This window comes from Streptomyces sp. NPDC058653 (assembly GCF_042716895.1).
In the GTDB taxonomy this organism is placed as follows: domain Bacteria; phylum Actinomycetota; class Actinomycetes; order Streptomycetales; family Streptomycetaceae; genus Streptomyces.
In genome coordinates, this window is record NZ_JBHXRM010000015.1 from 57672 (window position 1) to 113736 (window position 56065).

Annotated in this window: 51 protein-coding genes, 1 pseudogene and 1 riboswitch (2 of these 53 only partly in view); of the genes and pseudogenes, 31 read left to right on the forward strand and 21 right to left on the reverse strand. The window is 71.0% G+C overall.

The features are described 5' to 3' along the window. Positions 1–2218: the 5' portion of a 5-methyltetrahydropteroyltriglutamate--homocysteine S-methyltransferase gene (gene metE / locus ACFWU9_RS15410; RefSeq protein ID WP_384318393.1), read on the reverse strand. Its footprint begins 104 nt before the window's first position; 2218 of the gene's 2322 nt are visible here — the first part of the coding sequence; it begins with the start codon at positions 2216–2218; the stop codon falls past the left edge of the window. Positions 2219–2503: 285 nt separating this feature from the next. Next, a riboswitch (cobalamin riboswitch) is annotated at positions 2504–2735 on the reverse strand. Positions 2736–2938: 203 nt separating this feature from the next. Between metE and ACFWU9_RS15415 the strand changes: the two genes are divergently transcribed. Beyond that, on the forward strand, positions 2939–4501 hold the full coding sequence (locus ACFWU9_RS15415; protein WP_384318395.1) for a glycoside hydrolase family 3 protein: 1563 nt from the start codon (positions 2939–2941) through the stop codon (positions 4499–4501). Positions 4502–4680: 179 nt separating this feature from the next. On the opposite strand, the gene ACFWU9_RS15420 is transcribed toward ACFWU9_RS15415, so the two are convergent. Together ACFWU9_RS15420 and ACFWU9_RS15425 are read right to left on the reverse strand one after the other, a co-directional pair. After that, a complete protein-coding gene (locus ACFWU9_RS15420; RefSeq protein ID WP_384318397.1) occupies positions 4681–5082 on the reverse strand; it encodes a VOC family protein in 402 nt (133 codons plus the stop codon). Between the two features lie 169 nt (positions 5083–5251). After that, a complete protein-coding gene (locus ACFWU9_RS15425) occupies positions 5252–6943 on the reverse strand; it encodes a bifunctional 3'-5' exonuclease/DNA polymerase (RefSeq protein WP_384318399.1) in 1692 nt (563 codons plus the stop codon). 216 nt (positions 6944–7159) lie between these two features. On the opposite strand from ACFWU9_RS15425, the gene ACFWU9_RS15430 reads away from it, so the two are divergent. Both ACFWU9_RS15430 and ACFWU9_RS15435 read left to right on the forward strand, forming a co-directional pair. Next, positions 7160–8074, forward strand: coding sequence for an NADP-dependent oxidoreductase (locus ACFWU9_RS15430; RefSeq protein ID WP_384318401.1), 915 nt, complete (start codon positions 7160–7162; stop codon positions 8072–8074). Between the two features lie 154 nt (positions 8075–8228). Continuing rightward, positions 8229–8369, forward strand: a complete 141-nt coding sequence (locus ACFWU9_RS15435; RefSeq protein ID WP_384318403.1) for a hypothetical protein — start codon at positions 8229–8231, stop codon at positions 8367–8369. Between the two features lie 37 nt (positions 8370–8406). On the opposite strand, the gene ACFWU9_RS15440 is transcribed toward ACFWU9_RS15435, so the two are convergent. Then, positions 8407–8973: a sugar O-acetyltransferase gene (locus ACFWU9_RS15440; RefSeq protein ID WP_384318405.1), complete on the reverse strand. Its 567-nt coding sequence runs from the start codon at positions 8971–8973 to the stop codon at positions 8407–8409. A gap of 348 nt (positions 8974–9321) precedes the next feature. Between ACFWU9_RS15440 and ACFWU9_RS15445 the strand changes: the two genes are divergently transcribed. Next, a complete protein-coding gene (locus tag ACFWU9_RS15445; protein ID WP_384318407.1) occupies positions 9322–10527 on the forward strand; it encodes a DUF2786 domain-containing protein in 1206 nt (401 codons plus the stop codon). A gap of 114 nt (positions 10528–10641) precedes the next feature. Here the strand turns inward: ACFWU9_RS15445 and ACFWU9_RS15450 are convergent, their stop codons facing one another. Next, positions 10642–11133 (reverse strand): hypothetical protein, encoded by a 492-nt coding sequence (locus ACFWU9_RS15450; RefSeq protein ID WP_384318409.1) that lies wholly within the window; start codon positions 11131–11133, stop codon positions 10642–10644. A gap of 265 nt (positions 11134–11398) precedes the next feature. On the opposite strand from ACFWU9_RS15450, the gene ACFWU9_RS15455 reads away from it, so the two are divergent. Then, positions 11399–11635, forward strand: coding sequence for a DUF397 domain-containing protein (locus ACFWU9_RS15455; RefSeq protein ID WP_384318540.1), 237 nt, complete (start codon positions 11399–11401; stop codon positions 11633–11635). Between the two features lie 97 nt (positions 11636–11732). Here the strand turns inward: ACFWU9_RS15455 and ACFWU9_RS15460 are convergent, their stop codons facing one another. Next, positions 11733–12227: an ATP-binding protein gene (locus ACFWU9_RS15460; RefSeq protein WP_384318411.1), complete on the reverse strand. Its 495-nt coding sequence runs from the start codon at positions 12225–12227 to the stop codon at positions 11733–11735. Positions 12228–12563: 336 nt separating this feature from the next. On the opposite strand from ACFWU9_RS15460, the gene ACFWU9_RS15465 reads away from it, so the two are divergent. Together ACFWU9_RS15465 and ACFWU9_RS15470 are read left to right on the forward strand one after the other, a co-directional pair. After that, complete coding sequence (locus ACFWU9_RS15465; RefSeq protein WP_384318413.1) at positions 12564–13445, forward strand: helix-turn-helix domain-containing protein; 882 nt, start codon at positions 12564–12566, stop codon at positions 13443–13445. A gap of 183 nt (positions 13446–13628) precedes the next feature. Further along, complete coding sequence (locus ACFWU9_RS15470; RefSeq protein ID WP_384318415.1) at positions 13629–15086, forward strand: aldehyde dehydrogenase family protein; 1458 nt, start codon at positions 13629–13631, stop codon at positions 15084–15086. 37 nt (positions 15087–15123) lie between these two features. Here ACFWU9_RS15470 and ACFWU9_RS15475 read toward each other — a convergent pair whose 3' ends face one another. Further along, positions 15124–15864: a bleomycin resistance protein gene (locus tag ACFWU9_RS15475; RefSeq protein WP_384318417.1), complete on the reverse strand. Its 741-nt coding sequence runs from the start codon at positions 15862–15864 to the stop codon at positions 15124–15126. Between the two features lie 40 nt (positions 15865–15904). Between ACFWU9_RS15475 and ACFWU9_RS15480 the strand changes: the two genes are divergently transcribed. The 3 genes from ACFWU9_RS15480 to ACFWU9_RS15490 all read left to right on the forward strand — a co-directional run bounded on the left by ACFWU9_RS15480 (position 15905) and on the right by ACFWU9_RS15490 (position 18418). Continuing rightward, entirely contained in the window at positions 15905–16546 is a 642-nt protein-coding gene (locus ACFWU9_RS15480; RefSeq protein WP_384318419.1) for a PadR family transcriptional regulator, read from the forward strand. Between the two features lie 169 nt (positions 16547–16715). Next, entirely contained in the window at positions 16716–17633 is a 918-nt protein-coding gene (locus tag ACFWU9_RS15485; RefSeq protein ID WP_384318542.1) for an ATP-binding cassette domain-containing protein, read from the forward strand. Beyond that, positions 17630–18418: an ABC transporter permease gene (locus ACFWU9_RS15490; RefSeq protein WP_384318421.1), complete on the forward strand. Its 789-nt coding sequence runs from the start codon at positions 17630–17632 to the stop codon at positions 18416–18418. Before ACFWU9_RS15485 ends, ACFWU9_RS15490 begins: the two co-directional genes overlap by 4 nt. Before the next feature lie 182 nt (positions 18419–18600). On the opposite strand, the gene ACFWU9_RS15495 is transcribed toward ACFWU9_RS15490, so the two are convergent. Both ACFWU9_RS15495 and ACFWU9_RS15500 read right to left on the reverse strand, forming a co-directional pair. Next, positions 18601–20058 carry a glutamate decarboxylase gene (locus tag ACFWU9_RS15495; RefSeq protein WP_384318423.1) on the reverse strand — a complete coding sequence of 486 codons (1458 nt, stop codon included), beginning with the start codon at positions 20056–20058 and terminating at the stop codon, positions 18601–18603. 119 nt (positions 20059–20177) lie between these two features. Beyond that, complete coding sequence (locus ACFWU9_RS15500; RefSeq protein WP_384318425.1) at positions 20178–21452, reverse strand: ion channel protein; 1275 nt, start codon at positions 21450–21452, stop codon at positions 20178–20180. A gap of 144 nt (positions 21453–21596) precedes the next feature. Here ACFWU9_RS15500 and ACFWU9_RS15505 point away from each other — a divergent pair, with 144 nt between their 5' ends. Together ACFWU9_RS15505 and ACFWU9_RS15510 are read left to right on the forward strand one after the other, a co-directional pair. Continuing rightward, positions 21597–22355 carry a MerR family transcriptional regulator gene (locus ACFWU9_RS15505; RefSeq protein ID WP_384318427.1) on the forward strand — a complete coding sequence of 253 codons (759 nt, stop codon included), beginning with the start codon at positions 21597–21599 and terminating at the stop codon, positions 22353–22355. Between the two features lie 217 nt (positions 22356–22572). Continuing rightward, positions 22573–23265: pseudogene (locus tag ACFWU9_RS15510) on the forward strand (DedA family protein); the annotation flags it as partial. Positions 23266–23464: 199 nt separating this feature from the next. Here ACFWU9_RS15510 and ACFWU9_RS15515 read toward each other — a convergent pair. Together ACFWU9_RS15515 and ACFWU9_RS15520 are read right to left on the reverse strand one after the other, a co-directional pair. After that, on the reverse strand, positions 23465–25132 hold the full coding sequence (locus ACFWU9_RS15515) for a threonine/serine exporter ThrE family protein (RefSeq protein ID WP_384318544.1): 1668 nt from the start codon (positions 25130–25132) through the stop codon (positions 23465–23467). A 208-nt stretch (positions 25133–25340) separates the two neighbouring features. Further along, positions 25341–25835, reverse strand: coding sequence for an inorganic diphosphatase (locus ACFWU9_RS15520; protein ID WP_003968257.1), 495 nt, complete (start codon positions 25833–25835; stop codon positions 25341–25343). Between the two features lie 265 nt (positions 25836–26100). Between ACFWU9_RS15520 and dacB the strand changes: the two genes are divergently transcribed. The 6 genes from dacB (at position 26101) to folE (ending at position 33831) form a co-directional block, all read left to right on the forward strand. Beyond that, positions 26101–27585, forward strand: coding sequence for a D-alanyl-D-alanine carboxypeptidase/D-alanyl-D-alanine-endopeptidase (gene dacB / locus ACFWU9_RS15525; RefSeq protein ID WP_384318546.1), 1485 nt, complete (start codon positions 26101–26103; stop codon positions 27583–27585). A 145-nt stretch (positions 27586–27730) separates the two neighbouring features. Further along, complete coding sequence (locus ACFWU9_RS15530; protein WP_384318429.1) at positions 27731–28861, forward strand: zinc-dependent metalloprotease; 1131 nt, start codon at positions 27731–27733, stop codon at positions 28859–28861. A gap of 324 nt (positions 28862–29185) precedes the next feature. Beyond that, positions 29186–30262 carry a tRNA lysidine(34) synthetase TilS gene (gene tilS / locus ACFWU9_RS15535; protein WP_384318431.1) on the forward strand — a complete coding sequence of 359 codons (1077 nt, stop codon included), beginning with the start codon at positions 29186–29188 and terminating at the stop codon, positions 30260–30262. A 68-nt stretch (positions 30263–30330) separates the two neighbouring features. Next, the gene (gene hpt, locus ACFWU9_RS15540; RefSeq protein WP_384318433.1) at positions 30331–30891 is read left to right on the forward strand and encodes a hypoxanthine phosphoribosyltransferase; all 561 of its coding nucleotides are present in this window, start codon (positions 30331–30333) and stop codon (positions 30889–30891) included. A 195-nt stretch (positions 30892–31086) separates the two neighbouring features. Beyond that, the gene (gene ftsH / locus ACFWU9_RS15545; protein ID WP_384318435.1) at positions 31087–33114 is read left to right on the forward strand and encodes an ATP-dependent zinc metalloprotease FtsH; all 2028 of its coding nucleotides are present in this window, start codon (positions 31087–31089) and stop codon (positions 33112–33114) included. A gap of 111 nt (positions 33115–33225) precedes the next feature. Further along, complete coding sequence (folE, locus tag ACFWU9_RS15550; protein WP_384318437.1) at positions 33226–33831, forward strand: GTP cyclohydrolase I FolE; 606 nt, start codon at positions 33226–33228, stop codon at positions 33829–33831. 34 nt (positions 33832–33865) lie between these two features. Here the strand turns inward: folE and ACFWU9_RS15555 are convergent, their stop codons facing one another. The 6 genes from ACFWU9_RS15555 to ACFWU9_RS15580 all read right to left on the reverse strand — a co-directional run bounded on the left by ACFWU9_RS15555 (position 33866) and on the right by ACFWU9_RS15580 (position 38267). Then, positions 33866–34357: a DUF3180 domain-containing protein gene (locus ACFWU9_RS15555; RefSeq protein WP_384318548.1), complete on the reverse strand. Its 492-nt coding sequence runs from the start codon at positions 34355–34357 to the stop codon at positions 33866–33868. 114 nt (positions 34358–34471) lie between these two features. Continuing rightward, positions 34472–35068, reverse strand: coding sequence for a 2-amino-4-hydroxy-6-hydroxymethyldihydropteridine diphosphokinase (folK, locus tag ACFWU9_RS15560; protein ID WP_384318439.1), 597 nt, complete (start codon positions 35066–35068; stop codon positions 34472–34474). Beyond that, positions 35065–35424 (reverse strand): dihydroneopterin aldolase, encoded by a 360-nt coding sequence (gene folB / locus ACFWU9_RS15565; RefSeq protein WP_384318441.1) that lies wholly within the window; start codon positions 35422–35424, stop codon positions 35065–35067. The genes folK and folB overlap by 4 nt, the downstream gene beginning before the upstream one ends. A 211-nt stretch (positions 35425–35635) precedes the next feature. Further along, positions 35636–36103, reverse strand: a complete 468-nt coding sequence (locus ACFWU9_RS15570; RefSeq protein ID WP_384318443.1) for a nuclear transport factor 2 family protein — start codon at positions 36101–36103, stop codon at positions 35636–35638. After that, positions 36100–36966, reverse strand: a complete 867-nt coding sequence (gene folP, locus ACFWU9_RS15575) for a dihydropteroate synthase (RefSeq protein ID WP_384318444.1) — start codon at positions 36964–36966, stop codon at positions 36100–36102. Before folP ends, ACFWU9_RS15570 begins: the two co-directional genes overlap by 4 nt. 128 nt (positions 36967–37094) lie before the next feature. Beyond that, a complete protein-coding gene (locus ACFWU9_RS15580) occupies positions 37095–38267 on the reverse strand; it encodes an ABC transporter ATP-binding protein (RefSeq protein WP_384318446.1) in 1173 nt (390 codons plus the stop codon). 143 nt (positions 38268–38410) lie between these two features. Between ACFWU9_RS15580 and ACFWU9_RS15585 the strand changes: the two genes are divergently transcribed. The 4 genes from ACFWU9_RS15585 to ACFWU9_RS15600 all read left to right on the forward strand — a co-directional run bounded on the left by ACFWU9_RS15585 (position 38411) and on the right by ACFWU9_RS15600 (position 42329). Continuing rightward, positions 38411–39148 (forward strand): ABC transporter permease, encoded by a 738-nt coding sequence (locus ACFWU9_RS15585; RefSeq protein WP_384318448.1) that lies wholly within the window; start codon positions 38411–38413, stop codon positions 39146–39148. A gap of 3 nt (positions 39149–39151) precedes the next feature. Further along, positions 39152–39919 (forward strand): ABC transporter permease, encoded by a 768-nt coding sequence (locus ACFWU9_RS15590; RefSeq protein WP_384318450.1) that lies wholly within the window; start codon positions 39152–39154, stop codon positions 39917–39919. A gap of 147 nt (positions 39920–40066) precedes the next feature. After that, on the forward strand, positions 40067–41041 hold the full coding sequence (locus tag ACFWU9_RS15595; RefSeq protein ID WP_384318452.1) for a glycine betaine ABC transporter substrate-binding protein: 975 nt from the start codon (positions 40067–40069) through the stop codon (positions 41039–41041). A gap of 115 nt (positions 41042–41156) precedes the next feature. After that, complete coding sequence (locus ACFWU9_RS15600; RefSeq protein ID WP_384318454.1) at positions 41157–42329, forward strand: hypothetical protein; 1173 nt, start codon at positions 41157–41159, stop codon at positions 42327–42329. A 132-nt stretch (positions 42330–42461) separates the two neighbouring features. On the opposite strand, the gene ACFWU9_RS15605 is transcribed toward ACFWU9_RS15600, so the two are convergent. Together ACFWU9_RS15605 and ACFWU9_RS15610 are read right to left on the reverse strand one after the other, a co-directional pair. After that, positions 42462–43613 (reverse strand): NADH-quinone oxidoreductase subunit D, encoded by a 1152-nt coding sequence (locus tag ACFWU9_RS15605; protein ID WP_384318456.1) that lies wholly within the window; start codon positions 43611–43613, stop codon positions 42462–42464. Then, complete coding sequence (locus tag ACFWU9_RS15610) at positions 43610–44602, reverse strand: SAM-dependent methyltransferase (protein ID WP_384318550.1); 993 nt, start codon at positions 44600–44602, stop codon at positions 43610–43612. Before ACFWU9_RS15610 ends, ACFWU9_RS15605 begins: the two co-directional genes overlap by 4 nt. A gap of 177 nt (positions 44603–44779) precedes the next feature. Here ACFWU9_RS15610 and ACFWU9_RS15615 point away from each other — a divergent pair, with 177 nt between their 5' ends. The 3 genes from ACFWU9_RS15615 to ACFWU9_RS15625 all read left to right on the forward strand — a co-directional run bounded on the left by ACFWU9_RS15615 (position 44780) and on the right by ACFWU9_RS15625 (position 47415). Continuing rightward, positions 44780–45982 (forward strand): sensor histidine kinase, encoded by a 1203-nt coding sequence (locus ACFWU9_RS15615; RefSeq protein WP_384318458.1) that lies wholly within the window; start codon positions 44780–44782, stop codon positions 45980–45982. A 153-nt stretch (positions 45983–46135) separates the two neighbouring features. After that, a complete protein-coding gene (locus tag ACFWU9_RS15620; protein WP_384318460.1) occupies positions 46136–46813 on the forward strand; it encodes a response regulator in 678 nt (225 codons plus the stop codon). After that, on the forward strand, positions 46813–47415 hold the full coding sequence (locus ACFWU9_RS15625) for an AAA family ATPase (RefSeq protein ID WP_384318462.1): 603 nt from the start codon (positions 46813–46815) through the stop codon (positions 47413–47415). The genes ACFWU9_RS15620 and ACFWU9_RS15625 overlap by 1 nt, the downstream gene beginning before the upstream one ends. A gap of 55 nt (positions 47416–47470) precedes the next feature. Here the strand turns inward: ACFWU9_RS15625 and ACFWU9_RS15630 are convergent, their stop codons facing one another. Both ACFWU9_RS15630 and ACFWU9_RS15635 read right to left on the reverse strand, forming a co-directional pair. Next, positions 47471–48562, reverse strand: a complete 1092-nt coding sequence (locus ACFWU9_RS15630) for a DUF5937 family protein (protein WP_384318464.1) — start codon at positions 48560–48562, stop codon at positions 47471–47473. 102 nt (positions 48563–48664) lie between these two features. After that, positions 48665–49852, reverse strand: a complete 1188-nt coding sequence (locus ACFWU9_RS15635; protein WP_384318466.1) for a threonine aldolase family protein — start codon at positions 49850–49852, stop codon at positions 48665–48667. A gap of 155 nt (positions 49853–50007) precedes the next feature. Here ACFWU9_RS15635 and ACFWU9_RS15640 point away from each other — a divergent pair, with 155 nt between their 5' ends. From ACFWU9_RS15640 to ACFWU9_RS15665, 6 genes are all read left to right on the forward strand, one after another. Further along, positions 50008–50946 (forward strand): Rossmann-like and DUF2520 domain-containing protein, encoded by a 939-nt coding sequence (locus tag ACFWU9_RS15640; protein ID WP_384318468.1) that lies wholly within the window; start codon positions 50008–50010, stop codon positions 50944–50946. Further along, entirely contained in the window at positions 50943–51998 is a 1056-nt protein-coding gene (gene panC, locus ACFWU9_RS15645; protein WP_384318470.1) for a pantoate--beta-alanine ligase, read from the forward strand. Before ACFWU9_RS15640 ends, panC begins: the two co-directional genes overlap by 4 nt. Continuing rightward, positions 51995–53800, forward strand: coding sequence for an L-aspartate oxidase (locus ACFWU9_RS15650; protein WP_384318472.1), 1806 nt, complete (start codon positions 51995–51997; stop codon positions 53798–53800). Before panC ends, ACFWU9_RS15650 begins: the two co-directional genes overlap by 4 nt. 29 nt (positions 53801–53829) lie before the next feature. After that, positions 53830–54852 (forward strand): carboxylating nicotinate-nucleotide diphosphorylase, encoded by a 1023-nt coding sequence (gene nadC, locus ACFWU9_RS15655; protein ID WP_384318474.1) that lies wholly within the window; start codon positions 53830–53832, stop codon positions 54850–54852. Then, the gene (locus ACFWU9_RS15660; protein WP_384318476.1) at positions 54852–55649 is read left to right on the forward strand and encodes a type III pantothenate kinase; all 798 of its coding nucleotides are present in this window, start codon (positions 54852–54854) and stop codon (positions 55647–55649) included. The genes nadC and ACFWU9_RS15660 overlap by 1 nt, the downstream gene beginning before the upstream one ends. 173 nt (positions 55650–55822) lie before the next feature. Beyond that, positions 55823–56065 carry the 5' portion of a hypothetical protein gene (locus ACFWU9_RS15665; protein ID WP_384318552.1) on the forward strand. The gene runs 405 nt beyond the window's last position, so the window shows 243 of its 648 coding nt (coding positions 1–243); it begins with the start codon at positions 55823–55825; its stop codon lies off the right edge, out of view.

Genomic DNA, 56065 nt, shown 5'->3' on the forward strand with positions numbered 1-56065 from the left:
CCGGGTTCACCCAGAGCCGTTCGGCCGGGATCGCCTCAAGTCCCTTGCGCAGCAGGGCCGTTGCCTCGGCCGTGCTCGGGACGCGCGGCGAGTGGATGTCGTACACACCGGGCCCCGCCTCGCGCGGATAGCCGTGCGCGGCGAGTTCGCCGGCGACCTGCATGTGGGAGCGGGCCGCCTCCAGGCTGATGACGTCCGCGTCGAGGTCGTCGATGGCCTGGACGATGTCGCCGAACTCCGCGTAGCACATGTGCGTATGGATCTGGGTGTCCGGCCGCACCCCGCCGGTGGCGAGGCGGAACGACTCGGTCGCCCACGCCAGATACGCGGCCCGTCCCTCCGCACGCAGCGGAAGCATCTCGCGCAGCGCGGGCTCGTCGACCTGGATCACCGAAGTGCCCGCCGCCTCCAGGTCGTTCACCTCGTCGCGCAGCGCGAGCGCGACCTGCCGCGCGGTGTCGCCGAGCGGCTGGTCGTCCCGGACGAAGGACCAGGCGAGCATCGTGACGGGCCCGGTGAGCATCCCCTTGACCGGGTGGGCGGTGAGCGACTGCGCGTACGACGTCCAGCGCACCGTCATCGGCTCCGGCCGCGAGATGTCGCCCGCGAGAACCGGCGGGCGTACGTAACGGGTGCCGTACGACTGCACCCACCCCTGCCGCGTGGCGACGTAACCGGTCAGCTGCTCGGCGAAGTACTGCACCATGTCGTTGCGTTCGGGCTCGCCGTGCACCAGGACGTCGAGCCCCGCCTTCTCCTGGAAGGCGAGGACGTCGCGGATCTCCTCCCTGATCCGTTCCTCGTACGCGGCCGTGCCGATCCGCCCGGCGCGCAGATCGGCCCGTGCGGTGCGCAGCTCGCCGGTCTGCGGGAAGGAGCCGATGGTGGTCGTCGGCAGCGGCGGCAGACCCAGGTGCGCCCGCTGGGCGACGGTCCGCACCTCGTACGGCTGCGAACGGCGCGCGTCCGCGTCCGTGACGGCCGCCGCGCGGGCGCGCACGGCCGGGTCGCGGGTGAGCGCCGACTCCGCGCGGGAGGCGAGGGCGGCGCGGTTGGCGGCGAGTTCGGCCGCGATCGCGCCGGTGCCCTCGGTCAGGGCACGGGCCAGGGTCGCGACCTCGGTGCTCTTCTGGCGGGCGAACGCCAGCCAGCGGGCGATCTCCGGATCGATGTCCCGCTCGGCGGTCGCGTCGAGCGGGACGTGCAGCAGGGAGCAGGACGGCGCGACGTCGACGCGGTCGGCGAGCCCGAGGAGTGTGCCCAGTGTGCCGAGGGACTTCTCGAAGTCGTTGATCCAGACGTTGCGTCCGTCGACCACGCCCGCGACCAGCCGCTTGCCCGGCAGCCCGCCGACCGCCGCGAGACCCTCCAGGTTGGCGGCGGCCGGACCGGTGAAGTCCAGCGCGAGCCCTTCGACGGGTGACTTGGCGAGCACCGGCAGGGCGTCGCCGAGCCGGTCGAAGTAGGAGGCGACGAGCAGTCTGGGCCGGTCGGTCAGCGCGCCCAGGTCGTGGTGGGCGCGGGCGACCGCCGCCAGCTCGGCCGGGGTGCGGTCCCCCACGAGCGCGGGCTCGTCCAGCTGCACCCAGTCGGCGCCGGCCGCGCGCAGGTCGGCCAGGACCTCCGCGTACACGGGAAGGAGCCGGTCGAGCAGCGTCAGCGGCTCGAAGCCGTCGGCGACGCCGGGGGCGGGCTTGGCCAGCAGGAGGTAGGTGACGGGGCCGACGAGCACGGGCCGGGGGGTCAGTCCCAGCGCGAGGGCTTCGCCCAGCTCCGCGACCTGCTTGGTGGAGTCGGCGGAGAACACGGTGTCGGGGCCCAACTCGGGCACCAGATAGTGGTAGTTGGTGTCGAACCACTTGGTCATCTCCAGCGGCGCCACGTCCTGTGTGCCGCGCGCCATGGCGAAGTAGCCGTCCAGCGCGTCGGCCTCCACCGCGGCGCGGTGCCGCCCGGGGATCGCGCCGACCATCACGCTGGTGTCCAGGACATGGTCGTAGTACGAGAAGTCGCCGGTCGGGACCTCGTGGACACCGTCTGCCGTGAGCTGCTCCCAGTTGGCGCGGCGCAGCCCGGCGGCCGTCTCGCGCAGGGCGCGGGCGTCGACGGCGCCCTTCCAGTAGCCCTCGACGGCCTTCTTCAGTTCGCGGTGCGCGCCCTGGCGCGGGTAGCCGTACACGGTGGCGCGTGCTGCCGCGGCTGCGGACTTGTCTGTCACGGAACTCTCCTTCGCGAGTCGTCCTGCGATCCCGGGACGGATCGAGGACACGAAGGGGTACGGAATCGGACGGGCTCCTCCGCGCGCCTGTGCACGCGAGTCACGTTCTGCCTGTACGCGTTCACGCGCTCACGCCTTCACGTGTCCACGCACGTCCACGTGTGTACGTGTCCACGTGTATACGTGTGTCACGTCTGTGAACATGCGTGCAGGCTTCACCACGACTGCCCGACCGATATGTACGCCGACCCGCCCACGAGGTCACCGGGATGTCCGTACGCGATCGGTCGCGTACGGGCAGCGGGCAGGTCTTCGGACTCATGGGCACATCCGCCGGGCGCGGACACCCGGGTGGACACCTACTGACCGTCGCTTCCCAGGCCCGGCACGGGCCCAGTGCTGATGACGGCGGTCGTTCCCACTCACCGCTGCGGGGCAGTCCCGGATTCTCACCAGGTTCCCTCTTACGACGCTCCCGTCCTGGGGACGGAAGCGAACCAGCTGCACGGCCAAGCCTAACCGCTGTCATCCGCTCCCTCGAAGCCTCACCAAATATTCATGAACCGGCTAATCCGCCTGCTTCCGGGTCGAGTTCGTACAACGGGGCAGGCAGATACCTTCTTGACACGCTTATTGGTCTAAGCCAACATCCGATTGGCCTGTACCAAGTTCAAGGGCGGTTCGCTGAGCCGGCCGAGCGATGCGCCTTCGGAGGACCGCATGGAGTCGAGCAGCCGGCCCAGCAGCCGTCACCAGCAACTGACGCGGCTCGCGCAAACCGTGCTCCAGCCCGGATTCGTGGGCACGACCGTGCCCGACTGGGTCCGCCGCGGAATCGCGGGCGGACTCACCTCCGTGGTCCTGTTCGGCCGGAACATCGTCGACCCCGAGCAGGTCGCGCGCCTCACCGCCGAGCTACGCGCGGAGAACCGCGACCTGATCATCGCCATCGACGAGGAGGCCGGTGACGTCACCCGGCTCGAAGCCTGGACCGGCGCCTCCCGGCCGGGAAATCTCGCCCTCGGCGCCGTGGACGACGTGGATCTGACCGAGTCCGTCGCCCGCGACATCGGGCGCGAACTCCATGCCGCGGGCATCTCCCTCAACTACGCGCCCAGCGCCGACGTCAACTCCAACCCCCTCAACCCGGTCATCGGCGCCCGTTCCTTCGGCGCCCGTACGGATGTCGTCTCCCGGCACACCGCAGCCTGGGTCCGGGGACTCCAGTCGGCCGGCGTGGCCGCCTGCGCCAAGCACTTCCCCGGCCACGGCGACACCTCCGTCGACTCCCACCACGGGCTGCCGCGGGTCTCGGGGAGCGCCGAGGAGATCGCCGCCACCGCGCTGCCGCCGTTCGTCGCCGCGATGAAGGCGGGCGTACGGGTGGTGATGACCGCGCACCTTCTCGCGCCCGCGTACGACGCCGAGCTCCCGGCCACCCTCAGCCCCCGCATCCTGGTCGACCTGCTCAGGGGCGAGCTGGGATTCGACGGGCTGGTGGTGACGGACGGCATCGAGATGAGCGCGGTCACCGCCCGCTACGGCATCGACGGGGCCACCGTACGGGCGGTCACGGGCGGGGCGGACGCGATCTGTGTGGGCGGCGAGCACGCGGGTGAGTCCACCTTCGACGAGCTCACGGACGCCCTTGTCCAGGCCGTGCTCGACGGCACTCTGCCGGAGGCGCGGATCAACGAGGCGGCGGCGCGGGTCGCCGAGTTCGCCGCCTGGTCCGGCAGCCGGATGCGGGCCGTGGCCACCGACGACGCCGCGTCCGACATCGGCCTCGTCGCCGCCCGGCGCGCGCTGCGGGTCTCGACCGAGCGGGGCCGCGACTCGGTGCTGCCGCTCGTCGGGGCGCCGCACGTGGTGGAGCTGTCGCCGACGATGAACCTCGCCGTCGACGGGCAGACCCCCTGGGGCGTGGCGGCCCCGCTGAGCGAGCTGCTGCCCGGCACCACGTCCGTACGGCTCACGGAGGCCGACCTGACGGGCGGCGCCCTGGGGGAGCCGGGCGATCCGGCGGACGCCGGTGACCTGCTGGACCGCAAGGTGCTGGACCCGGCGGCCGAGCGTTCGCTGGTCGTCGTGGTGCGCGACGCGGCGCGGCACGGCTGGATGTCGGCGGCGATGGCGCGGCTCCTGGGGAGCCGGCCGGACGCGGTGGTCGTGGAGATGGGCGTACCGAACGGCGCGTCGCCCGGCGCCGTGCACCTGGTCACCCATGGCGCGACGCGGGTCTCGGGGCTGGCGGCGGCGGAGTACCTGGCGGGACGCCGCTGATACGGACGGAGTGGGGTGCCGGGGACGCGCGGTCCCCGACACCCTTGCTCAGGTCGCTACCTCACGCGGCTATGTGACGCCGAGCCGCTGACCGGACCGGTCGATCCGACCGGCTGACCGGACTGGTTGACCGGACTGTTTGACCTGACCGGCTGATTGGACCGGTGGTCGGCGCCGGATTACTCGTCCGGGTCCGCGACGACGTTGTCGTACGGCTGCGTGATCACTTCCAGGTAGTGACCCGACGGATCGAGGAAATACACTCCCCGCCCACCGTGGTAGTGGTTGATCTCGCCCGGGAGTCTGCCGTGCGGATCGCCGAAGAAGTCGATCCCGGCGTCCTTGATCCGCCCGAAGATTCCGTCGAAATCCTCTTCGGGCACCAGGAACGCGTAATGCTGCGGTGTGATCGACTCCTGACTCACCGTCGCGAAGTCGAGAGTGACCCCGTTACCGGTGGCGACCGGAACGAAGGGGCCCCATTCGGTGCCGATCTCCAGTCGCAGGATGTGCGCCAGAAACTCGGCGGAAGCCCGGTTGTCGCGGGCGTGAACAATCGTGTGATTCAGCTCTACTGACACTGTGGAATGCCTCCAGAGGCATCTCACGGGAACCTCCACGCCTCACCCGGCCGGTGACCGACGCGCGATGCCCACCGCCGACCCTAGATGGCGCGGGCGCCTCGCTCCAACCCTTGAGGTGTACGGGCTCCGCCCACGCGGCATCCCGGACGCGGTCGTTCGCGCCGTCTCACTTGGCGTCCGAATAACGCTCGACCGTCGCCGTCGTGAAGGGAAACCGCACCGGCGTCTCCCCGAAAGCGATACGGCCCGCGAGCTCGCCGGCCTCGCGGATCGCCACCGCCACCTCCGCCGCCTCCTCCCGCGGGCAGTGCACGATCACCTCGTCGTGCTGGAAGAAGACCAGCTCCGCCCGCATGCCGGCGGTCGCGCTCCGCAGCGCCGCCAGCATCAGCAGGGCCCAGTCGGCCGCGCTGCCCTGCACCACGAAGTTCCGGGTGAAGCGCCCCCGCGCACGGGCGTTCGTCGACGCGTACCCCGGTGTGAACTCCCCGTCCCCGGGCGCCACTTCGTCGGACTCCTGCGGAATCCCCGCCTCGCCGACGTCCTCCGACCCGGCCGCCGGCGGGCTCGTCCGGCCCAGCCACGTCCGTACGAGCCTGCCCTCCTCGCCCGCCCGCGCCGCCTCGTCGACATACTCCACGGCCCGGGGGAACCGTCTTCGCAGAGCGGCCAGATTCTTCAGCCCGTCACCCGACGTCTGCCCGTAGACCGCGCCCAGCAGCGCCAGCTTCGCCTGTCCGCGATCGCCGGAGAACGCCCTGTCCGACAGCACCTTGTACAGATCGTCGTCGTGTCCGGCGACCTCCATCAGCCCCCGGTCGCGCGAGATCGCCGCCAGCACCCGCGGCTCCATCTGGTCCGCGTCCGCCACCACCAGCCGCCAGCCCTCGTCGGCGACGACCGCGCCCCGTATCACCCGGGGGATCTGCAACGCGCCCCCTCCGTTGGTCGTCCAGCGGCCGGAGACCGTACCGCCCGGCAGATACTCCGGCCGGAAACGGCCGTCCCGCACCCAGTCCTGGAGCCAGCTCCAGCCGTGCGCGGTCCAGATGCGGTACAGCTTCTTGTACTCGATCAGCGGCGCCACCGCCGGATGGTCGATCCCCTCCAGCTCCCACCGCCGCGTCGACCGCACCTTGAACCCGGCCTTCGTGAACGCCTTCACCACATCCGCCGGCAGATCTGGCCGTACGCGCCGTCCGAACGCCTCCGAGACCCGCTCCGCCAGCTCGGCCAGGCGCCGGGGCTCGCCCCCGCCCGCGTACCGCTCACCCAGCAGCTCGTCCAGCAGCGCACGGTGCACATCCGCCCGCCACGGCAGCCCGGCCTCGTGCATCTCCCCGGCGACCAGCATCCCCGCCGACTCCGAGGCCGTCAGCAGCCGCATCCGGCCCGGGTGCTCCGCCGCCCCGTGCCGCCTCTGCTGCTCCGCGTAGACCTCAAGCAGCCCCTCGAACGGCACGTCCGCGCCCGCCTGCGGCTCGAAGAGCGACGACTGCGAGCCCGGCTCGGCGGCTCGCTGCGGCGGATCCGGCGGTACGGGGCCTTGCCGCAGCCGCGCCCAGGCCGCGGCCGCCGACCGGGGCTCCCCGAGCCGCCCCTCGTGGCCGAGCAGCAGCGACTCCGCCGCCTCGATGTCGTAACACCGCTCCACCCGGATCCCGGCCGCCAGCAGCCCGGGCAGCAGCTCCGCGCTGGACCGCCACACCCAGCGCGTCACCTCGGGCAGCCGGGCCCGCACCGCCTCGACGAGATCGGGCTCGCGCAGCACGGGACCGGCCGGGCGCGCGTCCGCGCCCAGCGGCGCGAGCCACGCGCCGCCGCCCTCCGCCGGGGCCAGGGCCCACCGTCCGGTCATGATTCCGAGTCTCCCAGCAGGGTCTGACAACGGGCCGGAGCGGAACCGACCCGGGCGGAACGTTTCGAGAGGCGGACCGGCCGGTACCCGGAGACCATTGAAATGACTCATACATGATGAAACTTGACGAATCACACCGGCTCTGCCCAGGAGGCAGCGAGGAGCGCCCCGCGACGCCGGTGGGTTCGTACTTGGTTCGTACTTACGGAGGCCGAGATGCAGGCGATCGTTTTCAACGAGTTCGGCGGTCCTGAGGTGCTTCAGCTCAAGGACATCGAGCAGCCGGAGCCGGGGCCCGGCCAGATCCGCGCGTCCGTACGGGCGGCGGCCGTCAACCCGGCCGATGTGAAGATCCGCAAGGGCTGGATGGCGGAGGTCATCCCGACGCGGTTCCCCGCCGTCCCTGGCACGGAGTTCTCGGGAGTCGTGCACGCCGTCGGCGACGGCGTCATCGGACTCTCCGTGGGAGACGAGATCCTTGGCTGGTCCGTGGGCGGCGCCTACGCCCAGTACACACTGGCCGGCACCGTCGTGCCGAAGCCGGCCGGGCTGAGCTGGGACGTGGCGGCGGCGCTGCCGGTCGCCGGCGAGACGGCCCGGCGGGTGCTGGACGACCTCGCCGTCAAGGAGGGCGAGACCCTCCTCGTCCACGGCGCGGCCGGATCGGTCGGATCCATGGCGGTCCAGCTCGCCGCGGCGCGCGGCGCGACGGTCATCGGCACCGCCTCACCCGCGAACCACGACTATCTGCGGCTGCTCGGCGCCACCCCGGTGACCTACGGCGAGGGCCTGGTCGAGCGTGTCCGCACCGCCGCGCCCCAGGGCGTCGACGCCGTCTTCGACACGGCGGGCAAGGGCGCGCTGCCCGACTCGATCACCCTGCGCGGCGGCACGACCGAGCGCATCATCACGATCGCCGACCCGACGGCGGCCGAGCACGGGGTGCCGTTCTCTGCGGGCGGTTCACCCGCGGAGGAGAGCCGCGCGGCCCTTGCCGAGCATGCCCGTCTGGCGACGGACGGCACGCTGCGGGTCCTCGTGGCGCAGACCTACCCCCTGGCCGAGGCGGCGCAGGCGCAGACGGCGAGCGACTCGGGCCACACGCGCGGCAAGCTGATCATCAAGCCGTGAGCCGAGACGTCCCCCGGGGGCGATGGCGGGGGCGGTCGCGGGCACGGTCGCAGGGAGCCGGCTCTCACTGTCGATGATCTGTCGGCCGCCCGTCGGTCGCCGCCGTGAGTCTTGGGGTGAGGGGACGACGAGGGGACGACGAGGGGCGACGAGGGTGCTCCGCGCGTGGGCGGCCGAGACCGCCGGTGGCCATCCGGCCGACACCGCTGTCGCCCCGCGTCTGTGGGACCTCGGCCGCGAGGCGACGGGCGTCGACCCGGGCCTCGGGTTCGGCCTCCGCGCGGGTCTCGCGTGAACGGTGCCCGCGCGAGGGCGTCCGGGCGATCCGGGCCCTACTCCAGCTCGCGTATCACCCGCGCAGGATTGCCGACCGCCAGAACCCCGGCCGGCAGATCCTTCGTGACCACCGACCCCGCGCCGACCACGGTGTTCTCGCCGATCGTCACTCCGGGGCAGACGATCACACCCCCGCCGAGCCAGACGTTGTCGCCGATGGTCACGGGCGACGCCCGCTCCCAGCCCGCCCGGCGACGCTCGGTGTCGAGTTCATGGGTCGGCGTCAGCAGCTGGACGTTGGGTCCGATCTGTACGTCGGAGCCGACCCTGATCGGCGCGGGGTCGAGGAAGACCGCGCCGAAGTTGATGAACGTACGGGCGCCGATGCTGATGTAGGTGCCGAAGTCGCAGTTGAACGGGGGCCGGATCCGTACGCCCTCACCCACCGACCCCAGCAGCTCGCCCAGGATCCGCTCACGCCCCTCCGCGTCGGGCAGCCCGCGCCCGCTCGTCCCGTTGTACGCGGAGCACAGGTCCGCCCGCCGCCTGGACTCCGCCTCCAGCTCCTCGTCGTCCGGCAGATACCAGTCGCCCGCCAGCATCAGTTTCTTGTTCACGCCCATGCGCGTCCCCGTCCTCTCGTCGCGAGTCCCACCACGGTAGGGCGGTGCGGCGGATCGTGTACCGGAACCCCTCCTACCTGTGGACAGACGAGCGACCGTGCAGGTAGTGCAGTAGTTCGATATGCACAGCCTGTGGATAAGTCGCCTTCTGGGACCATGGACGGCGGCCCGTCCCCACGACGGCGACGGCCGTTCGGTCGAAGCACGACGGCCGTTCGGTCGGTCGAAGCACGACGGCCGGTCGATCAAGGAACAAGGAGAGACGGCTCCATGCCAGGTCCAGGTCCACGTTCAGGTCCAGGTGCGGCAGGCGGGCCACACGCGGCCGGCGGCTCGGCCACCGGCTCGGTGGACCGCGCGTTCACCGCCGCGCTCTACGCCGACCCGGAGACGGACGGCGGCCGGGGCCTGGACACCGGCGCCTCGTTCCTCGCCGCCGACCCGGCGGCCGACGCCGAGCTGCGCCGCCGGGGCGAGCAGTTCCTGCGCCGGGCCTGGGAGCGCGGCTGGCAGCCCGCCGATGTCGTACGGCTCGTCCGCCGCGACCTCGGTGAGACGCACGTGCGTCTCACCGCCGAGCTGATCGCCACGGAGGCCCTCCGCTACGAACGGGTGGCCCCGCGCTGGCAGGCCCAGCTCACGGAGATCGCCGCGGACCTGGAAGCCGACCGCAGGGCCGGGACGGCGTCCCGGCCCGCCGACCGCTTCTCGTACGCGACCACCACGCTGGAGCTGTACCGGCTGCTCCTCGGGCTCCCGGCGATCGAGGCCGTGGGGCCGGTCCCGGGCACCCCCGTCCATCTCCCGGCGGCCGACGGCGAGCCGCGCATGCTCACCCGTATCCGGGCCCTGCTCGCCAAGGCGGAGGGAACCGACTTCCCCGAGGAGGCCGAGGCGCTGAGCGCCAAGGCACAGGAGCTGATGGCCCGGCACAGCATCGACGAGGCGCTGCTCGCCGACCGCGCGCACCGGGGCGACGTGCCGGCCGCCTGCCGGATCGGGGTGGACGCGCCGTACGAGACGGCGAAGGCGATCCTGCTCGACGCCGTGGCGTCCGCCAACCGCTGCCGTTCGGTGTGGAACAGCGCTTTCGGGTTCTCGACCGTAGTCGGTTTTGAGCCGGATTTGGAGGTGGTCGAGCTGCTGCACACCTCTCTGCTCGTGCAGGGGACGGCGGCGATGACCCGTGCGGAGGCCGGACAGCGGGCGTCGGGGCGCAGGCGGACGAAGACGTTCCGGCAGTCGTTCCTCATGGCGTACGCGCATCGGGTCGGCGAACGGCTCGCGGCCGCCGCCGAACAGGTCACCGCCGACGCCGCGGGCGCCGAAACCGCTGGTGAGGGGGGCGACGGGGGAGGGCGGTTGCTGCCTGTCCTGGCCGCACGGGAGGTGGCGGTCGCCGACCGCGCGGAGCGGATGTTCCCGGAAACGGTGCGGACGAGGGTGCGCGGCGTGACCGACGGCGAAGGGTGGGCGCACGGCACGGCGGCGGCGGACCGGGCCCGTGTGTCCGGCTCGGGCTCGGGCCGGGGCATCGGCTCGGGCTCCGGCTGAGACTCCGCCTTCGCTTCCGGTTCCACTTGGCCCTCCGGACGGGCGACACCTCCTCATAAAGAGGGCGCCGGGTTGAGGTAACCCGACGCCCTCAGGAAGAGAAAGCGGTATCCGTCACGGCACCTGAATATCGGTCGGCAGCCCCTCGGGCAGTTCGCCCGGTTCCGTCTTCGCGAGGCTGTCCTTCGTGCCGCCCTCCCAGGAAAGCACCAGTTTCTTCCCGTCGTTGGAGTCGATGGACCCCATCGTGCGGTCGGTGTTCCCGTCGGCGCACTTGAGCGAGAGCATCGGCTCTCCGCCCATGTCCTGGACGTCGCCCTGGCAGATGTGCTCCCCGGCGATGAGAGCGACCTGGCCCTCCTTGACGGACAGGGCGACAGCCTTTCCGTCCGTCATTCCGGCCCAGGTGCCTTCGAGACCTCCGGCGGTGTCGCTGGTGGCCGGGGTGGATTCGTCGGGAGTGGCGGCCGGTTCGCTCGTGGCCGGCGCGCTGGAGCCCTTGTCCTTGGCGGAGTCGTCACCGCTGTCACTGTCGCCACAGCCGGTGAGAGTGAGGGCGACGACGAGTCCCGCCGTCGCGACGCTGGATCGTACGATCTTGTGCATGTGCACGTCCCCCTTCGGTTCTCAAGACCGCGCCAAGCTACCAGGGCGGCCGTGACACATCTGGGTCGTCGAGTTCCGGACGAGTCCGGGAAACGGTGGCACCGAAAGGGCTTTCCGTTCGTCTCAATGAATGAGGCATACGTTCGTAAGCCTGTAGTCAAGGGAACACCCCGCGTGCACGTGCATCTGCTCATGCATTGGCATGTGAACACAGCTATGATCCGAGCTAGTTGACACCTGCACCATGCAACTCGGGGAGCGTCCTGTGCACCACGCGTACAACGGCATGGCGGCCACCGAGCTTCACGGAGTCGTCTGGCAGAAGAGCAGGCACAGCAATTCGCAGGGTTCCTGCGTCGAGTTCGCCAAACTGCCGGGCGGACATGTGGCGGTCCGGAATTCACGCCACCCCGAAGGACCCGCCCTCGTGTACACCCGGGCCGAGATCGTGGCCATGCTGGCGGGTGTGAAGGACGGGGAATTCGATCATCTGACGGCCTGAGAGCGAGCCCTCACGCCATTCGTCACCGGCCGCCCGTCCGTCGGCCGTCCCTCACCCAGCGGCTCGCCGTCAACCGTTCGTCCCCAGCCGCCCGCCGTCATTCGGCGGGCAGCCGGAACAGCGCCCAGACCACCTTGCCGTGCAGTGAGCCGGCGAGCGGATGCCAGCCCCACGTATCGCTGAACGACTCCACGAGGAACAGCCCTCTGCCGGACTCCGCGGAGAAGTCCTCGTCCGACTCGCGCGCGGTGGGACCCGCGTGGCTGGGGTCGCGCACCGCGCACACCAGCCGGGTCGTCCAGCGCATCAGATGCAGCCGTACGGGCGGTTCCTGGGCTTCTCGCGGCGTGTCCGAGGGGAGGGCGTGCCGCAGCGCGTTGGTGACGAGTTCGGATACGACCAGCGCGACGTCGTCGAACCGGTCGTCGAGTTCCCACTGGCAGAGTGTCGCCCGGGTGAACTGCCGGGCCCCGCGCACCGCCTCGTAGCGGGCCGGGAGCGCGCACGACGCCGAGCTGGAGACGGCCGCGGGATCGATCGGCGGAAGCCCCTGCCTTAACGGCTCGAGCACGGTCGATCCATTCGTCCCCATGCGAGGCACTCCCCGGGATTCGCGGCCGTAGCGATACTGCGGTGGTACAGCGTCACAACACGTCAAACACGAACGAGCACGCAGGTGCGGCGAGGACCATGGTTCCCAATGCGTAGAGCAGATGCAAGGGCAGATGCACGTGCACGTGCCCGACTTGGCCTGAGATGTTACCTTCCGGTTTATTTCTTCTGTCGACCACTTTCTCCCTCTTCCCAAAGGCTTCTCATTTCTGTAATCGAATGAGTACGGGGTGATGCGTTTGATGGCACAATCCGGCTCTCAGGGTTCGGGGGTGCTCCGGGGTTGTCGTAGGCGAAATAGTGGGAGATGGACCGTATGGGGAGGGTTGGAGACGTGACCGCAGTCGAACCGGGCGGATCCGTGGTGCGGCGCATACTGCTGGGCTCGCAGCTGAGGCGGCTGCGTGAGTCGCGCGGCATCACTCGCGAAGCGGCCGGTTACTCGATCCGCGCGTCGGAGTCCAAGATCAGCCGTATGGAGTTGGGGCGGGTGAGTTTCAAGTCCAGGGACATCGAGGACCTCTTGACGCTCTATGGAGTCGCCGACGAGATGGAGCGCGGGTCCCTGATCGGTCTCGCCCGTGAGGCCAACGTCGCGGGCTGGTGGCAGAGCTTCGGCGACGTGCTGCCTGGCTGGTTCCAGACGTACATCGGCCTCGAAGGCGCGGCCTCACTGATCCGGATCTACGAAGTCCAGTTCGTGCACGGCCTGCTGCAGACCGAGGCGTACGCGCACGCGGTCGTCAAGCGCGGCATGCCGAACGCACCCCAGGCGGAGATCGACCGCCGCGTCGCCCTGCGCCAGGAACGCCAGAAGGTGCTGGTCTCAGAGCGGGCGCCGCGCTTCCACGCGGTGCTGGACGAGGCGGCGCTGCGCCGCCCGTACGGCGAGCGTTCGGTGATGCGCGGTCAGCTGGCCCATCTCATCGAGGTCTCGGAGCATCCGACGGTCACGCTCCAGGTGATGCCCTTCAGCTTCGGTGGGCACGCGGGCGAGAGTGGCGCGTTCACGATGCTGCGCTTCCCCGAGTCGGACCTCTCCGATCTGGTCTATCTGGAGCAGCTCACCAGTGCGCTGTATCTGGACAAGCAGGAGGAAGTCACCCAGTACGAGCGGGTGATGACGCGGCTGCACGAGGACAGTCTCGGCCCGGCCGAGAGCCGTGACCTGCTGAGAGGTCTGCTGCAACTCTCCTGAACGATCTGTGATCGACCGAAGTCGACTGCGAATGACCGTGAATGACTGAGAACGGCCGCGATAGGCCGAAGGCGGGGAGTCGCACAGTTATCGACGCCGAGCGTCCTCGAAGGCCCTTCACTCTGATGCCACGTAAGTATGATGACGTGACATCAGTTTTCCGGTTCTGAGGTTAGGGATCATATGTCCTTCTTCGCCGAACTCGACCAGCAGTACATCGACGGCGAGTGGCGGCCCGGCAGTGGCTCGTGGGACATCATCGATTTCAACCCCTTCAACGGCGAGAAGCTGGCGTCCATCGCGGTGGCCACCGCCGACGAGGTGGACCAGGCGTACCGGGCCGCCGAGCGCGCCCAGGTCGGCTGGGCGGACACGAACCCGTACGCCAGGCGACGCGTCTTCGAGAGCGTGCTGCGCATCGTCGAGGACCGCGAGGAGGAGATCACCGAGGCGATCATCGCCGAGCTCGGTGGTACGCGCCTCAAGGCGGCGTTCGAGCTGCGTCTCGCCAAGGAACTCCTGCGCGAGGCCATCCAGCTCACGCTGCGCCCCGAAGGCCGGATACTGCCCTCGCCGGTGGACGGCACGGAGAACCGGGTCCACAGCGTCCCCGTCGGTGTGATCGGTGTCATCAGCCCCTTCAACTTCCCGTTCCTGCTGTCGCTCAAGTCCGTCGCGCCCGCGCTGGCGCTCGGCAACGCCGTCGTACTGAAGCCGCACCAGAACACGCCGATCTGCGGCGGGTCCCTGGTGGCCAAGGTCTTCGAGGACGCGGGCCTGCCCGCCGGACTGCTGAACGTCGTCATCACCGACATCGCCGAGATCGACGACGCGCTCATCGAGCACCCGATACCGAAGGTCATCTCCTTCACGGGCTCCGACCGGGTCGGCCGGCACGTCGCCGTCGTCTGCGCGAAGCACTTCAAGCGCTCGGTGCTCGATCTCGGCGGCAACAGCGCGCTGATCGTGCTCGCGGACGCGGATGTCGACTACGCGGTCCACGCCGCGGTCTTCAGCCGGTACGCGTACCAGGGCCCCGTCTGTATGGCGGCCAACCGCATCCTGCTCGACCGGACGGTCGAGCGGGAGTTCACCGAGAAGTTCGTCGAGAAGGTCAGGACGCTGACCGTCGGCGACCCGGCCGACCCGGCGACGGTCATCGGCCCGCTGATCAGCTCGCAGCAGGCCGATGTCGTCGAGGCGCAGGTCGTGGAGACCATCGAGGCGGGCGCGACCGCTCTGGTGCGGGGCAGGGTCGACGGCAATCTTGTCTCACCGACCGTACTGACCGGGATCGCCGCCGACTCCTCCGTACTGAGGCAGGAGATACTCGGCCCGGTCGCGATCCTGCTGCCCTTCGACAGCGTGGACGAGGCGGTCAGGATCGCCAACGACACGCGGTGCGGTCTGAGCGGCTCCATCCACACCGGCGATGTCGAGCGCGGCGTGCGCGTCGCGCGGCGGATCAACACCGGCATGATCCACATCAACGACGGCACGGGCCACGGCGAGCCGATCGTCCCCTTCGGCGGCGAGAAGCACTCCGGCGCGGAGTGGCTGAACGCCGAGTCGATGGTCGACGCCTTCACCACCCAGAAGTGGATCTCCGTCCAGTACGGCCGCTCCACCTTCCCGTTCTGAGAGACCGGGGCGCCGTGCGGGGACGCCCCGGGCCGCGCTAGGGCTCTTCGTGCTCCAGTGACTCCAGCAGCTCCCCGGCCCGTTTCCTGTCGTCGCTCAGCTCCTCCCGCTCGTCCTCCGTGAGCTCGACGGCGGCGGCCCGGCCGAGGAGGCCGCGCGCCTCGGCGATGTGGTTCAGACGCTGGGCGACGTCGCCGCGCAGGACGAGCAGCCGGTAGAGCTGTACGGCCGTCGGCGCCGGGCCCTCGCCCGACCCGGCCTGCTTGAGGGCGTGGTCGAGGACCTTCGACGCGGCCCCCAGATCCTCCTTCGAGTCGGCGAAGACGACCCCCAGATGCAGGGCGCGCGCGTAGGCCTCCTTAGGAGGGGGCTGATAGTGCCCGTCGCTCTCCACGTCGTTCGGCTGTCCGATCCTGATGGTGTTGCCGCCCGGGTCCGTCATGAGGAACTGGCGCACGCCGTACGACATGTCCTTGACCGGACCGATCCGGGGCAGCCCGCGGGTCGGGACCTTCCCGTACGCCGCCTTGAGCCCGGCCCGGAAGGCGCTGTGCATCCCGTCGACATCGTCGGTCAGCACGTAACAGCCGCTGAAGGACTCGGTGGGCTCGTACTTCTTCATGCCGAAGAACTGGAGTTCCACCGAGCCGCGCTCGACGACCACATAGGGATTCGGGCTCTTCTGTATGAAGGTGATCTCGAAGCCGAGTGCGGTGTAGAAGTCGGCTACGGGTTGGATGGTCTGACACGGGAGGAGCGGAATGGTCTTCTCTGCCATGTCGAGTAGTCTAGTCAAAGTTGAATAGAAGGGTACGGCGATGTCAGCGATCCGGCTGCTGGTCCTCGGCGCGGTGCGCCAGCACGGCCGCGCGCACGGCTATCAGATCCGCAACGACCTGGAGTTCTGGGGCGCGCACGAGTGGTCGAACGCCAAGCCCGGCTCGATCTACCACGCGCTGAAGCAGATGGCGAAGCAGGGCGAGCTGCTGGCGCACGAGGTGGCGCCGAGCACCGCCGGCGGCCCGCCGCGCACGGAGTACGAGCTGACGGAGGCCGGGACCGAGGAGTACTTCCGGCTGCTGCGGGAGTCGCTGGTCGCCTACGACCAGAAGATGGACGTGCTGTCGGCCGGTGTCGGCTTCATCGTCGACCTGCCGCGCGCCGAGGCGGTCGAGCTGCTGAAGGAGCGGGTCCGGGCGATCGAGGAGTGGCGGGCGTCCGTGACCGAGCACTACACGCCCGAGGACGGGCCCGAACAGCTCGGACACATCGGCGAGATCATGAATCTGTGGATCGGCCAGGCCGACTCCGGGGCGGAGTGGACGCGCGGGTTCATCGAGCGCATCGAGGCCGGCGCGCATGTCTTCTCGGGTGAGGGCGACCCCTTCGTGGGAGTGCTCGCGGAGGGCCAGGAGAACCCGTACGCGACGCGTGTCCCCGCCGAGGGCGACGACGAGTGACCGCCGCAGCGCCGCGGCTCACCTGATCGGCCTCTCTCCCGATCGACCCTCCTAATCAAGTTTGACTAATCGCTTTCCCCGGTTTACCTTTCGCGCTGTAGTCAAGTTTGACTACGTAGTGCAGGGGCTGGAGGCGAAGACATTGACCGACGCGACGGACGCGATCGTCATGGAAGGCGTACGCAAGCGGTACGGCGAGAAGTCCGCGCTGGACGGGCTCGACCTCACGGTGGCGCGCGGCACCGTGCACGGGGTTCTGGGGCCGAACGGCGCGGGCAAGACGACGGCCGTACGGGTGCTGGCGACGCTCCTGCGGCACGACGAGGGCGTGGTACGGGTCGCGGGCCACGACGTCCGTACGGAGGAGCGGGAGATACGCCGGCGGATCGGGCTGCTCGGCCAGCACGCGGCGGTCGACGAGGAGTTGAGCGGGTGGCAGAACCTGGACATGTTCGGGCGGCTCCACCATCTGGGCGCCCGGCGGGCGGGGGCGCGCGCCGACGAACTGCTGGAGCGGTTCGGGCTCGCCGACACCGGACGCAAGGCGATCAAGCAGTACAGCGGGGGGATGCGGCGCCGCCTGGACCTGGCGGCCTCGCTGATCACCGACCCGGCGGTGCTCTTCCTGGACGAGCCGACGACCGGACTCGACCCGCGCGGGCGGGCCGAGGTGTGGGCCTCGGTGCGTTCGCTGGTCGGCGGAGGCACGACCGTACTCCTGACCACGCAGTACCTGGACGAGGCCGACCAGTTGGCCGACCGGATCTCGGTCGTCGACAGGGGCCGGGTGATCGCGGAGGGGACCGCGGACCAGCTGAAGGCGAAGGTCGGCGGTGACCGGATCGACATCGTCGTGCGGGACGCGGGCCAACTGGCCGCGGCGGCGGGGCTGTTCGGGGGCGAGGCGACGGTGGACGAGGACCGCCGGCTGGTCGGCGTCCCCGCCCCGGACCGGATGGCGGCACTGACCAGGGCCGTGCGGGCGCTGGAGGAGGCCGGCATCGAGGCGGAGGACGTCATGGTGCGCAGGCCCACGCTGGACGAGGTCTTTCTGCAGCTGACGCACCGTACGAAGGAGGGCGAATGAGTACGACGAACGCGACGGTCCTCGTCGACAGCTGGACGATGACGCGGCGCGAACTGGCCCACTGGCAGCGGCAGCCGGTCCAGGTGGTCGTCGGGCTGCTCTTCCCGGTGATGCTGCTGGTGATGTTCGGCTATCTGATGGGGGCCGGGCGCGGCGTCGAGGGGGAGTACATCGGCTTCCTCGTCCCCGGGATGCTGGCGCTGACCATGGTCTTCGGGCTCGAGTCCACGATGCTGTCCGTGACCCAGGACCTGGGCAAGGGGGTCATCGACCGGTTCCGGTCCATGCCGATGGCGCCGTCGGCGGTGCTGGTCGGGCGGAGTGCCGCGGACATGTTGCAGTCGGCGCTGAGCCTGGTCGTGATGATCGTGGTCGGTTTCGCGCTCGGCTGGCGCTGGGACGGGGGAGCCACGGCGCTGCTGGGGGCGATGGGACTGCTGCTTCTGCTGCGGTTCTCGATGCTGTGGCTCGGCATCCACCTGGCGATGGTGGCGGGCAAGCCGGAACTGGTGCAGGCGGTGCAGATCCTGGTCTGGCCGATCGGTTTCTTCTCCAACGCGTTCGCGACGCCGGGGTCCATGCCGGACTGGCTCGGGGCGGCGGTCGAGTGGAACCCCCTGTCGGCGACGGCGGCCGCGGTACGTGACATGGCGGGCGTACCGGGCCAGTTGAGCGGCTCCTTCGCGGCGGAGCACGCGTATCAGCTCGCGGTGGCGTGGCCGGTGGTGCTGATCGCGCTGTTCTTCCCCCTCGCGGTACGACGCTTCCGCGGCTTGAGCCACTGACCGCCTCCCGACGGGCGGGCGGTCGGGCGGTCCGAGGGCCCGGCGGGGCCGGTTGACGGGTCCCCGCCGGGTGGAACCTTTCCGGGGTTCGCGGTGTATCAGAGGCGGAACCGCATGCGGCGCGACGTGCGCCGCGGACCTCGGGGGGATTCATGCGTTCGATCTTCACGGCCCTGCGCCGGTCAATGGTGGAAGGCCGTCGCCTTCGACCTGTCCCGGTCCAAGGGCTGGGGCTGGCGTCGCAGTTCGGGCAGCAGCAGCCGCAGATCCGCGAGCAGCAGCGCGGAGAGGTCGGCCGAGAATCCGTTGCGGCACACCACGCGCAGGACGGACAGATCCTCGCGGTTGGCCGGGAAGGTGTAGGCGGGCATGAGCCAGCCGTGCTCCCGCAGGCGCCGCGAGACGTCGAAGACGTCGAAGTTCGTCACGTGCGGGGCGGTGGTGAAGGCGAAGACGGGCAGTTGGTCGCCGCGGGTGAGCAGACGGAATTCGTCGATCTCGCCGATCCTCCGGGCGAGCGAGCGGGCGACGTCCCGCGTCGTCTGCTGGACGGCGCGGTATCCGTCCCTGCCGAGCCGCAGGAATGTGTAGTACTGGGCGACCACTTGGGCGCCCGGGCGCGAGAAGTTCAGCGCGAAGGTGGGCATCTCGCCACCCAGGTAGTTCACGTGGAAGACCAGGTCCTCGGGCAGTTCGGCGGACGTGCGCCACAGCGCCCAGCCGACGCCCGGGTAGACCAGGCCGTATTTGTGCCCGGAGGTGTTGATCGAGGAGACACGCGGGAGCCGGAAGTCCCAGACGAGGTCCTCGTCGAGGAAGGGCGCGATCATCGCGCCGGAGGCGCCGTCGACATGGACGGGGATGTCCAGTCCCGTGCGCTCCTGGAGGGCGTCGAGGGCGGCGCAGATCTCGGCGACGGGTTCGTAGGAGCCGTCGAAGGTGGAGCCGAGGATGGCCACGACGCCGATGGTGTTCTCGTCGCAGAGATCGGCGGCCCCCTGCGGGTCGAGGTGGAAGCGGTCGCCCTCCATGGGAAGGAGGCGCGGCTCGACCTCCCAGAAGTTGCAGAACTTCTCCCAGCAGACCTGGACGTTGACCCCCATCACGAGATTGGGCCGGGCGCCGCCCGGATAGCGGTCCCGGTTCCTCGCCATCCAGCGCCGCTTCAGCGCGAGCCCGGCGAGCATGCACGCCTCGCTGGAGCCGGTGGTGGAGCAGCCGACGGTGGCGGACGGGTCGGGGGCGTTCCAGAGATCGGCGAGCATCGCGACGCACCGCCGCTCCAACTCGGCCGTCCGGGGGTACTCGTCCTTGTCGATCATGTTCTTGTCCCGGCACTCCCCCATCAGCACCCCGGCCTGCCGCTCCATCCAGGTGGTGACGAACGTCGCCAGGTTGAGCCGGGAGTTGCCGTCCAGCATCAGCTCGTCATGGACCAGTTGGTAGGCCGTGGACGAGGGCATGGGGCCGTCGGGCAGCCGGTGCTTGGGCGGGGCGGACGACATCCCGCCGACGGGGTCGGCCTCCCCGAAGAAGGGGTTGAGCGACAGTCGGCGAAACTCCCGCAGCTCCTCCACCGATACGTCCGCCGGGCCACCCGCGCTGCCCTCGGGTTTCTCCTTGCCGCTTCCCAGTCCCATCGGTTTCCCTGTCTCCCGTGGTCTCTCGCGTCGGCGGACGAGACGTCAGGCGCGACGATACGGACAAAACGGCCACCCGGCTCGCCGGGCGTGCGTTCGGGGTGTCCGGCCGGCCCCGGTCAGCGCAGCGCGGTGCCGTCCGCGTCGAGCTGCATCTTCGGGCGGCCCGTCACCAGCAGCCAGGCGGGCAGGGCGGCCACGCACAGCAGCGGGAGCAGATCCGGGTCGGCGGCGAGCACGGCCGCGGTGAACAGGCTCAGCCATCCCTGGCGGGTGAGGGCGAGCAGTATCCCGAGCACCCCGCAGACGACCCCCACGGTCGGATGCACGGCCGGCACGAGCGCGTGGGCGCACAGTCCGAGCGCGACGCCGACGAAGACGGCGGGGAAGATCCGGCCGCCCCGAAAGCCGCACGCCGTCGCGATCGTCAGCGCCGCCATCTTCACCACGGCCATCAACGCGAACCGCCCGGCCGACCAGCCGTCCGGGTGCGCCGCGAGCGTCTTCACCTCGTCCAGGCCCTTGAAGAGGGTGAGATATCCGCCGAGCGCCCCGAGGAGGCCCAGCAGCAGCCCGCCCGCGGTCAGGGCGAGTACGGGACCCCGCAGACGCCGGAAGGCGCTGTGGGCGTACGGGAGGGCGTACACGGCGGCCATACCGAGTGCCGCGGCGAGCGGTGCGATCACAAGGGCGGCGAGGGCGTCGCTCCAGCGGGCGCCCGGATGGTCCGGCAGGGACAGGTCGAAGGAGGGCCGGGCGATCAGCGCGGTCATCAGCCCCGCGGCACCGGCGGCGATCAGCGGGCCGAAGAGCTTGTCCCAGAGCGAGCCCGGCCCCGGGCGGGTGGCGAAGGTCTCCGTGAGGATCAGCGCGGCGGCCACGGGCGTGCCGAAGAGCGCCCCGATCGTGCCGGCCGCCGCCAGCGAGACCCAGAGCGCCGCCGGGGTGCCGGGCGCGATCCTGTGGCCGAGCCAGCAGGCGAGCGCGATGTTGGCCGCGGTGATCGGGTTCTCCGGCCCGAGACTCACCCCGCCCGCCAGGGCCAGGACGGTGGCGAGCAGCAGGCCCGGTACGACGCCGGGCGGCACCGGGGGGTCCACGAGCCCCGTTGTGGCGGGGTCGGGTCCCGCGTGCCCGGGCACCTGCCGTACGACCAGACCCACCGCGAGCCCGGTCGCCGTCAGCATCACGATCATCCAGAGCGAGGAGTGCCTGCCGATACCCAGCGCGTCGGGGAGTGACTGCCAGAGCACGTCCTCGAACTGCTCCGCCAGCTCGCTGACCCCGAGCAGGACGAGGCTCGCGACCACACCGACGACCAGGGAGGGGAGGATCAGCGGAAGGAGCGCGCGCCCGGAAGGGGGCGTGGAAGCGGACGGAGCGTCAGTGGCCACGCGCATACCGTAATGGCGTAAATGCGGCAAAGCGCTCCCGCGAAAGAGAGCTTGCACCTCACGTGGCGTGAGGATCCAGGCTGATGCCGTACCGAACACCACCGGCCCACGAGGACCGGTGGACGGCAGGGAGCGGGGAAGGTCATGAGCTATTCCGTGGGGCAGGTGGCGGCTTTCGCCGGAGTCACGGTGCGCACGCTGCACCACTACGACGAGATCGCGCTGCTCTCCCCGGGCAGCCGCAACCACGCGGGCCACCGGCGGTACGACGACGCCGACCTGGACCGGTTGCAGCAGATCCTGTTCTACCGGGAGCTCGGCTTCCCGCTCGACGAGGTCGCGGCCCTTCTCGACGACCCGGACGCGGATCCGCAGGAGCATCTGCGCCGCCAGCACGAGCTGCTGTCGGACCGTATCGCCGGACTGCAGAGGATGGCCGAGGCCGTGGAGCACGCCATGGAGGCGAAGAAGATGGGCATCAATCTCACGCCCGAGGAGAAGTTCGAGGTCTTCGGGGGCAAGGACCCCGAGCGCTACAGCGAGGAGGCCGAACAGCGCTGGGGCGGGACGGAGGGATACGACGAGACCCAGCGGCGGGTCGCCCGCTACACCAAGGACGACTGGAAGCGGATGCAGGACGAGGTCGCCGACTGGGGCGGCCGCTACGACGCCCTCATGGAGGCCGGGGAGCCGCCGGCCGGTGAGCGGGCCCTGGAGATGGCCGAGGAGCACCGGCAGCACATCACCACCTGGTTCTACGAGTGCACGCCCGAGATACACCGGGGCCTCGGCGACTCGTACGTCTCCGACGAGCGGTTCCGGGAGTTCTACGACTCGATGCGCCCGGGGCTGGCCCGGCATCTGAGGGACGCGATCCACGCGAACGCCGACCGCCGCGCGTAGCTGCCGGGGGAGAGCCGGTGTGGACCGGGGACGAAAGGCGCGCTTCGGTCCCGGTCCACTCCGATCGCGAACCGTGCGCACCGGGTGGAACCTCAGCCAGGCCCGGAGCGTTGATAGCTTTGGGCAGCCGGCACGCTGACGGCGGACGCATGACGCCGATGCGGCGACGGCCGATTTCGACGATCGACCGACTATCGACTCAGGAGCCCCGGACCTCGTGACAACCCTTGCGCTCGGACCGAGCTGGCTAGACCCGGACTATCTGATCGGGACCTTCGGCCTGATCGGCGTCCTGGTCATCGTGTTCGCCGAATCCGGCCTGCTCATCGGCTTCTTCCTGCCGGGCGACTCGCTGCTCTTCACCACCGGACTGCTGGTGACGTCCGGCACGCTCGACAGGCCGCTCTGGCTGGTGTGTGTCCTGGTCGTGCTGGCGGCGATCATCGGCGACCAGGTCGGCTATCTCTTCGGCCGCAAGGTCGGCCCCGCCCTCTTCAAGCGCCCCGACTCCAAGCTCTTCAAGCAGGAGAACGTGGAGAAGGCGCACGAGTTCTTCGAGAAGTACGGGCCCAAGTCGCTGGTGCTGGCCCGCTTCGTGCCCATCGTGCGGACGTTCACGCCGATCATCGCGGGCGTCAGCCGGATGAACTACCGGTCGTTCGTCACGTTCAACATCATCGGCGGCGTGCTCTGGGGCGCGGGCGTCACGCTGCTCGGCGCCGCGCTGGGCAAGATCGACTTCGTCCACAAGAACATCGAGATGATCCTCATCCTGATCGTGGCGCTCTCGGTGCTGCCGATCGCGATCGAGTTCCTGCGGGCCCGTTCCCACTCCAAGAAGGCCGCGGCCGCGGGCGAGAACAACGCACCCGCGGGCCCGGCGAACCCGGCCGACCCCACGACGCCCGCGCAGCACAGCCACGTACCGCAGGACTTCCAGACCCAGCAGCTCCGGGTCACCCGCGACGAGTACGGCGCCCCCCGCCCGTACGCCGCACCCGAGACGCCCGACGACCCGGAGAGCCCGCCGCGCGGACGCCACGCCAGGCGCTGACAGGCGCGGGCGCATCCGGACCCGCCGGGACCCGCCGGTCGCGGGACCGGCGGGATCAGAAGCCGCGCGTCCGCTTGGCCGCGCGGCGGCTCCCGCGCCCCGGGCCGGGCACCTTCAGGAAGAGCCGGGAGAGCTCGCCGCCGAAGTTGACGCCGATCGCGATCGCCAAGGCCAGCGCCGCGGCGGTGGACAGCGAGGCGAGCCCCTCGTTCACCCGGTTCTGCGCGAAGCCGAGCAGACCGAAGTAGGTCGCCGAGCCGGGCAGCAGCGGCCCGATCGCGGCGGTGACGTACGGCAGCGCGGACGCGAACCGGTAGCGGGAGAACAACTGCCCGAAGAGACCCACCACACCCGCGGCGACCGCGGTCGAGGCCACCGGGGAGATCCCCCCGGTGTCGTGCATCGCCCCGTAGACGGTCCAGGCCACGCCACCGTTCAGGGACACCATCAGCACGGTGGACCGTTCCTGCTGGAGCAGGATCGCGAAGGCGAAACTCAAGCACACGGCCGCGCAGATCTGGAGCACCGGCCGTCCAGCGGCGGCCTGGAGCGCCACGTCCGGGTTGAGCTCGGCGTTCAGCTGGACGCCCAGATACAGCGCGATCAGCACGCCCATCACGATCGCGATGAAGAAGTACATGACTTCGAGCAGCCGCGCGGCGGCGGTGATGTAGTAGCCGGTCAGACCGTCCTGCACGCCCGCCACCAGGGCCCGCCCCGGCAGCAGCGCGAACAGCCCACCGGTGATCACGGCCGACGGCCGGATCTCCCAGTTCGTCGCGGACGCGCCCAGGGTCAGCGCCACCCCCATCGCGGCCGGCGGCATGGCCGCGGCCACGAACTGGTAGAACTCCGGAATCCCGCGCCCCGCGCACAGCCAGGCCAGCCGGTCACCGAGCATCGCCCCGATCAGCGCCGCGAAGAAGACGACCAGACCACCGCCGACCAGCACCGAGGCCGAGCCCGCCAGCAGCCCGCTCGCACAGGTCAGCGCCCAGCCCGGATAGGGATGCCGGTTACGACGTATCTCGGCCAGCCGCCGGTACGCCTCCTCCAGGGTGATGTCCGTGTTCTCGGTGGTGATGTCGTCGACGAGCGTGAAGACGGCGGCGAGCCGGGTGTAGTCGGTGCCCCGCCTGCGTACGGTACGACTGGCGGTCACCGGGTCGTCCACCAGCGACGGCTGGTACGAGATCGACAGCAGGGTGAAGGTGACGTTCGGCTCGCAGCGGTCGAGACCGTACGCGCGGCTGACCGCGAACATCGCGGCCTCCACGTCCTCGGCCCCCTCACCGCCCGCCAGCAGCAACTCCCCGATACGCAGTGTCAGGTCGAGCACGCGCGGGACGGCCGGCTGCCCGCTCTCGTCGTGCCGCTGCACGACCTCCGCCACCGGCCGGTCCCCGACCGGCATCCGCAGCAGGGTGCGCATCCGGTCCTGCCAGGGCGCCTCCTTCGTCAGCTTGACGATGGGCACGCCCTCCGCCGGCGTGAACGCCGGAGGCACCTGGCGCGCGCGGTAGGTACGCGGCCGGTCGAAGGCCGAATGGTCCGTCTCCTGCGTGCTCTCCGGGCTCAGGCCGCGCGGAACCGCGAATTCCGAGGTGGTGCTGCCGTCCTCGGGTGCTGGTACCTGGTCCATCCCGGAGGGGGGAGTGAAGGCGCTGTGCGCCTCGTCGGACGAAGGCTTACGCTCCTCCGCCTCGTCCCGCTCGCCCACCACGTGCTCGCCCTCACTCACTCTCGTCGGTGCCGCTCCGGCACGGTTCGCACAGCAGTTTGTTCAGTATGGACACGGGCGAGAAGACGGGCGCACGCGAGCGGCGGACGGCGCACCCGAATGGTGCGCTGCCCGCCGCTCGTACGCGTCGGCTCCCGGCCCTCGGGGCCCGGCGGCCGCCGAACCCCAGTCCGTGGGAGAAAAGCCGGCGCTAGTGCGCGCCGCCCTGCGCCTCAAGGCGCTTGTAGGAGGCCTCGATCTCGGCCTCGGCCTCGGCACGGCCCACCCAGTCCGCACCCTCGACCGACTTGCCGGGCTCCAGGTCCTTGTAGACCTCGAAGAAGTGCTGGATCTCCAGACGGTCGAACTCCGACACGTGGTGGATGTCCCGCAGGTGCTCCACGCGCGGGTCCGACGCGGGGACGCACAGCAGCTTGTCGTCGCCGCCGGCCTCGTCCGTCATCCGGAACATGCCGATCGCGCGGCACTTGATGAGACAGCCGGGGAACGTCGGCTCGTCCAGGATGACCAGCGCGTCCAGCGGGTCGCCGTCCTCGCCGAGGGTGTTCTCGACGAAGCCGTAATCGGCCGGGTAGCTGGTCGAGGTGAAGAGACGACGGTCAAGGCGGATCCGGCCGGTCTCGTGGTCCACCTCGTACTTGTTTCGCGAACCCTTAGGGATCTCGATGGTGACGTCGAACTCCACGGGTGGCTCCTCCATGATCAACACAGATGTCGGTGATGCTGCTGTCGGTGATACCGCACGTCACCGGGGCCGACCCCAGGAGCGAGCAGGTTCGGCCATCGCTGGCCGGGGCACCGTGCTCATGGCAACGCGCAGTGATTAAGTGTCCCCCACGCAGCTGTGTGATCGCGAAAGGGGCTGGTCAACCGTGCTTGAGCCGAAAGTGTGGCAGCTCACGGCAGGTTCCGCCGTGTTCGGCCTGGTACTGGCGGCCGGGGCGGTGGCCATGGCCGGCCCCTGGGACTCCGGTCAGCGTAAGGCCGAGCGCGACTGGGCGGCCGCCCGGAGTGGCACAGGTGGCGCACATCACCCGGGCGGAGGCGTACGGGAGCCCGCGCCCGCGCCCAGCGCCGCCGGCGTACTCGACGAACTCGCCGTGCCCGTCGGGTCCCTGTCCGCCGCGGCCGATCTCCCCGCCGACCTCCGCGAGACGCTGGGGCCGCTGCTCGGGTCCCCGGACCTGGGACCGGCGCCCGCGGCGTCCGTCGTCGACGTCGCCACGGGTGAGGAGCTGTACGGGCAGCGCGCCGACCGGCCGATGACCCCGGCCTCCACGATCAAGATCGCCACGGCGGTCGCCGCGCTCTCCGCGCTCGGCCCCGACCACCGCATCGCCACCACCGTCGTCACCGCTCACGACAAAGCCGGTGACAGAGGCAAGAGGGACGACGACAAAGGCGCCGACAAAGGCGACGACAAGAGCGGCGACAAGACCGCCGACAAGGGCGACACGAAGGCCGACGACACCCCCGACGCCAAGGCCGACGCCAAGGCCGACGAGGACCCGACGGAGATCACCCTCGTCGGGGGCGGCGACGCCACCCTCGACCGGAAGAGCCTGCGCGCCCTCGCCCACGACACCGCGCGGGCGCTCCGCGACCGCGGCGTGCACCGCGTCACCGTCCGCTTCGACGTCTCCCTCTACTCCGGCGACCGGGAACACCCGATCGGCCCCAACGACAACATCGCGCCCGTCACCGCCCTGATGAGCGGCCAGGGCCGGCTGGACGACTCCGCCCGTGACTCGTTCGGCGGCCCGGCACCGCGCAGCGGCGACCCGGCCGGCGACGCCGCCGACGTCTTCGTCGAGCTCCTGCGCGAGGGCGGCGTCAGGGTCGCGAAGCCCCCGGCCAAGGGAAAGGCCCCCAAGGACGCCGACCGTCTCGCCGTGACGCGCTCGCGTCCCGTGTCCGCCCTGGTCGAGCGGATGCTCACGAACAGCGACAACGACATCGGCGAATCACTCGTCCGGCAGGTCGCCATCAAGGCGGGCAGACCCGCGAGCTTCGCCGGCGCGCAGCAGGCCGTCCAGGCCGAGCTCAAGAAGCTGAAGCTGCCCGTCGACGGCGCGCTCCTGCGCGACGGCAGCGGTCTCAACCGCCACGACAGGATCACCACCGGCCTGCTCACCGCGCTCCTCGCCCGCGCGGCCGACCCGGACCGGCCCGAGCTGCGGCCGGTCCTCACCGGGCTCCCGGTGGCCGGATTCAGCGGCACGCTCCGGGGCCGGTACGACGACGGCGACGCGATCACCGGCAGCGGCCTCATCCGCGCGAAGACCGGCACCCTGACCGGCGTGAACTCCCTGGCGGGCACGGTCGTCGGCCCCGGCGGACGGCTCCTGGCCTTCGCCTTCCTGGCGGAGGACGCCCCGGCCCCCGACACGGCGCAACAGGCCCTGGACCACCTTTCGGCGGAACTGGCCTCCTGACCGCCCCGGCCGCCGCACGGCGGCGGGGGCGGCCGGGGCGGCCCGGACAGAGAAACGGGCACGGGCGGGCGAGCGACGCGCGGGGGACGAGAACCGCCCGTCCGACACATCACCGCCATTCGGCGCGAGCACGTACGGTTGACGCATGACGAGCATCGGTGGGGTCGAGATGGTGGACTGGAATCTCGCGGTGGCAACCGCGACCCGCCTCGCGCGGCCGGGACCGGAAGTGAGCCGGGACGAGGCCCGCGAGATCGTCGCCGAGTTGCGGCGGCACGCCAAGGCGGCCGAGGAGCACGTGCGCGGCTACACACGGATGATCCCCGAAGGCCACGAGCCACCGGACACCCCCGTCCTGGTCGTGGACCGGGCGGGCTGGATCAAGGCCAACGTCGCGGGCTTCCGCGAGCTGCTCAAACCGCTCCTCGACAAGATGCAGGACCGCCGGTCGAACACACCGGGCGGCGCCGTCCTCGGCGCGGTGGGCGGCAAGGTGACCGGCGTCGAGCTGGGCATGCTGCTGTCGTTCCTCTCCTCGCGCGTCCTCGGCCAGTACGAGACGTTCGCCCCACCCAGCCGGGACCTCCCTTCGAGTGACGGCGGCGGTGGCCGGCTGCTGCTCGTCGCGCCGAACATCGTCCATGTCGAGCGCGAACTCGACGTCGACCCGCACGACTTCAGGCTCTGGGTCTGTCTGCACGAGGAGACCCACCGCACCCAGTTCACCGGTGTGCCGTGGCTCCGTGACCACCTCGAGGGTGAGATCCAGTCATTCCTGGAGGAGACCGAGGTCGACCCCTCCACCGTCGTGGAACGGCTGCGTGAGGCGGCCCAGTCGCTCACCGGCAACCGCCCCGAGGGCGAGGACGAGGAGGAAGGCCGGAGCCTGGTCGAACTGGTCCAGACGCCCGGCCAGAAGGAGATCCTCGGCCGGCTCACCGCGGTCATGTCCCTGCTCGAAGGCCATGCCGACTATGTGATGGACGGTGTCGGGCCGCAGGTCGTGCCCTCGGTGGCCGAGATCCGCGAGAAGTTCCAGCAGCGCAGGGCCAAGGGCGCCAGCCGGCTCGACCAGGCGCTGCGCAAGCTGCTCGGTCTGGACGCGAAGCTGCGGCAGTACCGGGACGGGGAGCGCTTCGTACGGGCCGTGGTGGAGGAGGTCGGCATGGACGGCTTCAACCGCGTCTGGACGTCCCCCAACACTCTTCCCACGAAGGCGGAGATCGCCAAGCCGGCGGACTGGATCGCACGGGTGCACCGCAAGGCGGAGTCGTAGGCCCCCGGGAGTCCCAAGCCTCCTGACGGGTCCCGCGCCTCCTCAGGACGGCGCTTCATCGGCACTGGGCTTCCTTCAGGACCGCGCTTCCTCGCGGTTACGCCTCCCAAGGAGGGGCGCGCGAAGCTTTGTGCCGGATGTCAACGCCCACAGGTGTCCACCGGAATGGGCCAGCATCACCCATCCGAGGGACCGTGGGCGGTGGGTAGGCGTGCAATGCTCGGGGAACGGCCCGGTTCTGTCACCATCGACGCACTCTGTGTGACTGAACCCCGTCCCTACTCCGACCGAGGCACCCCCCAAATATCACGAAGGGCACCGGACATGGGTCCCCATCCTGCGGTCGCGGCGATACGCCTGGCGGTCCGCCGCGTACTCCACGACGTCATCACCGAATACTCCGAACGCGCGAGCTCCGACACCGAGCGCTCCCCGCTCCCCCCGGCAGCCGACGCCGCCCCCGCCGCCGCACCGCCCCCGGCCGACGGCCGCCCCCTGGTGCTCGTCGCCTGCTCCGGCGGCGCCGACTCCATGGCCCTCGCCTCCGCCCTCGCCTTCGAGGCCCGCAAACTCTCCGTCCGCGCGGGCGCCGTCACCGTCGACCACGGTCTCCAGCCCGGCTCCGACCTCCGTGCCGCCGAAGTCGTCACCCGGCTCGTCGCGATGCGGCTCGATCCCGTCGAGTCCGTAGCCGTGACCGTCGGCCGCGACGGAGGGCCCGAGGCCGCCGCCCGCGACGCGCGTTACGCCGCACTCGACGCCGCCGCCGAGCGGCACGGCGCGGCCGCCGTCCTGCTCGGCCACACCCGCGACGACCAGGCCGAGACCGTCCTGCTCGGTCTCGCCCGCGGCTCCGGCACCCGCTCGCTCTCCGGGATGGCCCCCGTCTCCGGCGCCACCGGACGCTACCGCCGCCCCTTCCTCCAACTCGACCGGCAGACCGCCCGCAAGGCCTGTCTGGTCCAGGCGATCCCGGTCTGGGACGACCCGCACAACGCCGACCCCGCGTACACCCGTTCGCGGCTGCGCCACGAGGGTCTGCCCGCCCTGGAGAAGGCGCTCGGCAAGGGCGTCGTCGAGGCCCTGGCCCGTACGGCGCAGCTCTCCCGTGACGACGCCGACGCCCTCGACGCCTGGGCCGCCGACGCCGAGTCGGCCGTACGGGACGACGCGGGACAGCTGGAATGCGCCAAGTTGTACGCGCTGCCGCCCGCCGTCCGCCGCCGTGTTCTGCGCCGGGCCGCCGTGGTCGCGGGGGCGCCCGCCGGTTCGCTCTTCGCCCGGCACATCGAGGAGATCGACCGCCTGATCACGGGCTGGCGAGGCCAGGGAGCCATCAACCTGCCGGGCCGCGTCGAGGCCCAACGGCAGGGTGGCAGACTGGTCATCCGGCAGGGCTGAAGCGCTGAAGCACGACGGCTGTGTCTCCCGGGCGGCGAGTTCCGGCCTCCTGGCCGACAACGAAAGTGATGCGGGTGGACCACAAGGACATGGGCGCCGACCTCAAGTCGGTGCTCATCACCAAGGAAGAAATCGACGCGAAGCTCGTCGAACTGGCCGCCAAGATCGACGCGGAGTACGCGGGCAAGGACGTCCTCCTCGTCGGCGTCCTCAAGGGCGCCGTCATGGTGATGGCGGACCTGGCGCGTGCGCTGTCCACCCCCGTGACGATGGACTGGATGGCCGTGTCCTCGTACGGCGCCGGAACGCAGTCGTCCGGAGTGGTCAGAATCCTCAAGGATCTGGACACCGACATCAAGGGCAAGCACGTCGTGATCGTCGAGGACATCATCGACTCGGGCCTGACGCTCTCCTGGCTGCTGTCGAACCTCGGCTCACGGGAGCCGGCCTCGCTGGAAGTCTGCACGCTGCTCCGTAAGCCGGATGCCGCAAAGGTCGCGATCGATGTGAAATGGATCGGTTTCGACATTCCGAATGAGTTTGTTGTCGGCTATGGGCTCGATTACTCGGAGAAGTACCGGAATCTTCCATTCGTCGGCACACTCGCCCCCCATGTCTACGGCGGCTGAGCCGGGCACGGAGCCCGCGGTGCCGGGCCGGGAACCCCCGCACCCTTCCCGCCGTTGGAGCATGGGAAGACCGGTTTACCGGCAGTCCCGTGCGGTCGCGGGTGACAATGCTGGGGTACCGTCCGAAGAACAGTCTTTTCTCACAGCAGCATTTACCTACGGGCAGGAGGGACGGGGCGTTCTCGCTCCGTATGGATGGACGTGAAGCGATACTTCCGTGGGCCTGTCATGTGGATCGTGCTGGCCGTCCTCGCCGTGGTCGTGTTGATGCAGGTCGTCGGCTCGTCGGGCGGCTACAAGACGGTGGACACCGGCGAGGTCGTCCGTGCGATCGACAAGAACCAGGTCGACCAGGTCAAGCTGACCACAGGCGACGAACAGATCATCAAGATCGACCTCAAGGACGGCCAGAAGGTCCAGGGCGGTGACAAGGTCCAGGCGAGCTACATCGGCTCCCAGGGCGCTCGCCTGGCCGACAAGCTGCAGAGCAAGTTCGAGAGCGGCGACATCAAGCAGGGCTACACCGTTTCGCCCTCCAAGCAGAGTCCGTTCGTCTCTGTGCTGCTCTCCCTGCTGCCCTTCGTCCTCATCGTCGTGGTCTTCCTGTTCCTGATGAATCAGATGCAGGGCGGCGGCTCCCGAGTCATGCAGTTCGGGAAGTCCAAGGCCAAACTCATTACGAAGGACACCCCCAAGACGACGTTCGCCGACGTCGCGGGGTCCGACGAAGCGGTCGAGGAGCTCCACGAGATCAAGGAGTTCCTCCAGGAGCCCGCGAAGTTCCAGGCCGTCGGCGCCAAGATCCCGAAGGGTGTGCTTCTCTACGGCCCGCCCGGTACGGGTAAGACGCTGCTCGCCCGCGCGGTGGCCGGTGAGGCCGGCGTCCCCTTCTACTCGATCTCGGGTTCCGACTTCGTCGAGATGTTCGTCGGTGTCGGTGCCTCACGTGTGCGTGACCTCTTCGAGCAGGCCAAGGCGAACGCCCCGGCGATCGTCTTCGTCGACGAGATCGACGCCGTCGGCCGGCACCGCGGCGCGGGCCTCGGCGGCGGCCACGACGAGCGCGAGCAGACGCTCAACCAGCTGCTCGTCGAGATGGACGGGTTCGACGTGAAGGGCGGCGTCATCCTGATCGCCGCCACGAACCGCCCCGACATCCTCGACCCGGCGCTGCTGCGCCCGGGACGCTTCGACCGGCAGATCGCGGTCGACCGCCCGGACATGCAGGGCCGTCTGGAGATCCTCAAGGTCCACCAGAAGGGCAAGCCGGTCGCCCCGGACGTCGACCTGGGCGCTGTCGCCCGTCGTACGCCCGGCTTCACCGGAGCGGACCTGGCGAACGTGCTGAACGAAGCGGCGCTCCTGACGGCGCGCAGCGACAAGAAGCTCGTCGACAACCACTCCCTGGACGAGGCGATCGACCGAGTCGTGGCGGGCCCGCAGAAGCGGACCCGGATCATGTCCGAGAAGGAGAAGAAGATCACCGCGTATCACGAGGGCGGCCACGCCCTGGTGGCGGCGGCGTCTCCGAACTCCGACCCGGTGCACAAGATCACGATCCTGTCCCGCGGCCGGGCCCTGGGTTACACCATGGTCCTGCCCGACGAGGACAAGTACTCGACCACGCGCAACGAGATGCTGGACCAGCTTGCCTACATGATGGGCGGGCGCGCGGCGGAGGAGCTGGTCTTCCACGACCCGACCACCGGCGCGGCCAACGACATCGAGAAGGCGTCGGCGACGGCACGGGCCATGGTCACGCAGTACGGCATGACCGAGCGGCTCGGCGCGATCAAGTTCGGCGGTGACAATTCGGAGCCCTTCGTCGGTCGTGAGATGGGCCACCAGCGCGACTACTCGGAAGAGGTCGCCGCGCTGGTCGACGAAGAGGTCAAGAAGCTGATCGAGACCGCGCACAACGAGGCCTGGGAGATCCTCGTCGAGAACCGCGACGTTCTCGACAACCTGGTCCTCGCGCTGCTGGAGAAGGAGACGCTCAACAAGGAGCAGATCGCCGAGATCTTCTCGACGATCGTGCGGCGCCCGGCCCGTCCGGCGTGGACCGGCTCCTCGCGGCGTACGCCCTCGACCCGCCCGCCGGTGCTCTCGCCCAAGGAGCTGGCGCTCACCAACGGCGCCACCGGTAGCAACGGCTCGATTCCCGGGGTGACGACGGGCGACTCCTCGCCCGAGGCTGTTCCGGAGGAACGACCGGAGAGCTGACCCCGGGCTTCTCACCAGGCCCGGAATATCTGCCGCGCCCCACAGGTCTTAGCCTGATGGGGCGCGGCATTTCTGTTGCCGCGCACGGAACGGCAGAGGAACGAGGCCCAAATGACCAACCCCGTGAGGCTCGACGGCGAAGGTGTGATCGGCGAGTTCGACGAGAAGCGGGCCGAGCACGCGGTACGGGAGCTTCTGATCGCGGTCGGTGAGGACCCGGACCGTGAGGGCCTGCGCGAGACGCCGGGACGGGTCGCCCGGTCGTACAAGGAAATATTCGCAGGGCTGTGGCAGCGGCCCGAGGACGTCCTGACCACGACGTTCGACATCGGCCACGACGAGATGGTCCTGGTGAAGGACATCGAGGTGCAGAGTTCGTGCGAGCACCATCTGGTGCCGTTCCACGGCGTCGCGCACGTCGGATACATCCCGTCGGCCGACGGGAAGATCACCGGTCTTTCGAAGCTGGCGCGACTGGTCGACGTCTATGCCCGCAGGCCCCAGGTCCAGGAGCGGATGACCACGCAGATCGCCGACTCGCTGATGAAGATCCTTGAGCCGCGCGGTGTGATCGTGGTCGTCGAGTGCGAGCACATGTGCATGTCGATGCGCGGAGTGCGCAAGCCCGGCGCGAAGACGATCACCTCGGCGGTACGGGGGCAGCTGCGCGACCCGGCGACCCGTAACGAGGCGATGAGTCTGATCATGGCCCGCTGAACGACGACCGTGGCGACACCGGCCGGCCGACCCCTCAGACGTGGGCGGCGCCCTGGTGATGGTCGTCGTCGTGCCCGTCGTCGGGCAGCTTGAGGACACGCTCCAGGAAGAACGCGGCCGCGATCACCGCGATGCCGGCCACCACCGAGGCTCCCGCGTAGTAGGCCTGGTCCCGCCGGGCGGGGATCTCCAGGGAGCCGAGCAGGAAGACGCCCGTCCCGCCGTACATCCCGGCGACGAGCGCTGTGACGAGCGCGCTCGCCTGGCCGAAAACAACCGCGCGGGCGGCCATCATCGGATTCACACCCTTCGCGCCCGGCCGCCGTTCACGCTGCGCACGCAGCCGGGACCGCAGCGAGAGGGCCGTCGCCAAGAGGACGACGGCGATCACCGCGAGCACGATGGGTGCCGCGAGAGGCACGCTGGGCAGGGTGCCGAGCGAGTCCCAGAGGCGGGCGGCGCCCCACGAGAGCACCCCGGCCACGGCGAAGAGGCCCGCCAGAACCCCGATCCGCAATTGCCTCACCGCGAGAGCCCGCCCTTCACCCTTACTCGTCACCGACACACGTCATCCGCACACCTGCCGACAGGCACCGGCGCCGGTCCCATGACCGGACTACCGGCTCGCAGAGCCTAACGACTAGTCGGGTAGACGGAGTTCCAGGTCCGCGCGGGCCTCGACGCCCTTCTGTTCGACGACGGCGAGCAGTTCGGAGACCGTACCCCTCCCGGCCAGCCGCGCCTCCGGCTCCACGTCGTGCCAGGGCACGAGCACGAAGGCCCGCTGATGGGCGCGCGGGTGGGGGAGGGTGAGGACCGGGTCGTCCGAGACGACGTCCGCGTACGCCACGATGTCGACGTCGATCGTGCGCGGCCCCCAGCGCTCCACGCGGACGCGGTCGAAGGCCTCCTCGACGGCCTGGGCCCGCTCCAGCAGGGACGACGGCGGCAGCGTGGTCTTGACCACGACAACGGCGTTGAAGTACGTCGGCTGACTGCCCGGTTCGACGCCCCAGGGCACCGTCTCGTACACCGGGGACACCGCCTTCACCCGCAGGCCGGGGGTGTCCTCCAGCGCGTCGATCGCGCCCTGGAGGGTCTCCAGCCTGTTGCCGAGGTTGGACCCGAGGCTGATCACGGCCCGCTTCGGATTGGACAGGGTGACATCCGCCGCATCGACCTGGGCCACCACCGAGGCCGGCACCGGCTGAACGGTCGGATCGCTCTGTGGATTCATACTCGGCTCCGGGTGATCGTGATGGTCACGTCGTCGAAGGGGACCGTGATCGGGGCATCCGGCTTGTGGAGCGTCACCTCGACCTCCTCGACGGCATCGTGCTTAAGACACTGCTCCGCAATGCGCTCGGCAAGCGTCTCGATCAGGTCGACCGGTTCACCCCGCACGACGGCCACGACCTCCTCGGCCACGACTCCGTAGTGGACCGTTCTCGTCAGGTCGTCGCCCGCGGCGGCGGGGCGGGTGTCGAGGCCCAGCACCAGATCCACGATGAACGTCTGCCCCTCCTCCCGCTCCCGGGGGAAGACGCCATGGTGCCCACGGGCCTTGAGCCCGCGCAGCGCGAGACGGTCCACGCGAATCACTCCTGCTGTCGTTGGTCAGGTGGGGCACTGTGCCGCACGCGGAGGCGCGTGTCCCCGGTCGAATCTACTCGCGGGCCCCGGCACGGACTGCCCGTGGGGGGCCTCGGTCACCGCGGGCGACAGCCACGGCGGGCGCCGCGCGACAGGGAACCGCAGGTAGTTCCGGGGGCGCGGGACCGGCCCTCGTAGGTGCCTTACCCACTCACGCGGGAGATTCGTCGTCCTGCTCGTCGTCGGTTTCGGCCAGAACGGGCGAGCCGTGGTGGGACCAGACCCGCCAGCCCTCGGGGGTGCGACGGAAGACGTTGGTGGCGACCACCAGTTGGCCGACGAGCGGGCCGAGCGCACCGCTCTCCTCGGCCGGACCACCGCTGAGGATGTTCTCGGTGCAGGTCACCAGGGCGGTGTCGCCCGCGACGGAGACCACGACATCCGTGAGGAAGAACTGGATGTACTCGGTGTTGGCCATGATCAGCGCATACGAGCGCAGTACCTCGCCGCGGCCCGTGAGCACCGGCCAGCCCGGGTGGACACAGCTGACGGCGGGGTTGTCGCCGTCCAGCCAGAGGTCGGACAGCTCGTCCAGGTCGCCGCGCTCCATGGCTTCGTAGAAGGCCGTGTTGAGAGCGTCGACCTGTTCCTTGTCGGTCCCGCTCGGAGTGCTCTTCACCGGGCTCCCTCGATGGCACGCGCCACGCGGACGGCGTCGGCGGTCGCGCGGACCTCGTGCACCCGTACCGCCCAGGCGCCCTCGTGGGCGGCGATCGCCGAGACGGCGGCGGTCGCGGCGTCGCGTTCGCGCGCGGGGGGCGGGGCGCCGTCACCGGCCAGTACGCGGCCGAGGAACCGTTTACGGGACGCGGCGACCAGCAGCGGCCGGCCCAGGGCCCGTAGGTCCCCGGCGTGGGCGAGCAGCGCCAGGTCGTGTTCGGCGCCCTTGGCGAAGCCGAGGCCGGGGTCGATCACCAGGCGCTCGGGGGCGATTCCGCCCGCGATCACCGCTTCCATGCGCTCGCGAAGTTCGGCCACCACCTCGGCGACGACGTCCGTGTAGACGGCGCGGCTGTTCATGTCCTGGCTGAAACCGCGCCAGTGCATGACGACGAACGGCACGCCCGTGGCGGCGACGGCGGGCACCATGGCCGGATCCGCGAGGCCGCCGCTGACGTCGTTGACCAGGACCGCGCCGGAGGCCACGGCCCGCTCGGCGACGGACGCCCGCATGGTGTCCACGGACACCGTGACGCCCTCGGACGCCAGGCCCCGAACGACGGGCACGACCCGCCGCAGCTCCTCGTCCTCGTCGACCCGCGAGGCGCCGGGGCGCGTCGACTCCCCACCGACGTCCACCAGGTCGGCGCCCTCGGTGACCAGATCGAGGCCGCGCTTGACGGCGGCGGTGGTGTCGAACCAGCGGCCGCCGTCGGAGAAGGAATCGGGCGTCACGTTGACGACTCCCATGACCGCGCAGCGGTCCCACTCCGGCAGGCCGTCGACCGTGCCCCTTCCGCCCTGGGGGCGCAACGTACTCATACGTCCCACCCTAGGCCCGTACGTGCCCGGGTACGCCCCCACCGGGCGGGGTCGGCCCCCACCGGGGGACACCGTCACACCCCCGGGGAGCGTCCGGGAAGAGGGGCGGGGCCAGGACGCGTGCCGGGTCAGTGCGCGGCGATCTGGGCGACCGTCTCCAGCTCCACCTCGGTACGGGGGATGGCATGGGCGTCGGCGTCGATCGAGCGGCGCAGCGCCTCGTGCAGCCGGGCCGGCGTCAGCACACCGAGGAAGCGCCCCGTCTCCTCCTTGTCGATGACGGCGATCCAGCCGGCGTCGTGCTGGAGCATCGTGGAGAACGCCTGCTTGAGGGAGGCGCCGACGGGCAGCCAGGCCTCCATACGACGGGCGTGCTCCCGTACGGTGCCCGACGAGCCGGTCTGCTCGGTGGAGATCCAGCCGTGCAGATTGTCCTCGGCGTCCAGGACGACGGCCCAGCGCGCGCCCTCCTTGGAAAGCTTCGCCGCCGCGGTCCGCAGCTGGTCGTCCAGGTGCAGCACGGGCGGCTGTTCCAGGTCGCCCTCCTCGATCGGGGTGACCGAGAGCCGCTTGAGGCCGCGGTCCGCGCCGACGAAGTCGGCGACGTACGGCGTGGCGGGGGCGCCCAGCACGGCGGCCGGGGCGTCGAACTGCTCGATGGTGCCCTGCCCGTAGACGGCGATCCGGTCACCGAGGCGGACCGCCTCCTCGATGTCGTGCGTGACGAAGAGCACGGTCTTGTTGACGGCGGCCTGGAGCTTCAGGAACTCGTTCTGGAGATGCTCGCGTACGACGGGGTCCACCGCGCCGAAGGGCTCGTCCATCAGCAGGACGGGCGGGTCGGCGGCCAGCGCGCGTGCCACGCCCACGCGTTGGCGCTGTCCGCCGGAGAGCTGCTCGGGGTAGCGGTCGCCGTGGACGGACGGGTCGAGGCCGACCAGGTCGAGGAGCTCGGCGGCGCGCTCGCGGCTCTTGCCGCGCGGCCAGCCGAGGAGATGGGGGACGGTCGCCGTGTTCTCCAGGATCGTCTTGTGCGGGAACAGACCGACCTGCTGGATCACATAGCCGATCCGTCGCCGGAGCTGGACGGGGTCGACGGTCGATATGTCCTCCCCGTCCATGAAGATCCGGCCTTCGGTCGGTTCGATCAGCCGGTTGACCATCTTCATGGTGGTGGTCTTGCCGCAGCCGGACGGTCCGACGAGCGTGACCAGCTCGCCCGCCCCGACCTCCAGGCTGAGGTCGTCGACGGCCGTGGTGCCGTCCGGGTACCGCTTGGTGACGTGCTCGAATCGGATCATGATTTCCCCATTGTGACGGGTCTTGTGTGAAGGCAATGTTGCTGGAATGTGGCGGCCTTCCGCGATTGTCAGTGGTCGGGGATAGGGTCGCCGAGACAAAGACACCAGACATACGTTCGGGGAGATAGGGGAGGCGGGGGTGGATGAGCGCTCAAAGCTGTCTGGCGGCGAACGAATGGATCTGCGGAGAGTACCTCCGCTCCCGTAGCCAGGAGTTGATCGATGCGACGGTCCAGCACATCTGGATCACCGTTGTCTCGGTCCTCATCGGGCTGCTCGTGGCCTTTCCACTGGCCCTGCTCGCCCGCGCCAAACCGGCTTTCGCGGGCCCTGTGCTCGGACTGACGACGCTGCTCTACACAATCCCGTCGCTGGCGATGTTCTCGCTGCTGCTGCCGTTCTTCGGGCTGTCGTCCGCGCTGGTGATCACCGGCCTGGTGCTGTATTCGCTGACGATTCTTGTGAGGAACATCATCGCGGGCCTCGACTCCGTTCCGGCGGAGGCCAAGGAGGCGGCCCGCGGTATGGGGTACGGCTCCGGGCGGCTGCTCTGGGAGGTCGAGCTGCCGCTCGCGCTGCCCGCGCTGATGGCGGGTGTCCGGATAGCGACGGTCTCGACGGTCGCGCTGACGACCGTCGGCTCGATCGTGGGGCGCGGCGGGCTCGGCAATCTCATCGAGGACGCGCTGCCGAGCCTCTTCAAGGCACAGGTGCTGGCCGCCTCGGTGCTCTGCGTGCTGCTGGCGGTCACCGCGGACCTGCTCCTGCTCGGACTCCAGCGGCTGCTCACGCCCTGGACCCGGGCCCGTACGGGCCCGGGCCGTGCGTCACGTCCGTCGCGCGAGGGCCGGACCGGCGGCCCGGTGAAGGTGGGGGGCTGACCGATGGGTGTCCTGGGAGACGCGTGGACCTGGTTGATCACCGGGTCCAACTGGTCGGGCGACGGCGGTGCGCTGGCCCGGCTCGGTGAGCATGTGTACGTCAGCGGGGTCGCCCTCGCGCTCGCGTGCGCGATAGCCCTGCCGACGGCCTTCTACCTCGGGCACATCGGCAAGGGCGGCGCGCTCGCGATCAACATCTCCAACATCGGGCGGGCGGTCCCGGTCTTCGCCGTGCTCGCGCTGTTCATGCTCTCGCCACTGCGCAACGCCGGTTATGTGCCGACGATCGTCGCGCTGGTGCTCTTCGCCGTGCCGCCGCTGCTGACCAACGCCTACGTGGGCATGCGGGAGGTGGACCGCGCGGTGCTGGAGGCCGCCAGGGGCATGGGGATGTCCGGGCGCCAGCTCTTCGTACGGGTCGAGCTGCCCCTCGCCTATCCGATGGTGATGACCGGCCTCCGGTCCGCCTCCGTCCAGGTGATCGCCACCGCCACGATCGCGGCGATGGTGGGGCAGGGCGGCCTCGGGCGGATCATCACCGCCGGCTTCAACACGTACGACACCCCGCAGGTCGTCGCCGGCGCGCTCCTGGTGGCGCTGCTCGCGCTGGTCGTGGAGGGCGTGCTCGTGGCGCTGGACCGGGTGCTCGACCCGTCTCCGTCCGTCACCGCCGTCCGGGCACCGGTGCCCGTCGCGCGGGACGGCGGCGCGGCCGGCGCTCAGGGCGGCGGCGACGCGCTTCCGCGGGACCGGGTGACGAAGACGGTGTGAGAAGACGGTGTGACATGACGACCGAGTGACACGACAGGCGTGTGGACCAGCGGGCGTTCGAATCGACGACGGTACGAATCGACGACCGTGTGACGAAAGACTTTTCAGGCCTCCTCCGGGGCCTCCCTCAACGGATGGTGAATTCTCATGAGCAAGACCTCGCGCATGGCGGGTGCCGTACTCGGCGTTGTCGTCCTGACCGGATCGCTCGCCGCGTGCGGCGGCGACAGCCTGGAGTCGGACGGCGGCTCGGACAAGGGCTCGGGCTCCGACAAGAAGGGCTCCCTCGTCGTCGGCGCGGCGGCCTTCACCGAGTCCAAGGTGCTGGCCGAGCTCTACGCGCAGATCCTCGGCGACGGCGGATACGACACGTCCGTCACCACGGTGAAGAACCGCGAGCTGTACGAGCCGTCCCTGGAGAAGGGTGAGATCGACGTCGTCCCGGAGTACGCGGCGACGCTCACCGAATTCCTCAACGCCAAGGTCAACGGCGCGGACGAGGCGGTGAAGAAGCCGCTCGCCTCCAGCGACACGGCCGCCACGGTCGCCGCCCTGGAGAAGCTGGCGGAGCCGCGCGGCCTGAAGGTGCTCCCGGCCGGCAAGGCGGTCGACCAGAACGCCTTCGCGGTGACCAAGGAGTACGCCGAGAAGAACAAGCTCAAGACCCTTTCGGATCTGGGCGCCTCGAAGCTCAAGGTGAAGATCGCCGCGGGTGACGAGTGCGAGGTACGGCCGTTCTGCGCGCCGGGTCTGAAGGAGACGTACGGAATCGATGTCACCGGCATCGACCCGCAGGGCGTCGGTACTCCGCAGGCCAAGCAGGCGGTCAAGGACGGCAAGGACCAGCTGGTTCTCAGCACCACCACGGACGGCACGCTCGACAGCTTCGGTCTGGTGGTCCTGGAGGACGACAAGAAGCTCCAGAACGCGGACAACGTACTTCCGGTCGTCAATGCCAAGGACGCCGGTTCGCAGGAGATCGCGGACATTCTCGGCAAGCTCACCGACATCCTCACGACGGAGGATCTCGCGAAGCTCAACCTGAAGGTCGACGCGGAGCGCGCGAAGCCCGCCGATGTCGCCAAGGAGTATCTGGAGTCCAAAGACCTGATCGGCAAGTAGGGCAAGTGGCCGGAGGCGGCGGGAAGTAGAGGGACGGGAGTGGAGTCGGCAACGGACGGGGAAAGATTGTCCGGCCGACCCCCATTCCGGTTCGACGCGCGGTAAATTTCTGGCCATGCCACGTGGACGCCACCGCAATTCCCCGCCCCTCCACAGGATCCTGCCGCCGTCGGCCGTGGCCGGGGCCGCGGCTCTGTGCGCCGCGGGTGCCTGGCTCCTCGCGGAACCCGTGGCGCTGCGCGGTCTGGTGGCCGTCACAGCGGCCACCGCCGCCACCGGCGCCTATCTGATGCGCAGTTGGGACCGGGCCGCGGGCCGGCGCGTCGCCGAACTGCTGCACGCGCAGACGAACGAGGAGTGGAAGAACGAAGAGCGAATAGCCGAACTCGAGACCGACGTCGAGGAATCGCGCGAGATTCGCACCAGGCTCGACGCCAAGCTCCGCGCGAAGCGGGCGGAACTCGCGAAGCTGCGCGGCGAGCACGCCGCGCTCCTGCGCCGGTACGCCACGGCGGAGACCGCGCGCGCCAGCGCGCTGGAGGGTCGGCGGCAGCTCGCCATCGAGGCGGCCACCGAGCCGAAGGCACTGCCGCCCGCGGGCAGTACGCCCACCGCGTCCGCGTACCACCGTGCCGCGCAGGCCCTTGACGACCTGACGCGCAACGGCGTGACACAGAGCACGAAGCGGATTCTCGAAGAGGCCCGTCGGCGGCAGCTCGCCGATCGAGCGGCCCGTGAGGCCGCGGCCGAGGCGGAACGGGCGAAGCAGGCCGCGAAGGCGGAGATGGTGCGCGCCCAGAAGGTCGAGCAGGAGAAGGAAGCGCGGAAGCGGCGCGCGGCCGAAGCGGCGGCAGCCGCCGAGCACACCCGCCCGTCGTCCGCGCTCCCGTTGAAGGCCCGGCCGTCCTCGTCCCTGCCGGCCACCCGCCCCCACCCGGGCGCGTCCTCGATCGTTCCGTACAACCGCCGGCACCGGCTCCAGCGGGGTCCCGAGGGAGGTTTCGACTTCTTCGGTACGCAGAAGGGCGGTTCGGCCGCGATCGATACGCCCACCGCGGACGCGGAGGACGGCGCCGCCGGACCGGAGACCCCGGACAGCGGGAGCGGACAGCCGGAGTCGGCGGAGCTGGAGCGGGCGCAGAGCGACGACCTCGCGGATGCGGCCGGTGAGGAGGCCCTTGACGAGCCGCGCGGGAGCGACGGCCGGGCGGTGGGCCAGGTCATCGACCTGACCGAGCACGACGAGTCCGAGTCGCTGGGCCAACTGCGCAGTGCGATCGGCTCCTAGGGCCCGCCCGCAGAACACACCCCTCGCATCCATCGGGGGACGCTGGTTTCAACTCGGTCTTGAGATCCGCGCGGTGAGCGGTTCGGACGTGACCGTGACGTCGCTCCGGGGGACCGGACCGGGCGGGCCCCGCTACTTGTCGATGTCGCCGACGACGAAGAAGAGCGAGCCGAGGATCGCGACCATGTCGGCGACCAGGGTGCCCGGCAGCAGCTCGGTCAGCGCCTGGATGTTGTTGAAGGACGCCGAGCGCAGCTTCAGCCGGTACGGGGTCTTCTCGCCCTTCGACACCAGGTAGTAGCCGTTGATGCCGAGCGGATTCTCGGTCCAGGCGTACGTGTGTCCCTCGGGCGCCTTGAGGACCTTGGGCAGCCGCTGGTTGATCGGCCCCGGCTCCAGATCGGCGATGCGGTCCAGGCACGCGTCCGCGAGGTCCAGTGAGTTGTGGGTCTGCTCCAGCAGACACTCGAAGCGGGCCAGACAGTCGCCCTCCTCGCGGGTGACGACCTTCAGCGTGTCCTGGAGCTCCCCGTAGGCGAGATACGGCTCGTCGCGGCGCAGGTCGAAGTCGACGCCCGAGGCCCGCGCGATCGGGCCCGACACCCCGTACGCGTGCACGGTCTTGGCGGTCAGGACACCGACGTCACGGGTGCGGCCCCGGAAGATCTCGTTGCCGAGGACCAGCCTGTCGTAGACGTCCATCCGCGAACGGACCTGCGCGACCGCGTGCCTGGCGCGGTCCAGCCAGCCCGCGGGCAGGTCCTCCTTGAGACCGCCGACGCGGTTGAACATGAAGTGCATCCGGCCGCCGGAGATCTCCTCCATGACGGCCTGGAGCTCCTCGCGCTCCCGGAACGCGTGAAAGACCGGGGTGATGCCGCCCAGTTCGAGAGGGTAGGAGCCGAGGAACATCAGATGGTTGAGCATCCGGTTCAGCTCGGCCAGCAGGGTCCGGGTCCAGACGGCGCGCTCGGGCACCTCCATACCGAGCATGCGCTCGACGGCCATCACCACGCCGAGTTCGTTCGCGAAGGCCGACAGCCAGTCGTGGCGGTTGGCGAGCATGATGATCTGGCGGTAGTCGCGCGCCTCGAACAGCTTCTCGGCGCCCCGGTGCATATAGCCGATGACCGGCTCGGCCTGCCGGATCACCTCGCCGTCGAGCACCAGACGCAGTCGGAGCACACCGTGCGTCGAGGGGTGCTGGGGCCCGATGTTGAGCACCATGTCCGTGCTCTCGGCCGCGCCGCCGATGCCGACCGTCGTGCGGGTGGTCTCCGTCATGCGGGCCAGTCTCTCAGAGCCGTGCCGACCGGAACCATCAGCCAGCCGAAGTCCCCGAGGCCGCCCCGGGCGGTCAGTTCGGCGGCCTGGCCGGCGGTGGCGAGCGCGCGTACGTAGGAGGCGGGGTCGGCCGTGGCCAGGGAGAGCGGGGGGCGCTCGCCGCTGACGCCGAGGCGGTGCAGGGCCTCGCGCTGGCTCAGTACGAAGGCCTCCGCGCCCCCCGCGCCCTCCCTGCCCACCGCGCCCTCCTTGCCCCGGAGGCCGACCGCCGCCGCGCACGCGTCCAGCGCCACATGGGCGGTGATGTCGCCCCTGCCGTCCGGCACCGGGCGCACCTCACGGCCGCCGCGGAACCCGGTCAGCGTCCCGAACAGCGGCCGGTCCTCCCGTACGTGCGCGTAGTCGACGGCCACCGCCAGCCCCCGCTCCACCCCCGCGACGGCCGCGGCCCACGCCTCGTCCCGCGTACGGCCGATCTCCGCCCGCGCGCCCGGCTCGGCCATCGGCCACCACCGCGCGAGCCACGCCGCGTCCGAGCCCTCCACCGGATCGCCCGGCCGCTCCGTGCCGTCGGGGCCCACCAGGACGTAGCGCACCGTCCCGTCGGGCCCCCTCTCCGCGACGTCCACCGGCACGTTGTCCAGCCACTCGTTGGCGAACAGCAGCCCCCTGATCCCCTCCGGGGGCCTGTCGGTCCACTCCACACGGGGATCGAGTCCGGGCGGACGCGCGGCGAGTTCGACGGCGTACGGCCGTACCGCCAGCCCGTCCGGTACGGCGGCCAGGACCCCCGTCAGCAGTTCCCCGCGCCCCGCGCCCATGTCGACCAGGGCGATCTCGTCGGTCTCCAGCGCCTCGGCGGTCGCCACCAGGAGCCGTGCGACGGCCGCCGCGAAGAGCGGTGAGGTGTGCACGGAGGTGCGGAAGTGCCCGGCAGGCCCCTCAGGGCGCCGGTAGAAGCCCTCCGGGCCGTACAGCGCGCTCTCCATGGCCGCGGCCCATCCACGGGCCTCCAGCACGCCCCATGGAGCCCCCTCGGCCTCGTCGCGCTTACCGTCCTCATCCGTCACGGACCCAAGTCTCCACCTTGGGGAGTACGCGCCGACCGACCGGATCGGCCCTCCGGTTGACCCTTCTGCCTTGGTGGCGTCCCTACGCTGGGTTACGTGCAGCGTCTCTATGACTTTCTCCGTAGACACCCGACGGGCGTCGACAGCTTCTGGGCTGTGGTGCTCTTCGGGTTTTCCATGCTGTGGGTGGTCGTGGAGGCGGGTGCGGGCCGGGCGCCCGCGGCCTTGGCCGGGTTGATCGTTCTGGTGCTGTCGCTGACCGTCGCGCTGCGGCGTCGCGCTCCGGAGAAGATGCTCCTGGTCGTGGCCGGCCTGGGCGTGCTCCAGGTCCTGACGGACATCCGGCCGAACCCCGGCGACTTCGCCATGCTGGCGCTCATCTACACCGTCGCGGCCCGGGGCGGTCCGCGCTGGGCCACCCAGCTGGGGCTGATCGGCGGCCTCGCCGCCGCTCCGCTGGCCCAGCTCCGCTGGCCCACCACCGAGGCGAGCAGCAGCGGACAGTTCTTCCTGACCGTCGTGCTGGCCGTGCCCTTCGCGCTCGCCTGGGTGCTCGGCGACTCCGTCCGTACCCGCCGCGCCTACTTCGCCCAGCTGGAGGAGCGCGCCACCCGGCTGGAGAAGGAGCGCGAGGCGCAGGCCAAGGTGGCGGTCGCCGCCGAGCGCGCGCGGATCGCCCGCGAGCTGCACGACGTCGTCGCGCACAACGTGTCGGTGATGGTCGTCCAGGCCGACGGTGCCGCCTACGTCCTGGACACCGCGCCCGAGCAGGCCAGGCAGGCTTTGGAGACCATCTCGGGCACCGGACGGCAGGCGCTGGCGGAGATGCGGCGGCTGCTCGGCGTGCTGCGGACCGGGGACGTCAAGGAGAGCGGCGAGTACGTGCCGCAGCCCGACGTCCAGCAGATAGAGGACCTCGTCGAGCAGGTGCGGTCGGCGGGGCTCGCCGTGGACTTCAAGGTCGAGGGCACCCCCCGCTCGCTGCCGAGCGGCGTGGAGCTGACCGCGTACCGGATCGTGCAGGAAGCCCTGACGAACAGCCGCAAGCACGGCGGACCCGATGTGGGAGCCAGCGTCCGTCTGGTCTACTTCGACGACGGGCTGGGACTTCTGGTGGAGGACGACGGGCGCGGCGCGGGCCATGATCTGTACGTGGACGGCGGCGCGGACGGCCGGGGCCACGGCCTCATCGGGATGCGCGAGCGCGTCGGCATGGTCGGTGGCACGCTCGACGCGGGGCCGCGGCCGGGGGGCGGCTTCCGGATCAGCGCGCTGCTGCCTCTGAAACCGGCGCACTGAACCGCGCCCGCCACCGCTGCTCCGAACCCGGCTCGACGACGGCCGGCTCCGACTGCGAACCACCTTCGACCGACCGACCGACCGACCACCGACCGAGCACCGACAGACCGACCACCCACCGACCGCCGGCCCCAACGGACAAGGAACCCGCCGATGTCGATCCGCGTGATGCTCGTCGACGACCAGGTGCTGCTCCGCACCGGTTTTCGCATGGTGCTGGCCGCTCAGCCGGACATGGAGGTCGTCGCGGAGGCGGGCGACGGCGCGGAGGCGATCGAGAATCTGCGCTCCACCTCCGTGGATGTCGTCCTCATGGACGTACGCATGCCCCGGCTCGACGGCGTGGAGGCGACCCGCCGGATCTGCGCGGAGCCCGGCGCGCCCAAGGTGCTCATCCTGACGACGTTCGACCTCGACGAGTACGCCTTCTCCGGGCTCAAGGCCGGTGCCAGCGGCTTCATGCTCAAGGACGTGCCGCCGTCCGAGCTGCTCAGCGCGATCCGCGCCGTGCACAGCGGTGACGCGGTCGTCGCCCCGTCCACGACACGGCGGCTGCTCGACCGCTTCTCGGCCATGCTGCCGAGCGGCCGGGAGAACAAGGCCGTCGCCGGCGCGCTGGACCGGCTGACCGGCCGTGAGCGTGAGGTCATGCTGCTCGTCGCCCAGGGGCTGTCGAACGGCGAGATCGCCGCGCGGCTCGTCCTCTCCGAGGCGACCGTGAAGACCCACGTGGGCCGCATCCTCACCAAACTCGGTCTGCGCGACCGCGTGCAGGTCGTGGTGCTCGCGTACGAGTCCGGGCTGGTGCGGGCCGGAGGCGGTGCCGTCTGATGCTCCTCTGGATCAACGGACCCTTCGGCGGCGGCAAGACGCAGACGGCGCACGAGATCGCGCGTCGGCTGCCGGGGAGCGTCATCTGCGATCCGGAGCGCGTCGGGTTCGGGCTGCACCGCATGCTGCCTCCCGCGCTGCGGGGCGACTTCCAGGACCTTCCCGCCTGGCGGCACGGGGTGCGCGAGGTGCTCGATCTGGTGCTGCGTGAGCACGACGGGACGGTGATCGCCCCCATGACCCTCGTGCACGACCGCTACTTCAAGGAGATCGTCGGCCGTCTGCGCGAGGAGGGCCACGACGTACGCCACTTCGCGCTGCTCGCCGAGCGTGAGACCGTCCTGAAGAGGCTCAGTGAGCGCGGGCTCGGGAGGGGACCCAGGCGGGAGAGCTTCGGCGTCGCCAAGCTGGACCACTGTCTGGAACGGCTGTCCCGGCCGGAGTTCGGCGAGCACATCCGTACGGACGACATGACGGTCCCCCAGGTCGCCGACACCGTCGCCGGGTCGGCGGGGCTGCGGCTCGCCCCGAACACCGACGGCGCCTTCCGCCACCGGCTGCGGCGCGCCTGGATCAGCGTCAAACACATCCGCTTCGACTGACCCCCAGGCCGTCTGACCCCCAGGCCGTCCGCGCGCCGTCTCCCCGACGCGCCTGTCATCGCAGCACACCCTCCAGGAAGTCGCTGCCCAGCCGGGCCACCAGCGTCACGTCCAGCTGGTGCAGCACGTAGCGCCCCCTGCGACGGGTCGTCAGCAGCCCCGCCCTGCGTATCACCGCCAGATGCCGGGACACCTCCGGCGCCGTTATCCCGTACGTGTCGGCCAGCTCGCTCGTCGTGTACGAACCCCGCGCGAGACTCCTGCACAGCCGCATCCGCATGGGGTGCGCGACCGCCTCTAGACGGAGCTTGACCGTCTCCACGGAGGGCGCCCCGCCCGTCGGCTCCGGACTGCCCACCGGATACTGCACGACGGGCTGCCAGCCGGGCGCGTGCAGCGCGAGCAGATGCGGCCAGCCGAAGGCGGTCGGCAGAAAGGTCAGCCCCGATCCGGCGGCGCTCGTGCTTCCCGAGGAGAGCTTGTCCACGACGACGGCGGTGCCCTCCCCGTTCTCCTGGAGACTCACGGCGGACGAGACGGCGGCGAGGGCTTCCGAGAGTCCCCTGCGCCGCAGCAGTTCGGTCTTGTGCCGGGCGTCGGCGGCCAGCTGGACCCGGACGCGCTGCCAGGTCTCGGCGAAGAACGCCTGGTCGCAGTCCTCCATCAGCCGCCGTATCCACGCCCGGACGGCCGGCGGGTCGGCCAGCATGCGCCGTACGAACGCGGACTGCCGGGGTCCGCGCGCCGCCGCCAGCTCCAGCGCGCGCTCCCGGGTGCGGGCGTCCACCAGCGGGGACGGGGCGCCCGTGTCGTACTGGCTGGCGCAGGAGATCTCCAGCGCCGCCGCCACATACCGCTCGTCCGGCATCCGGTCGAGGTCGTCCAGCTCCTCCGCCAGCGTCTCGCGGGGACGGGCGGGCAGCAGGATGTCCGAGCGGGTGGACCGCCACAGGAAATCCGCCTCGTGCAGCCGGTCGGCCAGCTCCGGCTTGAGCGCGGCCGAGGTGGAGGTGACCCAGCCGTGGAGCCGGGCGTGGTGCCCGGGCTCGGACAGCGCGTGCAGGGCTGCGGCCAGTTCGGCGAGCGGGGACGGTCCGAAGACGATCCGCTCCTGGGGCAGCCCTGTGATGTCGATGGTCACGCTCATGCGTCCATGCTGCACGCCGCCACTGACAGCGGGGCCGACGATTGACGGCGCCCGTCAATCGACGGGCCGGTGCGGGCCCGGCGACCGCCCCCGGCGCGCCGGTCAGGCCGGCCCGTGACCGGCCCCGGACTCCTCCTTCACACGGGCCATGAACTCGCCCACGGCCCGCCGGACGTCGTCCGCCGTCCACTCCAGTCCGTCCTCCGCCACCGTCACCTCGGTCACCGAGACGCCCGGCGGACCGGAGCCCGAGTCGAACCAGCGGCGGAAGAGCGACACCCCGCTCTCCTCGGCCTGCCGCACGGCCGCCTCGTTCAGCACCCGCGCGTCGTAAGGAAGCCAGACCTGGAACTGGTGGGTGTGCGGCCGGCGGGGATGCACCCGGAACCAGGGCGCGACCGGCCCTGCCCCCGACTCCGCGAACGCGTCCGCCAGCGCCGCCGCGACCACGCGCGCGTGGGCGACGTACGACGGCAGCCGTGGCAGCTCCCGCTCCAGCCCGAGCAGCGCGGACAGCGCCGCCGGAAACTGCTGGAAGACCTGTCCTCCGTACCGATGCCGCCACACCCGTGCCTCCTCGACGAGCGTCGAGGACCCCACGAGCACCGCTCCGGACATCGCGCCGAGCGACTTGTAGAAGGACACGTACACGCTGTCCGCGAGCCCCGCGATCTCCTCCAGCGGGCGGCCGAAGTGCGTCACGCTCTCCCACAGCCGCGCGCCGTCGAAGTGCACCACCGCGTCGCGCTCGCGCGCCGCCGCCACCACGGCGACGAGCTCGTCCCACGCCGGCAGTACGAACCCCGCGTCACGCAGCGGCAGTTCGAGCATCAGGGTGCCGAACGGCTCGTCCGTGTCCTGGATCTCCTCGGCCGTCGGCAGCCGGGGCTCGGACGTCGGATGGATCGTACGGAGCCCGCTCACCACCGGCAGGGCGCCGCCCTCGTGCACCTCCGGGTGCGCCATCGGGTGCAGGGCCACGGTCGCGTTGCCGGTGCGCCCGGCCCAGCACCGCAGTGCCACCTGCTGCGCCATCGTGCCGGTCGGGAAGAACGCGGCGGCCGGGAAGCCGAGGAGGGCCGCGACCCGGCTCTCCAGCTCGGCCACGACCCCGTTCCCGTACACGTCCGCCCACTCGTCGAGGTCGTAGACCGACGACGCGTCGGCCGCCAGCGCGGCCAGTTGTTCCCCGACGGGACGGTCGGCGTGGCCCCGCCAGAGAATCCGTTCCGAGGCGTGCCAGGCGGCCAGCCGCCGCCGTCGTTCGTCCTGCTCGCTCGTGTCTCCCATGGGCCGATCATCGTCCACGAGGCCCGCTCCGCCCAGTGCTTTTACCAGGGACGCCCGCACCCTGTAAACAGTCGGGGAATGCCACGAATCGCTGGCGTAGCATGGCGAGAAATCGTCCGGTACCCGTCGCGGACTGGAACGGAAGGCCCCGCCGCGTGAACGCATCAGCAGTCCCCCTCGATCCTCGTGACCCACGGGACAGGCCCGCCAGGCTCACGGTCGGAGTCGTCGGTTCCGGTCGTGTGGGACCGGCGCTCGCGGCCTCTCTCCGCCTCGCCGGCCACCGCCCGGTCGCCGCGTCGGGCGTCTCCGACGCCTCTGTACGGAGGGCGGCCGTCCTGCTGCCCGAGGTGCCCCTCGTGACACCCGCCGAAGTGCTCGCCCGCGCGGAGCTGGTGCTGCTGACCGTTCCGGACGACGCGCTGCCGGGTCTGGTCGAAGGGCTCGCCGAGACCGGCGCCGTCCGTCCGGGACAACTGCTGGTCCACACGTCGGGGCGGTACGGCACGAAGGTGCTCGCGCCCGCGCTGCACGCGGGCGCGCTCCCGCTCGCGCTCCACCCCGCGATGACGTTCACGGGTACCTCCGTGGACGTCCAGCGGCTGGCGGGCTGCTCCTTCGGGGTCACGGCCCCCGACGAACTGCGGCTGGCCGCCGAGGCGTTGGTCATCGAGATGGGCGGCGAGCCCGAGTGGGTCGAGGAGGACGCCCGCCCGCTCTACCACGCGGCCCTGGCGCTCGGCGCGAACCACCTGGTCACCCTTGTCGCCCAGGCGATGGAGCTGCTGGCCAAGGCGGGGGTCGGGGCGCCGGACAGGATGCTCGGCCCGCTCCTCGGCGCCGCCCTCGACAACGCGCTGCGCTCCGGCGACGCGGCCCTCACCGGCCCCGTGGCGCGCGGTGACGCGGGCACCGTCGCGGCGCACGTCGCGGAGCTGCGGGAGCACGCGCCCGCCGCCGTGCCCGGCTATCTGGCGATGGCCCGTACGACGGCCGACCGGGCGCTCGCCCACGGTCTGCTCAAGCCGGAGCTGGCCGAGGACCTGCTGGACGTCCTGGCCGACGGCGGCCACCGGCCGGGGAGCGACCGATGAGCCTCGAACTGGCGTCCACGCGCGCGGAGCTGGACGGGCTGCTCGCCCGGCACGGCCACGCGCGGACGGCTGCGGCCGAGGGAGCCCCGGCCCCCCGTACCGCCGTCGTCATGACCATGGGCGCCCTCCACGACGGTCACGCCGCACTCGTACGAGCCGCCCGCCGGCACGTCGGCCGGGCCGGCTTCGTCGTCGTCACTGTCTTCGTCAACCCGCTCCAGTTCGGCGCGAACGAGGACCTGGACCGCTATCCCCGGACGCTCGAATCGGACCTGAGGACGGCCGGGGCGGCAGGGGCCGACGCCGTGTTCGCGCCGTCCGCCGACGAGGTCTACCCCGGCGGCGCGCCCCAGGTGCGGATCTCCGCCGGGCCCATGGGGGAGCGCCTCGAAGGCGCCGTACGTCCCGGGCACTTCGACGGCATGCTCACCGTCGTCGCGAAACTGCTGCACCTCACCCGTCCCGACATCGCCTTCTACGGACAGAAGGACGCGCAGCAGCTCGCGCTGATCCGGCGGATGGCCCGTGACCTGAACTTCCCCGTCGAGATCGTCGGCGTGCCGACCGTCCGTGAGGACGACGGGCTCGCCCTCTCCAGCCGTAACCGCTACCTCTCCGCCGCCGAGCGCAGGACCGCGCTCACCCTCTCCCGCGCGCTCTTCGCCGCGAGCGACCGCCTCGGCGCCCAGAACGCGCTGCGCGCCCGCGCGGAGTCGGCGCCGACCTCCACGACACGGGCCGCCGCCCTCTCGGCGCTCGGCGAGGCCCGCGCCGCCGCCGACAGCCACGCGGTGGCCAACGCCGCCTCCGGTACGCCGCGGACGGGGGCCTGCGGCGCGCACGCCGTACGGTCCGCCGCCCGCGTCGTCCTCGACCAGGCGGTCAGGGACAGCGCGTCCTTCACGCTCGACTACCTCGCCCTCGTGGATCCCGCCGACTTCACCGAGGTCCCCGACGATCACACCGGCGAGGCGATCCTCGCCGTGGCCGCGCGGGTCGGCCGGACGCGGCTGATCGACAACATCCCCCTGACGTTCGGAGCCTCCCAGTGACCGCCGAGCCCATACGGGAGTCGGGCCCCGCCCGCCCGCCCGGCATCCAGCTCACGGCGCCCGTGCCGGGCTGGTCCGTCGACGCAGACGTGGTCGTGGTCGGCTCCGGGGTCGCCGGGCTCACCACGGCGCTGCGCTGCACGGCGGCCGGTCTCAGGACGGTCGTCGTCACCAAGGCCCGCCTGGACGACGGCTCCACCCGCTGGGCGCAGGGCGGCATCGCCGCGGCGCTCGGTGAGGGCGACACCCCCGAGCAGCACCTGAGCGACACCCTCGTGGCGGGCGCCGGCCTCTGCGACGAGGAGGCCGTACGCACCCTGGTCACGGAGGGGCCCGACGCCGTACGCCGGCTGATCGGGACGGGCGCGCGGTTCGACACGTCGGCGGCGGGCGAGCTCCAGCTGACCCGCGAGGGCGGCCACCACCGTCGCCGTATCGCCCACGCGGGAGGCGACGCGACCGGCGCGGAGATCTCCCGCGCCCTGGTCGACGCCGTGCGCGACGCGGCCCTTCGGACCGTCGAGAACGCGCTGGTGCTCGACCTCCTTACGGATGAGCACGGCAACACCTGCGGCGTCACCCTCCATGTGATGGGCGAGGGCCAGCACGACGGTGTCGGCGCCGTCCGCGCCCCCGCCGTCGTCCTGGCCACCGGCGGCATGGGCCAGGTCTTCTCCGCGACGACCAATCCGCCCGTCTCCACCGGCGACGGCGTGGCGCTCGCGCTGCGCGCCGGCGCGGAGGTCTCCGACCTCGAATTCGTCCAGTTCCACCCGACGGTGCTCTTCCTCGGGGCCGGGGCGGAGGGCCAGCAGCCGCTGGTCTCCGAGGCGGTACGGGGCGAGGGCGCCCATCTCGTGGACGCCGACGGTGTCCGCTTCATGCTCGACCAGCACGAACTGGCCGAGCTGGCGCCCCGCGACATCGTCGCCAAGGGCATCACGCGCCGGATGCGGGAGCAGGGCGTCGACCACATGTATCTGGACGCCAGGCACTTCGGCGCCGAGATGTGGGCCACCCGCTTCCCCACCATCCTCGCCGCCTGCCGGTCCCACGGCATCGACCCGGTCACCGAGCCCGTCCCGGTCGCGCCCGCCGCGCACTACGCGTCCGGCGGCGTCCGCACGGACCTGCGCGGCCGTACGACCGTGCCGGGCCTCTACGCCTGCGGCGAGGTGGCCTGCACGGGCGTCCACGGCGCCAACCGGCTGGCCTCCAACTCCCTCCTCGAAGGCCTCGTCTTCGCCGAGCGCATCGCGGCCGACATCGCCGCCGTCGCGGGGGGCCGCCGCCCCACCGCGTCGGCCGACGCCAAGCCCGCGGCTGCGACGGCCGACGCCAAGCCCGCGGCTGCGACGGCCGACGCCCGGCCCGCGGCCGCGTCGGCCGGGTCCGCGGCGCTCCTGCCGCTCATCGCGCCCGAGGCGCGCCTCACGATCCAGCGGATCATGTCCGAGGGCGCCGGGGTCCTCAGGTCCGCGACCAGTCTGGGCGTGGCCGCCGAGGCACTGGAGGCCGTGTTCCAGGACGCCCTGAACCCGACGGACCCGGCTCACCTCGGCAAACCCGTCGAGCCGGGCGTCGAGTCGTGGGAGACCTCCAACCTCCTCTGCGTCGCCCGCGTCCTCGTGGCCGCGGCCCTGGAGCGCGCGGAGACCCGGGGCTGCCACTGGCGCGAGGACTTCCCCGAGCGGGACGAGGCCGACTGGCGCCGCCATCTCGTCGTACGCCTCGGCACGGGCCGTGCCCTGGAGCTGAGCCGGACCGACACCCCCGTATTTCCCGCCGTACACACCCCGTAGATCTCTCCGTCCCCCAGGGAGCCGTTACCGTGAGCACGCCCGAAGACAGTCCGCGCCCCGAGGCCGTGGACGTACCGCTCATCCAGATCGGCGCCCCGGCGTCCGCCGCGGGGGGTTGCGGCGACGGCTGCGGCTGTTCCGACGGGGAGGAATCGCTGGAGTGCGGTCTGGACCCCGCGCTCGCCGAGCTGCTGGCCGAGGCGGGACTCGACCCCGTCCAGGTCGAGGACATCGCGCACGTCGCCATCGGTGAGGACCTCGACCACGGCCTGGACGTGACGAGCGTGGCGACCGTCCCCGCCGACGCCGTCGCCACCGGCGACTTCACCGCCCGCAAGAGCGGTACGGTCGCCGGGCTGCGCGTTGCCGAGGCCGTGCTCTCCATCGTCTGTACGGAGGACTTCGAGGTCGAGAGGCACGTCGAGGACGGCGCCCGCGTCGAGGCCGGCGACACGCTCCTGAGCGTCACCACCCGCACCCGTGACCTGCTCACCGGGGAGCGCAGCGCGCTCAACCTCCTGTGCCGGCTCTCCGGTATCGCGACGGCCACGCGCGCGTGGGCCGACGCGCTCGAAGGCACCGGCGCGAAGGTGCGCGACACCCGTAAGACGACACCGGGTCTGCGCGCCCTGGAGAAGTACGCCGTGCGCTGCGGCGGGGGAGTCAACCACCGGATGTCGCTTTCCGACGCGGCGCTCGTCAAGGACAACCACGTGGTCGCGGCGGGCGGGGTCGCGCAGGCGTTCAAGGCCGTACGGGAGCGGTTCCCGGACCTGGCGATCGAGGTCGAGACCGACACGCTGGAGCAGGTCCGCGAGGTCCTGGACGCGGGGGCCGATCTGATCCTGCTGGACAACTTCACCCCGGCCGAGACGGCCGAGGCGGTCACGCTCGTCGCCGGCCGCGCGCTGCTGGAGTCGTCCGGCACGCTCTCCTTGGAGAACGCCCGCGCGTACGCCGAGACCGGCGTCGACTATCTCGCCGTCGGCGCCCTCACACACTCCGCCCCGATCCTCGACATCGGTCTCGACCTGCGTGAGGCGGCTGTCTGATGCTGCTCACCATCGACGTCGGCAACACGCACACCGTGCTCGGTCTGTTCGACGGCGAGGAGATCGTCGAACACTGGCGCGTCTCCACCGACGCGCGCCGGACGGCCGACGAACTGGCCGTCCTCCTCCAGGGACTCATGGGGATGCACCCGCTGCTCGGCGAGGAGCTGGGCGACGGCGTCGAGGGCATCGCGATCTGCTCCACCGTGCCCTCCGTCCTGCACGAGCTGCGCGAGGTCACCCGCCGCTACTACGGAGACGTGCCCGCCGTCCTGGTCGAGCCCGGCATCAAGACCGGCGTACCGATCCTCGTGGACAACCCCAAGGAGGTAGGCGCCGACCGGATCATCAACTCGGTCGCCGCCGTCGAGCTGTACGGCGGCCCGGCCGTGGTCGTGGACTTCGGCACGGCCACGACGTTCGACGCGGTCAGCGCGCGCGGGGAGTACACCGGCGGGGTCATCGCGCCCGGCATCGAGATCTCCGTCGAGGCGCTCGGCATAAGGGGCGCCCAGCTGCGCAAGATCGAGCTGGCGAGGCCGCGCAGCGTGATCGGCAAGAACACCGTCGAGGCGATGCAGTCGGGCATCGTGTACGGGTTCGCGGGCCAGGTCGACGGGGTCGTGACACGGATGGCGCGCGAGCTGGCCGACGACCCGGGCGATGTGACCGTGATCGCGACCGGCGGCCTGGCGCCGATCATCCTCGGCGAGGCCACGGTGATCGACGAGCACGAGCCGTGGCTGACCCTGATCGGGCTGCGACTGGTGTACGAGCGGAACGTGGCCCGGATGTAGCTCCGGGCCGGTTCGGGATCGGGCGCCGGGCGGCCGGGAGAGGGCCCGTCCGGCGGTCGAGCCGCAGGTGGCGACGGAGATCCCGGCGCGCCGCAGCCGTCGCGTTTAGACGATTTTGTGCGATTCGTGAGTATCGTCACCCCATGCCCACGCCCTACGGATCCCGCGGCGGCATGGCGTTCGGCGCAGACGAATTGCGTGTGCTCCGAGGCGCCCTCGCCGTGGCCCTCCACCCCGTCCCCCTTCCCGACGAGGACGTCCAGGCGTGCCTGCGGCTCGCCGAGTCCGTGGACGAGGCGGTCCGCGAGGCCGGCCGGCTGCGCGCGTTCCTCCTCGCCGATCTCTCCCGCTACCGCGCCGCGCTTCCCGGCTCGGCCGCCGGCTATCTGGAGCTCCTCCAGGACGCCCTGGCCGCC

What these genes read in the sequence shown, in the direction of transcription:
- ACFWU9_RS15415 (WP_384318395.1), top strand. Translation starts at nt 2,939, where the DNA reads ATGGAGTCGAGCAGCCGGCCCAGCAGCCGTCACCAGCAACTGACGCGG.
- ACFWU9_RS15425 (WP_384318399.1), bottom strand. Translation starts at nt 6,943, where the DNA reads ATGACCGGACGGTGGGCCCTGGCCCCGGCGGAGGGCGGCGGCGCGTGG.
- ACFWU9_RS15430 (WP_384318401.1), top strand. Translation starts at nt 7,160, where the DNA reads ATGCAGGCGATCGTTTTCAACGAGTTCGGCGGTCCTGAGGTGCTTCAG.
- ACFWU9_RS15440 (WP_384318405.1), bottom strand. Translation starts at nt 8,973, where the DNA reads ATGGGCGTGAACAAGAAACTGATGCTGGCGGGCGACTGGTATCTGCCG.
- ACFWU9_RS15450 (WP_384318409.1), bottom strand. Translation starts at nt 11,133, where the DNA reads ATGCACAAGATCGTACGATCCAGCGTCGCGACGGCGGGACTCGTCGTC.
- ACFWU9_RS15460 (WP_384318411.1), bottom strand. Translation starts at nt 12,227, where the DNA reads ATGGGGACGAATGGATCGACCGTGCTCGAGCCGTTAAGGCAGGGGCTT.
- ACFWU9_RS15465 (WP_384318413.1), top strand. Translation starts at nt 12,564, where the DNA reads ATGGGGAGGGTTGGAGACGTGACCGCAGTCGAACCGGGCGGATCCGTG.
- ACFWU9_RS15470 (WP_384318415.1), top strand. Translation starts at nt 13,629, where the DNA reads ATGTCCTTCTTCGCCGAACTCGACCAGCAGTACATCGACGGCGAGTGG.
- ACFWU9_RS15475 (WP_384318417.1), bottom strand. Translation starts at nt 15,864, where the DNA reads ATGGCAGAGAAGACCATTCCGCTCCTCCCGTGTCAGACCATCCAACCC.
- ACFWU9_RS15480 (WP_384318419.1), top strand. Translation starts at nt 15,905, where the DNA reads ATGTCAGCGATCCGGCTGCTGGTCCTCGGCGCGGTGCGCCAGCACGGC.
- ACFWU9_RS15485 (WP_384318542.1), top strand. Translation starts at nt 16,716, where the DNA reads ATGGAAGGCGTACGCAAGCGGTACGGCGAGAAGTCCGCGCTGGACGGG.
- ACFWU9_RS15490 (WP_384318421.1), top strand. Translation starts at nt 17,630, where the DNA reads ATGAGTACGACGAACGCGACGGTCCTCGTCGACAGCTGGACGATGACG.
- ACFWU9_RS15495 (WP_384318423.1), bottom strand. Translation starts at nt 20,058, where the DNA reads ATGGGACTGGGAAGCGGCAAGGAGAAACCCGAGGGCAGCGCGGGTGGC.
- ACFWU9_RS15505 (WP_384318427.1), top strand. Translation starts at nt 21,597, where the DNA reads ATGAGCTATTCCGTGGGGCAGGTGGCGGCTTTCGCCGGAGTCACGGTG.
- dacB (WP_384318546.1), top strand. Translation starts at nt 26,101, where the DNA reads ATGGCCGGCCCCTGGGACTCCGGTCAGCGTAAGGCCGAGCGCGACTGG.
- ACFWU9_RS15530 (WP_384318429.1), top strand. Translation starts at nt 27,731, where the DNA reads ATGACGAGCATCGGTGGGGTCGAGATGGTGGACTGGAATCTCGCGGTG.
- tilS (WP_384318431.1), top strand. Translation starts at nt 29,186, where the DNA reads ATGGGTCCCCATCCTGCGGTCGCGGCGATACGCCTGGCGGTCCGCCGC.
- hpt (WP_384318433.1), top strand. Translation starts at nt 30,331, where the DNA reads ATGCGGGTGGACCACAAGGACATGGGCGCCGACCTCAAGTCGGTGCTC.
- ftsH (WP_384318435.1), top strand. Translation starts at nt 31,087, where the DNA reads ATGGACGTGAAGCGATACTTCCGTGGGCCTGTCATGTGGATCGTGCTG.
- folE (WP_384318437.1), top strand. Translation starts at nt 33,226, where the DNA reads ATGACCAACCCCGTGAGGCTCGACGGCGAAGGTGTGATCGGCGAGTTC.
- folK (WP_384318439.1), bottom strand. Translation starts at nt 35,068, where the DNA reads ATGAATCCACAGAGCGATCCGACCGTTCAGCCGGTGCCGGCCTCGGTG.
- folP (WP_384318444.1), bottom strand. Translation starts at nt 36,966, where the DNA reads ATGAGTACGTTGCGCCCCCAGGGCGGAAGGGGCACGGTCGACGGCCTG.
- ACFWU9_RS15580 (WP_384318446.1), bottom strand. Translation starts at nt 38,267, where the DNA reads ATGATCCGATTCGAGCACGTCACCAAGCGGTACCCGGACGGCACCACG.
- ACFWU9_RS15585 (WP_384318448.1), top strand. Translation starts at nt 38,411, where the DNA reads ATGAGCGCTCAAAGCTGTCTGGCGGCGAACGAATGGATCTGCGGAGAG.
- ACFWU9_RS15590 (WP_384318450.1), top strand. Translation starts at nt 39,152, where the DNA reads ATGGGTGTCCTGGGAGACGCGTGGACCTGGTTGATCACCGGGTCCAAC.
- ACFWU9_RS15595 (WP_384318452.1), top strand. Translation starts at nt 40,067, where the DNA reads ATGAGCAAGACCTCGCGCATGGCGGGTGCCGTACTCGGCGTTGTCGTC.
- ACFWU9_RS15600 (WP_384318454.1), top strand. Translation starts at nt 41,157, where the DNA reads ATGCCACGTGGACGCCACCGCAATTCCCCGCCCCTCCACAGGATCCTG.
- ACFWU9_RS15605 (WP_384318456.1), bottom strand. Translation starts at nt 43,613, where the DNA reads ATGACGGAGACCACCCGCACGACGGTCGGCATCGGCGGCGCGGCCGAG.
- ACFWU9_RS15610 (WP_384318550.1), bottom strand. Translation starts at nt 44,602, where the DNA reads ATGGAGAGCGCGCTGTACGGCCCGGAGGGCTTCTACCGGCGCCCTGAG.
- ACFWU9_RS15620 (WP_384318460.1), top strand. Translation starts at nt 46,136, where the DNA reads ATGTCGATCCGCGTGATGCTCGTCGACGACCAGGTGCTGCTCCGCACC.
- ACFWU9_RS15625 (WP_384318462.1), top strand. Translation starts at nt 46,813, where the DNA reads ATGCTCCTCTGGATCAACGGACCCTTCGGCGGCGGCAAGACGCAGACG.
- ACFWU9_RS15630 (WP_384318464.1), bottom strand. Translation starts at nt 48,562, where the DNA reads ATGAGCGTGACCATCGACATCACAGGGCTGCCCCAGGAGCGGATCGTC.
- ACFWU9_RS15635 (WP_384318466.1), bottom strand. Translation starts at nt 49,852, where the DNA reads ATGGGAGACACGAGCGAGCAGGACGAACGACGGCGGCGGCTGGCCGCC.
- panC (WP_384318470.1), top strand. Translation starts at nt 50,943, where the DNA reads ATGAGCCTCGAACTGGCGTCCACGCGCGCGGAGCTGGACGGGCTGCTC.
- ACFWU9_RS15660 (WP_384318476.1), top strand. Translation starts at nt 54,852, where the DNA reads ATGCTGCTCACCATCGACGTCGGCAACACGCACACCGTGCTCGGTCTG.